At 72.3% G+C, this 50,750-nt stretch carries 48 protein-coding genes and 4 pseudogenes; 20 read left to right on the top strand and 32 right to left on the bottom strand.

Going from position 1 to position 50,750, the window contains the following annotated elements; genetic code table 11:
- Positions 1 to 147: 147 nt before the first annotated feature.
- Complete coding sequence (gene dapC, locus ACZ6EJ_RS16255; protein WP_469267750.1) at positions 148 to 1,242, bottom strand: succinyldiaminopimelate transaminase; 1,095 nt, start codon at positions 1,240 to 1,242, stop codon at positions 148 to 150.
- A gap of 133 nt (positions 1,243 to 1,375) precedes the next feature.
- Positions 1,376 to 1,696, bottom strand: a complete 321-nt coding sequence (gene fdxA / locus ACZ6EJ_RS16260; RefSeq protein WP_336679498.1) for a ferredoxin — start codon at positions 1,694 to 1,696, stop codon at positions 1,376 to 1,378.
- Between the two features lie 117 nt (positions 1,697 to 1,813).
- On the opposite strand from fdxA, the gene ACZ6EJ_RS16265 reads away from it, so the two are divergent.
- Together ACZ6EJ_RS16265 and ACZ6EJ_RS16270 are read left to right on the top strand one after the other, a co-directional pair.
- The gene (locus ACZ6EJ_RS16265) at positions 1,814 to 2,827 is read left to right on the top strand and encodes a GNAT family N-acetyltransferase (RefSeq protein ID WP_469267751.1); all 1,014 of its coding nucleotides are present in this window, start codon (positions 1,814 to 1,816) and stop codon (positions 2,825 to 2,827) included.
- Between the two features lie 46 nt (positions 2,828 to 2,873).
- On the top strand, positions 2,874 to 3,755 hold the full coding sequence (locus ACZ6EJ_RS16270) for a transglutaminase family protein (protein WP_469267752.1): 882 nt from the start codon (positions 2,874 to 2,876) through the stop codon (positions 3,753 to 3,755).
- Positions 3,756 to 3,901: 146 nt separating this feature from the next.
- Here ACZ6EJ_RS16270 and ACZ6EJ_RS16275 read toward each other — a convergent pair whose 3' ends face one another.
- Complete coding sequence (locus ACZ6EJ_RS16275) at positions 3,902 to 4,879, bottom strand: ArsR family transcriptional regulator (protein ID WP_469267753.1); 978 nt, start codon at positions 4,877 to 4,879, stop codon at positions 3,902 to 3,904.
- A 111-nt stretch (positions 4,880 to 4,990) separates the two neighbouring features.
- Here ACZ6EJ_RS16275 and ACZ6EJ_RS16280 point away from each other — a divergent pair, with 111 nt between their 5' ends.
- Together ACZ6EJ_RS16280 and ACZ6EJ_RS16285 are read left to right on the top strand one after the other, a co-directional pair.
- Entirely contained in the window at positions 4,991 to 6,217 is a 1,227-nt protein-coding gene (locus tag ACZ6EJ_RS16280; RefSeq protein ID WP_469267754.1) for an MFS transporter, read from the top strand.
- On the top strand, positions 6,214 to 6,804 hold the full coding sequence (locus ACZ6EJ_RS16285) for a sugar O-acetyltransferase (protein WP_469267755.1): 591 nt from the start codon (positions 6,214 to 6,216) through the stop codon (positions 6,802 to 6,804). The genes ACZ6EJ_RS16280 and ACZ6EJ_RS16285 overlap by 4 nt, the downstream gene beginning before the upstream one ends.
- Before the next feature lie 193 nt (positions 6,805 to 6,997).
- On the opposite strand, the gene ACZ6EJ_RS16290 is transcribed toward ACZ6EJ_RS16285, so the two are convergent.
- The 4 genes from ACZ6EJ_RS16290 to ACZ6EJ_RS16305 form a co-directional block, all read right to left on the bottom strand.
- On the bottom strand, positions 6,998 to 8,980 hold the full coding sequence (locus ACZ6EJ_RS16290; RefSeq protein ID WP_469267756.1) for a hypothetical protein: 1,983 nt from the start codon (positions 8,978 to 8,980) through the stop codon (positions 6,998 to 7,000).
- 135 nt (positions 8,981 to 9,115) lie between these two features.
- On the bottom strand, positions 9,116 to 9,598 hold the full coding sequence (locus ACZ6EJ_RS16295; RefSeq protein WP_469267757.1) for a DUF6113 family protein: 483 nt from the start codon (positions 9,596 to 9,598) through the stop codon (positions 9,116 to 9,118).
- Positions 9,595 to 10,551, bottom strand: a complete 957-nt coding sequence (mshB, locus tag ACZ6EJ_RS16300; RefSeq protein WP_469267758.1) for an N-acetyl-1-D-myo-inositol-2-amino-2-deoxy-alpha-D-glucopyranoside deacetylase — start codon at positions 10,549 to 10,551, stop codon at positions 9,595 to 9,597. The genes ACZ6EJ_RS16295 and mshB overlap by 4 nt, the downstream gene beginning before the upstream one ends.
- 109 nt (positions 10,552 to 10,660) lie before the next feature.
- Complete coding sequence (locus tag ACZ6EJ_RS16305) at positions 10,661 to 10,855, bottom strand: hypothetical protein (protein WP_026290246.1); 195 nt, start codon at positions 10,853 to 10,855, stop codon at positions 10,661 to 10,663.
- Between the two features lie 164 nt (positions 10,856 to 11,019).
- Between ACZ6EJ_RS16305 and ACZ6EJ_RS16310 the strand changes: the two genes are divergently transcribed.
- Positions 11,020 to 13,146, top strand: a complete 2,127-nt coding sequence (locus ACZ6EJ_RS16310; protein ID WP_469267759.1) for a S9 family peptidase — start codon at positions 11,020 to 11,022, stop codon at positions 13,144 to 13,146.
- Between the two features lie 44 nt (positions 13,147 to 13,190).
- Here the strand turns inward: ACZ6EJ_RS16310 and ACZ6EJ_RS16315 are convergent, their stop codons facing one another.
- The 12 genes from ACZ6EJ_RS16315 to ACZ6EJ_RS16370 form a co-directional block, all read right to left on the bottom strand.
- Positions 13,191 to 14,408, bottom strand: a complete 1,218-nt coding sequence (locus ACZ6EJ_RS16315; RefSeq protein ID WP_469267760.1) for an ABC transporter ATP-binding protein — start codon at positions 14,406 to 14,408, stop codon at positions 13,191 to 13,193.
- On the bottom strand, positions 14,398 to 15,375 hold the full coding sequence (locus ACZ6EJ_RS16320) for an ABC transporter ATP-binding protein (RefSeq protein WP_469267761.1): 978 nt from the start codon (positions 15,373 to 15,375) through the stop codon (positions 14,398 to 14,400). Before ACZ6EJ_RS16320 ends, ACZ6EJ_RS16315 begins: the two co-directional genes overlap by 11 nt.
- 13 nt (positions 15,376 to 15,388) lie before the next feature.
- Entirely contained in the window at positions 15,389 to 16,366 is a 978-nt protein-coding gene (locus tag ACZ6EJ_RS16325; protein ID WP_469267762.1) for an ABC transporter permease, read from the bottom strand.
- A complete protein-coding gene (locus ACZ6EJ_RS16330) occupies positions 16,359 to 17,282 on the bottom strand; it encodes an ABC transporter permease (protein WP_469267763.1) in 924 nt (307 codons plus the stop codon). The genes ACZ6EJ_RS16325 and ACZ6EJ_RS16330 overlap by 8 nt, the downstream gene beginning before the upstream one ends.
- Before the next feature lie 86 nt (positions 17,283 to 17,368).
- Positions 17,369 to 18,997, bottom strand: a complete 1,629-nt coding sequence (locus ACZ6EJ_RS16335; protein WP_469267764.1) for a peptide ABC transporter substrate-binding protein — start codon at positions 18,995 to 18,997, stop codon at positions 17,369 to 17,371.
- Positions 18,998 to 19,162: 165 nt separating this feature from the next.
- The gene (locus ACZ6EJ_RS16340; protein ID WP_469267765.1) at positions 19,163 to 20,305 is read right to left on the bottom strand and encodes an ABC transporter ATP-binding protein; all 1,143 of its coding nucleotides are present in this window, start codon (positions 20,303 to 20,305) and stop codon (positions 19,163 to 19,165) included.
- Positions 20,298 to 21,356: an ABC transporter ATP-binding protein gene (locus ACZ6EJ_RS16345; RefSeq protein WP_469267766.1), complete on the bottom strand. Its 1,059-nt coding sequence runs from the start codon at positions 21,354 to 21,356 to the stop codon at positions 20,298 to 20,300. Before ACZ6EJ_RS16345 ends, ACZ6EJ_RS16340 begins: the two co-directional genes overlap by 8 nt.
- An 11-nt stretch (positions 21,357 to 21,367) precedes the next feature.
- Positions 21,368 to 22,318 carry an ABC transporter permease gene (locus ACZ6EJ_RS16350; RefSeq protein ID WP_469267767.1) on the bottom strand — a complete coding sequence of 317 codons (951 nt, stop codon included), beginning with the start codon at positions 22,316 to 22,318 and terminating at the stop codon, positions 21,368 to 21,370.
- Positions 22,311 to 23,240: an ABC transporter permease gene (locus ACZ6EJ_RS16355; RefSeq protein WP_469267768.1), complete on the bottom strand. Its 930-nt coding sequence runs from the start codon at positions 23,238 to 23,240 to the stop codon at positions 22,311 to 22,313. The genes ACZ6EJ_RS16350 and ACZ6EJ_RS16355 overlap by 8 nt, the downstream gene beginning before the upstream one ends.
- Before the next feature lie 160 nt (positions 23,241 to 23,400).
- Positions 23,401 to 25,017, bottom strand: coding sequence for a peptide ABC transporter substrate-binding protein (locus tag ACZ6EJ_RS16360; RefSeq protein ID WP_469267769.1), 1,617 nt, complete (start codon positions 25,015 to 25,017; stop codon positions 23,401 to 23,403).
- 513 nt (positions 25,018 to 25,530) lie between these two features.
- Entirely contained in the window at positions 25,531 to 27,405 is a 1,875-nt protein-coding gene (typA, locus tag ACZ6EJ_RS16365) for a translational GTPase TypA (RefSeq protein ID WP_469267770.1), read from the bottom strand.
- 437 nt (positions 27,406 to 27,842) lie between these two features.
- Positions 27,843 to 30,239 (bottom strand): ABC transporter family substrate-binding protein, encoded by a 2,397-nt coding sequence (locus ACZ6EJ_RS16370; RefSeq protein ID WP_469267771.1) that lies wholly within the window; start codon positions 30,237 to 30,239, stop codon positions 27,843 to 27,845.
- A 705-nt stretch (positions 30,240 to 30,944) separates the two neighbouring features.
- On the opposite strand from ACZ6EJ_RS16370, the gene ACZ6EJ_RS16375 reads away from it, so the two are divergent.
- From ACZ6EJ_RS16375 to ACZ6EJ_RS16385, 3 genes are all read left to right on the top strand, one after another.
- The gene (locus tag ACZ6EJ_RS16375) at positions 30,945 to 32,357 is read left to right on the top strand and encodes a glycosyltransferase (RefSeq protein WP_469267772.1); all 1,413 of its coding nucleotides are present in this window, start codon (positions 30,945 to 30,947) and stop codon (positions 32,355 to 32,357) included.
- A 155-nt stretch (positions 32,358 to 32,512) separates the two neighbouring features.
- Entirely contained in the window at positions 32,513 to 33,289 is a 777-nt protein-coding gene (locus tag ACZ6EJ_RS16380) for a PIG-L deacetylase family protein (RefSeq protein WP_469267773.1), read from the top strand.
- Positions 33,286 to 34,563: an MFS transporter gene (locus ACZ6EJ_RS16385; protein ID WP_469267774.1), complete on the top strand. Its 1,278-nt coding sequence runs from the start codon at positions 33,286 to 33,288 to the stop codon at positions 34,561 to 34,563. Before ACZ6EJ_RS16380 ends, ACZ6EJ_RS16385 begins: the two co-directional genes overlap by 4 nt.
- 11 nt (positions 34,564 to 34,574) lie before the next feature.
- Here the strand turns inward: ACZ6EJ_RS16385 and ACZ6EJ_RS16390 are convergent, their stop codons facing one another.
- Genes ACZ6EJ_RS16390 through ACZ6EJ_RS16410 form a run of 5 tightly spaced genes read right to left on the bottom strand, consistent with a single transcriptional unit; the run spans position 34,575 to position 36,494 of the window.
- On the bottom strand, positions 34,575 to 34,955 hold the full coding sequence (locus ACZ6EJ_RS16390) for a hypothetical protein (protein ID WP_469267775.1): 381 nt from the start codon (positions 34,953 to 34,955) through the stop codon (positions 34,575 to 34,577).
- A 42-nt stretch (positions 34,956 to 34,997) separates the two neighbouring features.
- Positions 34,998 to 35,450, bottom strand: coding sequence for a hypothetical protein (locus tag ACZ6EJ_RS16395; RefSeq protein WP_469267776.1), 453 nt, complete (start codon positions 35,448 to 35,450; stop codon positions 34,998 to 35,000).
- Positions 35,429 to 35,932, bottom strand: a complete 504-nt coding sequence (locus tag ACZ6EJ_RS16400; protein ID WP_469267777.1) for a hypothetical protein — start codon at positions 35,930 to 35,932, stop codon at positions 35,429 to 35,431. Before ACZ6EJ_RS16400 ends, ACZ6EJ_RS16395 begins: the two co-directional genes overlap by 22 nt.
- Entirely contained in the window at positions 35,929 to 36,237 is a 309-nt protein-coding gene (locus tag ACZ6EJ_RS16405) for a hypothetical protein (protein ID WP_469267778.1), read from the bottom strand. Before ACZ6EJ_RS16405 ends, ACZ6EJ_RS16400 begins: the two co-directional genes overlap by 4 nt.
- A complete protein-coding gene (locus tag ACZ6EJ_RS16410; RefSeq protein WP_469267779.1) occupies positions 36,234 to 36,494 on the bottom strand; it encodes a hypothetical protein in 261 nt (86 codons plus the stop codon). Before ACZ6EJ_RS16410 ends, ACZ6EJ_RS16405 begins: the two co-directional genes overlap by 4 nt.
- A gap of 93 nt (positions 36,495 to 36,587) precedes the next feature.
- Here ACZ6EJ_RS16410 and ACZ6EJ_RS16415 point away from each other — a divergent pair, with 93 nt between their 5' ends.
- Genes ACZ6EJ_RS16415 through ACZ6EJ_RS16445 form a run of 7 tightly spaced genes read left to right on the top strand, consistent with a single transcriptional unit; the run spans position 36,588 to position 39,321 of the window.
- On the top strand, positions 36,588 to 37,427 hold the full coding sequence (locus ACZ6EJ_RS16415) for a helix-turn-helix domain-containing protein (RefSeq protein ID WP_469267780.1): 840 nt from the start codon (positions 36,588 to 36,590) through the stop codon (positions 37,425 to 37,427).
- Positions 37,424 to 37,639 carry a DUF397 domain-containing protein gene (locus ACZ6EJ_RS16420; RefSeq protein WP_469267781.1) on the top strand — a complete coding sequence of 72 codons (216 nt, stop codon included), beginning with the start codon at positions 37,424 to 37,426 and terminating at the stop codon, positions 37,637 to 37,639. Before ACZ6EJ_RS16415 ends, ACZ6EJ_RS16420 begins: the two co-directional genes overlap by 4 nt.
- A 30-nt stretch (positions 37,640 to 37,669) precedes the next feature.
- The gene (locus ACZ6EJ_RS16425; protein ID WP_469267782.1) at positions 37,670 to 37,879 is read left to right on the top strand and encodes a DUF397 domain-containing protein; all 210 of its coding nucleotides are present in this window, start codon (positions 37,670 to 37,672) and stop codon (positions 37,877 to 37,879) included.
- 35 nt (positions 37,880 to 37,914) lie between these two features.
- Positions 37,915 to 38,121: a DUF397 domain-containing protein gene (locus ACZ6EJ_RS16430; RefSeq protein ID WP_469267783.1), complete on the top strand. Its 207-nt coding sequence runs from the start codon at positions 37,915 to 37,917 to the stop codon at positions 38,119 to 38,121.
- Positions 38,122 to 38,152: 31 nt separating this feature from the next.
- Positions 38,153 to 38,368 carry a DUF397 domain-containing protein gene (locus tag ACZ6EJ_RS16435; RefSeq protein WP_469267796.1) on the top strand — a complete coding sequence of 72 codons (216 nt, stop codon included), beginning with the start codon at positions 38,153 to 38,155 and terminating at the stop codon, positions 38,366 to 38,368.
- 30 nt (positions 38,369 to 38,398) lie between these two features.
- Complete coding sequence (locus tag ACZ6EJ_RS16440) at positions 38,399 to 38,611, top strand: DUF397 domain-containing protein (protein WP_469267784.1); 213 nt, start codon at positions 38,399 to 38,401, stop codon at positions 38,609 to 38,611.
- A 44-nt stretch (positions 38,612 to 38,655) separates the two neighbouring features.
- Complete coding sequence (locus tag ACZ6EJ_RS16445) at positions 38,656 to 39,321, top strand: GntR family transcriptional regulator (protein ID WP_469267797.1); 666 nt, start codon at positions 38,656 to 38,658, stop codon at positions 39,319 to 39,321.
- Positions 39,322 to 39,325: 4 nt separating this feature from the next.
- Here ACZ6EJ_RS16445 and ACZ6EJ_RS16450 read toward each other — a convergent pair.
- Positions 39,326 to 39,659 (bottom strand): annotated as a pseudogene (locus ACZ6EJ_RS16450) (DUF6177 family protein); the annotation flags it as partial.
- 245 nt (positions 39,660 to 39,904) lie between these two features.
- On the opposite strand from ACZ6EJ_RS16450, the pseudogene ACZ6EJ_RS16455 reads away from it, so the two are divergent.
- Both ACZ6EJ_RS16455 and ACZ6EJ_RS16460 read left to right on the top strand, forming a co-directional pair.
- A pseudogene (locus tag ACZ6EJ_RS16455) lies at positions 39,905 to 40,280 on the top strand (site-specific integrase); the annotation flags it as partial.
- A 702-nt stretch (positions 40,281 to 40,982) separates the two neighbouring features.
- Positions 40,983 to 42,566 (top strand): aldo/keto reductase, encoded by a 1,584-nt coding sequence (locus ACZ6EJ_RS16460; protein ID WP_469267785.1) that lies wholly within the window; start codon positions 40,983 to 40,985, stop codon positions 42,564 to 42,566.
- Between the two features lie 254 nt (positions 42,567 to 42,820).
- On the opposite strand, the gene ACZ6EJ_RS16465 is transcribed toward ACZ6EJ_RS16460, so the two are convergent.
- Positions 42,821 to 43,111, bottom strand: coding sequence for a hypothetical protein (locus ACZ6EJ_RS16465; protein ID WP_469267786.1), 291 nt, complete (start codon positions 43,109 to 43,111; stop codon positions 42,821 to 42,823).
- A gap of 298 nt (positions 43,112 to 43,409) precedes the next feature.
- On the opposite strand from ACZ6EJ_RS16465, the gene ACZ6EJ_RS16470 reads away from it, so the two are divergent.
- Positions 43,410 to 44,057, top strand: coding sequence for a DUF6518 family protein (locus ACZ6EJ_RS16470; protein ID WP_469267787.1), 648 nt, complete (start codon positions 43,410 to 43,412; stop codon positions 44,055 to 44,057).
- Between the two features lie 314 nt (positions 44,058 to 44,371).
- Here ACZ6EJ_RS16470 and ACZ6EJ_RS16475 read toward each other — a convergent pair whose 3' ends face one another.
- Together ACZ6EJ_RS16475 and ACZ6EJ_RS16480 are read right to left on the bottom strand one after the other, a co-directional pair.
- Positions 44,372 to 45,262 carry a hypothetical protein gene (locus ACZ6EJ_RS16475; protein WP_469267788.1) on the bottom strand — a complete coding sequence of 297 codons (891 nt, stop codon included), beginning with the start codon at positions 45,260 to 45,262 and terminating at the stop codon, positions 44,372 to 44,374.
- Positions 45,263 to 45,509: 247 nt separating this feature from the next.
- Positions 45,510 to 45,821, bottom strand: coding sequence for a transposase (locus ACZ6EJ_RS16480; RefSeq protein ID WP_469267789.1), 312 nt, complete (start codon positions 45,819 to 45,821; stop codon positions 45,510 to 45,512).
- 408 nt (positions 45,822 to 46,229) lie between these two features.
- Here ACZ6EJ_RS16480 and ACZ6EJ_RS16485 point away from each other — a divergent pair, with 408 nt between their 5' ends.
- Positions 46,230 to 46,655 (top strand): DUF5959 family protein, encoded by a 426-nt coding sequence (locus tag ACZ6EJ_RS16485; protein ID WP_469267790.1) that lies wholly within the window; start codon positions 46,230 to 46,232, stop codon positions 46,653 to 46,655.
- A 55-nt stretch (positions 46,656 to 46,710) separates the two neighbouring features.
- On the opposite strand, the pseudogene ACZ6EJ_RS16490 reads toward ACZ6EJ_RS16485, so the two are convergent.
- Positions 46,711 to 46,815 (bottom strand): annotated as a pseudogene (locus ACZ6EJ_RS16490) (IS5/IS1182 family transposase); the annotation flags it as partial.
- A gap of 2 nt (positions 46,816 to 46,817) precedes the next feature.
- On the opposite strand from ACZ6EJ_RS16490, the pseudogene ACZ6EJ_RS16495 reads away from it, so the two are divergent.
- Positions 46,818 to 47,099 (top strand): annotated as a pseudogene (locus ACZ6EJ_RS16495) (hypothetical protein); the annotation flags it as partial.
- Here ACZ6EJ_RS16495 and ACZ6EJ_RS16500 read toward each other — a convergent pair.
- The 3 genes from ACZ6EJ_RS16500 to ACZ6EJ_RS16510 all read right to left on the bottom strand — a co-directional run bounded on the left by ACZ6EJ_RS16500 (position 47,071) and on the right by ACZ6EJ_RS16510 (position 50,602).
- A complete protein-coding gene (locus ACZ6EJ_RS16500) occupies positions 47,071 to 48,690 on the bottom strand; it encodes a serine/threonine-protein kinase (protein WP_469267791.1) in 1,620 nt (539 codons plus the stop codon). The pseudogene ACZ6EJ_RS16495 and the gene ACZ6EJ_RS16500 overlap by 29 nt on opposite strands.
- Positions 48,691 to 48,867: 177 nt before the next feature.
- On the bottom strand, positions 48,868 to 49,143 hold the full coding sequence (locus ACZ6EJ_RS16505) for a hypothetical protein (RefSeq protein WP_469267792.1): 276 nt from the start codon (positions 49,141 to 49,143) through the stop codon (positions 48,868 to 48,870).
- 226 nt (positions 49,144 to 49,369) lie between these two features.
- Entirely contained in the window at positions 49,370 to 50,602 is a 1,233-nt protein-coding gene (locus tag ACZ6EJ_RS16510; protein ID WP_469267793.1) for a hypothetical protein, read from the bottom strand.
- Between the last annotated feature and the right edge of the window lie 148 nt (positions 50,603 to 50,750).

Consider the following 50,750-nt stretch of genomic DNA (forward strand, 5'->3'; position numbering starts at 1 on the left):
CTCCACCCGTGTGCTCCCCCCCCCCGGACGTCGTGTGGGTGGTCTTCCGCCCGACCCGCCCCCACCAACCCCCCCCCCCGGGGGGGGGGGGGGGGCCCCCCCCCCCCCCCCCGAGGCCCTGTCCGCGTTCCGCCGCGGTGGCGGCGGTCAGGACAGCCGCTTGACCGCCGCCGCCACGCGTTCGTCGGTCGCGGTGAACGCCACCCGGACGAAGCGGTCGCCCGCCGGGCCGTAGAAGTCGCCGGGGGCCACCAGGATGCCCAGCTCCGCGAGGTCCGCCACGGTCCGCCAGCACGGCTCGTCGCGCGTCGCCCACAGGTAGAGGCTGGCCTCGCTGTGCTCGATCCGGAAGCCGTGGGCCTCCAGCGCGGCGCGCAGGGCCAGGCGCCGGTCCGCGTACCGGGCGCGCTGCGCCGCCACGTGCACGTCGTCGCCGAGGGCGGCGGCCACGGCCGCCTGCACCGGGGCCGGCGTCATCATGCCGCTGTGCTTGCGGATCTGGAGCAGCTCGCCCAGGACGCCGGCGTCGCCCGCGACGAACGCGGCCCGGTAGCCGGCCAGGTTGGAGCGCTTGGAGAGCGAGTGGACGGCGACCAGGCCGGTCAGGTCGCCGCCGCAGACGTCCGGGTGGAGCACCGAGACCGGGTCGGCGTCCCAGCCCAGCTCCAGGTAGCACTCGTCGCTGACGACCAGGACGCCGTGCTCGCGCGCCCAGGCCACGACGCGGGCCAGCTCCTCGCGGGGGAGCACCTGGCCGGTGGGGTTGGAGGGCGAGTTGAGCCACAGCAGCCTCAGCCCGGCCGGGTCCAGCTCGGTCGGGTCGTCGTAGCCGACGGGCTCCGCGCCGCTGAGCCGCGCGCCGACCTCGTACGTCGGGTAGGCGAGCCGCGGGTGGGCGACCTTGTCGCCGGGGCCGAGCCCGAGCTGCGTCGGCAGCCAGGCCACCAGCTCCTTGGAGCCGACGACCGGCAGCACGTTGGCGTGGCCGACCCCGACCGCGCCGAGGCGGCGCTCCACCCAGCCGGTGAGCGCGTCGCGCAGGGTCTCGGTGCCCCAGACCGTCGGGTAGCCGGGGCTGTCGGCCGCGTCGACGAGCGCCCGCTGGACCAGCTCGGGCACCGGGTCGACCGGGGTGCCCACGGACAGGTCCACGATGCCGTCCGGGTGGGCCTGCGCCGTGGACTTGTAGGGCGCGAGGCGGTCCCAGGGGAAGACCGGGAGGCGGGAGGAGAGTGCGGACACGTGGTTCTGCTTTCTCGGGCGGTTCTCGTTCGGGCGACGGCGTGCGCGGCGACGGCGGCCGTACGGGCGAACGCCGCGGCCCCGCACGGCGGGCGGGCCGTACGGGACCGGGCTGCGCGCGGGGTGCCGCCGCTTACTGGTTCTGCGGCGGAAGCCCGGCGACGAACGGGTGGTCGCGCTCGATCAGGCCGAGCTTGGACGCGCCGCCCGGCGAGCCGAGGTCGTCGAAGAACTCGACGTTCGCCTTGTAGTAGTCCTTCCACTCCTCGGGAGTGTCGTCCTCGTAGAAGATGGCCTCGACCGGGCACACCGGCTCGCACGCTCCGCAGTCGACGCACTCGTCCGGGTGGATGTACAAGGACCGCTGGCCCTCGTAGATGCAGTCGACGGGGCACTCTTCGATGCAGGCCTTGTCCTTCACGTCGACACAAGGCTGCGCGATGACGTAGGTCACGCTGTCGTTCCTCCTCGGTAGGGCGTTGGCTCTCGCGCGGGAGCGCGGCGTCGTCGATGCCCGCCCCTAGTATCTCCGTTCTTGGGCACGAACCGAACAGGAGGGGCGGACAGAGCTGTGGAATTCACCATCGGCGGACGGCTGGAAGTCCGCATCACACCGGCTGACGTGGGCAAACGCGTCTCCGTGCGCTCCCGCGTCGAGGGCGGCGGAGCGGGCGCGGAGTTCACGGACGCGGTCGGGGTTCTCACATCATGGGACGACGGCGTGCTGTGGATCACACGGAAGGGCGGGCAGACGGTCCGGGTCGCGGAGGCGTCCCTGGTCGCGGGCAAGACCGTGCCCGCCGCCCCGGCCCGCCGCCGGGGCCCCGCCGCCTCCTTCGAGGAGTTGGCGGCCGTCACCGCCCGTGCCTGGCAGCCGGTGGAGAGCGAGGCGCTGGGCGACTGGCGGCTGCGGGCCGCCGGGGGCTTCACCCGGCGCGCCAACTCCGCGCTGCCGCTGGGCGATCCGGGGCTGCCGCTCGACGAGGCGTTCGCGCGGGTCCGCGACTGGTACGCGGAGCGGGGGCTGCCCGCGTACATCCAGGCGGCGACCGGGGCCGAGGGCGCGCAGGAGGCGCTGTGCGCGCGGCTGGAGCGCGCCGGCTGGCGGCGCGAGGTCTCCGCGCAGGTGCGGATCGCCGCGCTGGCGCCGATCGGGGACCTGGACGCGGACGTCTCGGCGGTCCGGTTGTCCCGCGAGCCGGACGCGGCCTGGCTCGGGCGCTACCAGCGCTCCACCGCCCCCGGCCCCTCGGCGCGGCGGGTGCTGGGCAGCGGCCCCTCGGTCTGGTTCGCCTCGGTGGCGGACGACTCCCCGGAGGCGGGCCCGGCGGCCGCGCCCGCCGCGATCGGCCGGTGCGTCGTGGACGGGCGGTGGGCCGGGTTCATGGCCGTCGAGGTCGCCCCCGAGCGGCGGCGGAGCGGGTTGGCCACCTCGGTGATGGCCGCGCTGGCGCGCCGGGCCCTGGAGGAGGGCGCTTCGGCGGCCTGGCTCCAGGTGGAGGAGGACAACGCCGGAGCGCTGGCGCTGTACGACGGCATGGGCTTCGCGGCCCACCACAGCTACCACCACTTCCGGCCCGCGTGACGGGCGGAGCGGGTGTGGGCGGGACGAACGAGGGCATGGGGCGCATATGAACGCGCGGGATTCCCGAACGGCCGAGCGGCGGCGGCAGTTCGCCGAGGAGGCCCGGTCCGAGCGGCCGGACCTCGCGCTGCTCTGCCTGCTGCTGGGCGCGGAGGCCGGGCCGCTGGGCCCGGTCGAGCCCCGCCCGGTGGCCCCCGGGGAGCAGGTCCCCGACCCGTACGGCGTCGACGCCGCGCAGATCGAGCTGGACCGGCTGGCGGGGCTGCTGCCGTACGGCTCCCGCTCCGCGGCCGGCTGGGCCTCGGCGCTGGCCGAACTGCTGGGCGAGCGGTGCGGTTTCGCGGGCTCGCCGGCCGACTACCAGCGGCTCGACTCCTCCCTCCTCCAGCAGGTGCTGCGGCGCCGCCGGGGGCTGCCGATCCTGCTGTCGGTGGTCTGGATCGAGGTCGCCCGGCGGGCCGGGGCCCCGGTGTTCGGCGTCGCGCTCCCCGGCCACTTCGTGGTCGGCTTCGGCGATCCGGCGCGGCCGGTGCTGGCCGACCCGTTCGCCGGGGGCGCGCCGCTGACCGGTGAGGACGCGCGGTCGCTCGTCGCGGGGGCGACGGGGGCGCGGTTCGACCCGGCGGCGACGGTGCCCGCACGGCCGCTGGAGATCGTGCTGCGGATCCTGAACAACATCCGGGCCTGGGCCGCCGCCCGGCCCGAACGCACGGACGTGGCGCTGTGGGCGGTGGAGCTGTCGCTGCTGCTGCCGTCGCATCCGGCCCGGCTCCGCTACGAGCGCGCCCAACTCCTGGTGCAGCGCGGTGACTTCCAGCGCGGTGCGGCGGAGATGGAGGAGTACGCCGAGGTGCTCGACGCCATCGAGCCGACGACGGCCGAAAGCGTCCGGCGCAGGGCGCGGGCGGCGCGCGCCCTGTTGAACTGAGGCCGCGCGCGCCCCGGCCGGGGCGGAGCGCGGGGCGTTGCGCGGGCGCGCGTTGAGGCGCGCCCGCCGTACGTTCATCGCGCCGCTCCCCCGTCCGCCCGGCCGGTCCGTGCGATGGGCGCGGCCTGCCCGTCGGGTCCGCCCCGTCACTCCGCGCCGCGCACCAGCGTGTCCCCGGCCGCCGTACGGAAATAGAGCACGCGGCGGCCCGCCCGGCGGCGGCGCACCAGCCCGGCCTCCCGCAGGACCCGCAGATGCCGGCCGACCGAGCCGAGCCCCTGGCCGGTCAGGGCGACGAGCTGCGTCGTGCTGAGCGGGGAGGCGAGCAGCACCAGGACGGCGGCCCTCGCCGGTCCGATCAGCGCCCCCAGGGCGGCGGGCGCCGGCGCGCGCCCGGCCTCGCTGAGCGCCCCGGAGCACGGGTACGCCAGCCCGTACCGGTACGGGATGTCCCAGCAGACCCAGCACCGCTGCGGGGTGACCGGGACGAACAGCAGGCGTGCCGCGCCCAGGTGGCGGGGCGGGTTGTCGTACGTGTTGATCTGGAGGCGGTCGCCCCCCAGCCAGCGCACGCCGGGGTGCATCCCGTCCAGCGCCTCGGCCCAGCCGCCCCGGCTCAACCGGTCGGCGCGGGCGATGACATCGGCCTCCAGGACCAGCAGCCGCCTCGGCCAGTCCGGCAGCACGGTGTGCGTCCACACCCACTCCACGACGTCGGCCGCGCGCTCGGCCAGGTCGTCGCGGTCCAGCGCGGCGGGCAGCGGTCCGCCCAGCGCCCGGACCAGGTCGGCCCGCGCCCGGTCGGGCGGGGTGGACCGCACGCGGGCCAGTTCGTCGGCGAAGGCGGCCGGGCCCCGACCCGGCGGACCGGGGACGGGGGCGGGCGTGAGGAAGTCGGCGTTCCACCGGGGCGCGAACGCGGAGCGGACGATCAGCGCGGACAGCGGTTCCTCGGCCTGCCGCCGCCGGTAGGCGGGCAGATGGGCCTCCAGCCAGGCCCGCTCCCCCGGATGCCCGGCCGCGGCCCGCTCCAGGACCATCAGGCTCGCGACCGCCTCGGCCAGCGGCGAGACGACGAACCTGCTGCCGGCGAGGGTGTCCGCACTGATCCGCCACCAACCCACGCGCGCCGTCCCGTCGTCGTCCCCCGCGCCGCCCCGGCGGGACGCCTCCGCGGTTTCGCCCGTACGCGAAACGATAACGACCCCGGCGACGGCGGGCGAAGACTCCGGCCCATGCGCACCTACCGCGACCTGTTCCGCACCCCCGAGTTCGCCCCGCTCTTCACGACCGTCGCCGTGCAGACGGCGGCGCACACCTCGACCGGCCTGGCGCTGGCCACCCTGGTGTACGCGCGCACCGGCTCGCCCCTGCTGTCGGCGCTGGCCATGTTCGGGCCGTCCCTGGCCCAGACGGCGGGGGCCCTCACCCTGCTGTCGGCGGCGGACCGGCTGCCGCCGCGCGCCGCGCTGACCGGCCTGGCGCTGCTGTCCGCGCTCGGCGCCTGCGTCCAGGCGGCGCCCGGCCTGCCGCTGTGGGCCTCGTTCGCCGTCCTGCTGGTGCTGGGGGCCGCCGCCTCGCCGGGCGGCGGCGTCCGGTACGGGCTGCTCCACGAGATCGTCCCCCGCGAGGGGTTCCTGCTCGGCCGCTCCGTGCTCAACATGACGGGAGGGGCGATGCAGATCTGCGGGTTCGCGCTCGGCGGGGTTCTGGTCACCACCCTCTCCGCGCACGGCACACTGCTGGTCGGGGCGGCCCTGCACGCCGTCGCCGCGGTCGTCGCCCGCTGCGGGCTCACCGCCCGGCCGCCCAGGGCCGCCGGACGCCCCTCGGTCGGGGAGACCCGGCGGGCCAACGCGCTGCTCTGGTCGTCCGCGCCACGCCGCTCCGTCCTGCTCGCCCTGTGGGTACCCAACGGGCTCGTCGTGGGCTGCGAGTCGCTGTACGTCGCCTACGCCCCCGAGCACGCCGGACTCCTCTTCGCCGGGGGCGCCGCGGGCATGGTGGCCGGGGACGCCCTGGTCGGACGGTTCGTCACCGAGCGGTGGCGGGCGCGGCTCGGCAGCCCGCTCCGGCTGCTGCTGGCCGCGCCCTACCTCCTGTTCGCCCTGCGCCCGGAACTCCCCCTCGCGCTCGCGGCGGTCGTCGTGGCGAGCGTCGGCTTCTCCGCGAGCCTGCTGCTCAACGAGCGGTTGGCGGCCCTCACCCCGCCGGAGCTGAGCGGCCACGCGCTCGGGCTCAGCTCCTCGGGGATGCTCGCCATGCAGGGGGTGGGGGCCGCCGTGGCCGGCGGCATCGCCCAGGCGACCTCCCCCGCCACGGGCATGGCGGCGGTCGCCGCGCTCTCGGTGGCGGTGACGCTGGCGCTGGCGCCGGGGTTGCGCGGCCCGGCGGGCGGTGGCGCGGGCAGACTGCTCGGGGACGGAACACCCGAGGACCCCCGGACGAAGGAGACGACATGACCGGCGCCGACCGGACCGGCCAGAAGGACGCCATGCTCGCCGGCGAGCTGTACCTCGCCGACGATCCGGAGCTGGTCGCCGACGCGCTGCGCGCGGACGTGCTGACCGAGCGGTACAACGCCACCTCCTCCGCCGACCCCGAGGCCCGCCGCGCCGCCCTGGCCGAACTGGTCGGCGAGCTGGGCGAGGACGTGGTGGTGCGGCCCCCGCTGCGGGTCGACTACGGCTACCGGATCTCCATCGGCCCGCGTACGTTCGTGAACGTCGGCGCGGTCCTGCTGGACGTCGCCCGCATCACCATCGGCGCGGACGTCCAGATCGGCCCCAACGTGCAGCTCCTCACCCCGACCCACCCCATCGACCCGGAGCCGCGCCGCGCCAAGTGGGAGGCCGCGCGGCCGATCACCATCGGCGACAACGTGTGGCTGGGCGGCGGGGTGATCGTCTGCCCCGGAGTGACGATCGGGGAGAACACGGTGGTCGGGGCGGGCTCGGTCGTCACGAAGGACCTGCCCGCGAACGTCGTCGCGGTCGGCAACCCGGCGCGCGTGATCCGGACGATCGGCGAGCGGGAGGGGCAGGGGTAGGGCCCGTACGCGGTCGGCGGGACGCGCCGGACGCGGGGCCTTCCGGGGTACGCCCCGAACTACCGGACCTCCGCCGCCCGCGGGCCACCCCTCGGCCAGCGGGGCGTACCGCACGCGGGCCCTCCCGCAGAACGCCCCCGCCCCCGACCCGGAACGTTCGGGCGGGGGCGGGGAGCCGGTGAGGGTGGCGGGGTCAGCCCTCGCCGTTCAGGTCGATGGTGACCGTGCGCTCCTCCGGGGTCTTCCCGGTCAGCGCGGTCTTCATGGCCTGGGCCACGTCGTCCGCGTCGACCTGGCGCGCCTTGCCGTCGGCCTTGACCGCCGTGATGCCGTCGAAGACGCCGTCCAGGAGGGTGTCGATCGCCTCCTTGTCGTAGACGTCGACCAGCCGGCCGCCGATCGGCTTCATGGAGAGGATCTGCGGCAGGCTCTTCGCCGGGCCGAACTGGATCTCCTTGGGCCCGGCCTTGATCGTGATCAGGCCGGACATGGCGGGCTCGGCGAACTCCCGCATCGCCCGGTCCAGTTCCGCCTGCGTGATGGTGGGCCGGGTGGTGGTGACGGGCAGTTCGACCACCTGGGTCCGGCCCGTCTGCACCTGGGTGCGGTAGGCGTCCCGGACCGCGACCAGGGACGGGCCGACGTCGAGCTTCTTGCCCGGCTTGCCCGGCACCGCCACGGCCTTGTTCGGCTCGAAGCGGATCGTGCCGTCGCTGGAGGCGCCCGAAGCGCCCGCCAGGTCGGACAGGGCCACGCCGAGCTTCTCCTCGTCGACCGGGATCACCGGGTCGGCGGGGCGCTCCCCGCCGAAGAGCGAGCTGATCACCGAGACCGGGTTGTAGTCGCTGCCGGCCGCGCCGCGCACGGTCTCCTGGCTGTCCAGGGTCAGACCGGCCTTCACCGGGTCGAGCTGCTCCTTCCGGCCGCCCACCGAGAGCTGGAGGGGCGCCTCGGTCCGCTCCGCGAGCGCGGCGTCCAGCTTGTCGACCGCCTCCTCCTTGGTGCCGCCGCCGATGTCGACGCCGAGCACCGTGGTGCCCTTGGGGACCTCGGAGTGGTTCAGCAGGAGCCCCGCCCCGTAGGCGGTGCCGAGCAGCACGACCGCGACCACGGCGAGGAGGACCAGCTTGGAGCGGCCCTTCTTCGCCGGCGGGGCGGCCGGCTGCGGGGCCGGCCGGGCGGCCGGTCCGGGCACGGGCGCACCGGGTGCGCCGGGCCCGCCCGCCGGGCCCGCCGGTCCGTCCGGCCCGTCCGCGAACGGCGAGCGGGGCACGACGGGGAGCCCGCTGGTCAGGGTGTCTCCGGAGACGTGTCCGCCGGGGCCGGGCGCGGGCGCCTGGGGCTGCGGCGTGAGGATCGCGGTGTCGTCGGACAGCCGGGGCGGCGCGCCGCCCGGCGTCATCGGGCCGGGGCCGGGCCCGCCGAGGTTCGGGGTCAGCGCCGAGGAGCCCGTGACCGGGCCCGCGGTGGGGCCGGACGGTTGGGGCGCAAGGGGACCGGGGCCCGGACGCGGGCCGCCGGGGGCGTCCGCGCCGAAGCCGTCGAGCGCGCTGCCCCGGCCGGGGCCGGGCGCGCCCGGTGCGTCGCCGGGGCGCGGGGCGTCCGAGAAGTACGGCAGGTCGGGGCGCGCGCGGCCCGCCCCGGCGTCGGGAGCGCCGCCCGCGCCGCCCGTGCCGGCGGGGCCGTCAGCCGGCGGGGTGGCCACGCCGTGGGGCGGGGTCGGGGCCTTGCGGGGGGCGAACCAGTCGCTCCCGCTCTTCTCCCTGGCGGGCTTCTCGCCGGGCGCCGCTTCGGCGGGCGCGCCGCCCCCGGCGTGCACCGGGCGCTCGCCGGGCGCGGGGGCGGGCGGCGGCGCGGGGTGCGGGGTGCTGGTGGTGCGCTCCGGGTCGGGGCGGTCCTCGGCTCCCTCGCCCTCACCGACCGGCGTGCGCATCACGACCGGCGGGATGGGGCGCGAGCCGGGGATGTTGATCCGGATGCGCGTCGTCAGCGTCGTCTCGGTCCTGGGTTCGTCGGACCGGGGCGCGGGCGCGGTCTCCGCGGAGGCGTCCGGGCCGTCCGGCGACGGGTGCGGCGACGGATGCCGGTCGGACCGGTAGGGCGGCGTACCCGACGGGTACGCGGCTCCCCCCCGCCCCTGGGGCCCGGAGGACGAACTGTCAGTTTCACGACTCAAAGCAGGTTCTCCCGATTGGCTCCGCCGCCCGTACTTCCCCCATGCCGCAGGCCAGGGGACGGCTCGGCGCGCGCACCACCATACTGGCCACCGCCGCCGGACACTCCGCGGCCGGGTGAAACCTCCACCTCCGCGTCACACCTGTGGGGGCGTACGGGGCCCGGACGCGGCGTCGCGGGCGGCCGGTAGCGGCAGCCGGGAGGTGGTGGCGCACATCACAGCGAGGGCCGTGCCGCCGAGCACGAAGAGCAGCAGGCCGAGTTCGTCGCCGAAGACGTAGTCGCCCTCGGGGCGGCCGGCCAGCAGCAGGAAGACCGTCACGAACCAGCCGATCGCCGGGGCGAGCGCTCCGGGCTGAAGTCCGGTCAGGACGCGGCCGCCGTAGAAGAGGCCGCCGGCGCCCGCCAGCGCGAGGACCGCCCCGCCGGGGAACCACGCCGCCTGGACCAGGGCGCCGGCCAGGGCGGCGAGCGCTCCGAGCACCGCGAGGACGGCGTAGCCCGCGATCCGGACCGCTTTCGGGCGGGCGGCGAAGCCGGTCGGCTCCGGCGGGCGGGGCGGCACGTGGGTGCGCGGGGCGGCGGAGCGGGCGCGGCCCCTGCCCTGGTTCCCGCTCATCGGCCCGCTCCCGGCGCGGAGTCGGGGCCGGGGCCCGTGCGCGCGGCGGTCTCCGGCGCCCGGTCCCGCGCGCCCGGAACCCCCGCGAACAGGTCGTCCTCGCGGACGCCGGCCGGTGCGCCCGCGACGCCCCGCACGAGTTGGTAGCACTCGGTCGTCAGCAGCGGCTGGCCGAGGCCGTTGGAGAGGGCGAAGCCGGGGCCGTCCACCGTGATCTGGGTCGTGTGGGCGCGCATCGCCGCCGTCTTGGCCCCGGCGTACGCCGATCCGTCGATCTCGGCGGTGATCTCCTCGCCGCCGACCACGCCCGGCACGTCGCCCACGGCGGCGAAAGCGGGGAAGGCGTCGGGCGCGGCGGCGCGCAGCCGGTCGAAGGCGGCCTCGACCGCGGAGCGCTCCGCCCGGTTCCAGTAGACCTTGGCGACGGCGTGCGGCGCGCCGGTCCCGTGGGCGGGGTCGGCGGCCAGGTCGACGGCGCGCATGGCGACCCGGTGGGCCTGGATGTGGTCGGGGTGGCCGTACCCGCCGTCCGGGTCGTAGGCGACCAGGACCTGGGGGCGGACCTCGCGGATCACCTCGACGAGGTGGGCGGCGGCCTCGCCCACCGGGGCGGACCAGAAGGAGCCGGGGCGGTCGTTCTGCTCGGCGCCCATCATGCCGGAGTCCCGGAACCGGCCCGCCCCGCCGAGGAAGCGGTGGTCGCGGACGCCCAACTCCGCCATGGCGGCGGCCAGCTCGCCGACGCGGTGGGGGCCGAGGGCGTCGTCCCGGTCGGCGGCGAGGTGGGCGAGGCCGGGCGGGATGACCTCGCCCTCCTCGCCGAGCGTGCACGTCACGAGGGTGACGTGGACGCCTTCGGCCGCGTACCGGGCCATGGTGGCGCCGTTGTTGATCGACTCGTCGTCGGGGTGCGCGTGCACCAGCAGCAGACGGCGGGCGGGAAGGTCCTTCATGGGGACCACCCTACGAGCCCCGAGCGCCCACGCGCCCCCGCGCTCCCCCCGCCCGCCGGCGCGCGCGGCCGGCGGACGGGGGTGCGCGGCGGGCGGGGGTGGGGCGCGGTCAGAACTTGATGCTGCTGATCATCCCCGCCACGTTGCTCGTCAGGTCGGAGATGGTCGGCGCGACGGACGAGCTCGCGATGTAGAAACCGAGCAACATGCAGACCACCGCGTGTCCCCCCTTCAGCCCGGATTTCCGGATCAGCAGGAAGACGATGATCGCCAGCAGCACTACCGCCGAAATCGAGAGCGCCACGGCGGTTCACCTCCATCGGTACGGTCGGACGGGCAGCCCGTGCGGGGTCGGCGGGTTCCTACCCACCGAGCGCTACGGATCATAACTATCCGTGGGAACGCATTGTTCGGTGCACAGCAGCACGAGGGGCGCACGAACCGCGCCGCGCGGCTAAGTTCGAGCCCATGACCTCGCAGAAGCTGTCCTTTCCCCGCCAGTACGCGCGGACCCAACGGTTCTCCCTGGGGGCGCCGCGCGCCTTCACCGTCTCACCGGATGAGACGCGGGTGGTCTTCCTGCGCTCCGCCTCGGGCACCGACCGGACCACCCGGCTGTGGGTGCTCGATCCGGCGACCGGCGAGGAGCGCGTCGCCGCCGACCCCGAGGCGCTGCTGGGCGGTTCGCAGGAGAGGCTGTCGCCGCAGGAGCGGGCCCGGCGCGAGCGCACCCGCGAGGGTTCGGCGGGCATCGTCTCCTACGCGGTGGACGCGGCGGCGGAGTTGGCGGCCTTCGCCCTGTCCGGCGCGTTGTACGTGGCCGAACTGCGGGCCGGGACCGCGCGGGCCCTGCCGGTGCCGGGTCCGGTGCTCGACCCGCGCCCCTCCCCGGACGGCCGCCGCGTCGCGTACGTCGCCAAGGGCGCGCTGCGGGTGGTGGACGCCGGGGGCGAGGGGGACCGTGCGCTGGCCGAGCCGGAGGAGGACCGGGTCTCCTACGGGCTGGCCGAGTTCGTCGCGGCCGAGGAGATGGACCGCCACCGGGGCTTCTGGTGGTCGCCCGAGTCGGACCGGCTGCTGGTCGCGCGGGTCGACGACAGCCCCGTACAGCGGTGGTGGATCGCCGATCCGGCGCACCCGGACCGGCAGCCGGCCGAGGTCGCCTATCCGGCCGCGGGGACCCCCGACGCCGAGGTGCGGCTCTTCCTCACCGACCTGTCGGGCGACCGGGTGGAGGTGGTCTGGGACCGGGCCGCGTACCCGTATCTGGCGCGGGTGCACTGGTCGGCGGCGGGCGCCCCGCTGCTGCTGGTCCAGGCCCGCGACCAGCGCAGCCAGCGGTATCTGGCGGTGGACACGGAGACCGGCGCGACCCGGATCGTCCATGTGGACGAGGACCCGGTGTGGCTGGATCTGTTCCCCGGCGTGCCCGCGTGGGCGCCGGACGGGCGGCTCGTGCGGATCGCGGACGAGGGCGGCGCGCGGGTGCTGGCGGTCGGCGACCGGCTGCTCACCGGGTCCCGGCTGCACGTGCAGGCGGTGCTGGACATCGGGGAGTCCGACATCCTGGTGTCGGCGGTGGCCGGGGAGGACGCGGCCGAGCCGGAGGTCGGGCAGACCCATGTGTACCGGGTCAACGAGCTGGGAATCGAGAGGATTTCCGAAGGGGCGGGGGTGCACTCCGCGGTCCGCTCCGGCGGCCTGACCGTCCTGGTCTCGGCCGTCCCCGAGGAGCCCGGAACCACCGCGCGGGTGGTGCGCGAGGGCGGTCGGTCGGTCCGCGTCGCGAACCTCGCCCAGGCGCCGGTGATCTCCGCCCGCGTCACCCTCACCGAGGGGGGCGCACGCCGCATTCCGTGCGCCGTCCTGCTCCCCTCCGGCTACCGGGAGTCGGACGGGCCCCTTCCGGTCCTCATGGACCCGTACGGCGGTCCGCACGGCCGCCGGGTGGTCGCCGCCCACAACGCGCACCTGACCTCCCAGTGGTTCGCCGACCAGGGGTTCGCGGTGGTGGTGGTGGACGGCCGGGGCGCTCCGGGCCGCTCGCCGGCCTGGGAGAAGGCCGTGCGGGACGCCTTCACCCTCACCCTGGACGACCAGATCGAGGCCCTGCACGGGCTCGCGCCGCGCTTCCCGCTGGACCTGTCCCGTGTGGCGATCCGCGGCTGGTCCTACGGCGGCTACCTCGCGGGCCTGGCCGTGCTGCGCCGCCCGGACGTCTTCCACGCGGCCGTGGTGGGCGCTCCGGTCACGGACTGGCGGCTCTACGACACCCACTACACCGAGCGCTATCTCGGGGACCCGGCCCGGCAGCCGGAGGTGTACGCGGCCAACGCGCTGGTCACCGACGACGGGCTGTCCGAGCCCGCCGAGCAGGTCCGCCCGATGATGATCGTCCACGGTCTGGCCGACGACAACGTGGTGGTCGCGCACGCGCTGCGGCTGTCCTCGGCCCTGCTGTCGGCCGGGCGGCCGCACGAGGTGCTGCCGCTCAGCGGGGTGACCCACATGACGCCGCAGGAACAGGTCGCGGAGAACCTGCTCCTGCTCCAGGTGGACTTCCTCAAGCGGTCGCTGGGGATGTCCGGGACCTGAGCCGGGCCGCCCGACCGGGCCTCCCCCGCCGTCCCGTCACCGGCTCACCGGTCCGGCGGCGCGGCGGGCGGCGGCCCGGAGCGCGGGCCCCGCTCGGTCGGCGGCTCCTCCACGTCGGGCCCCGGCATCCGCCCCGGCGGCTCCCGCTCCCCCTCCGGCGCCACCACCCGCCGCTCCTCGGCGAAGTGGCACGCCGAGTCGTGCCGGACCGGGCCCTCCACGTGCCGGAACTCCGCGGGGACGGCCAGCAGCGGCACCTCCAGCGCGCACCGCTCCTGCGCCTTCCAGCACCGGGTGCGAAAGCGGCACCCGGAGGGGACGTCGGCGGGCGAGGGCACGTCGCCGTGCAGGATGATGCGCTCCCGGTGGGCGCGGGCCGCCGGGTCGGGGACGGGGACGGCGGAGAGCAGCGCCTGCGTGTACGGGTGGGTGGGGTGCTCGTAGATCTCCTCGTCGGAGCCGATCTCCACGATCCGGCCGAGGTACATCACGCCGACCCGGTCGGAGATGTGCCGGACGATGGAGAGGTCGTGGGCGATGAAGACGTAGCTGAGGCCGAACTCCGCCTGGAGCCGGTCCAGCAGGTTGACGACCTGGGCCTGTACGGAGACGTCGAGCGCGGAGACCGGTTCGTCGGCGACGATGATCTCCGGGTTGAGGGCGAGGCCGCGGGCGATGCCGATGCGCTGGCGCTGGCCGCCGGAGAACTGGTGCGGATAGCGGTTGATGTACTCCGGGTTGAGCCCGACGACGTCCAGCAGCTCCTGGACGCGGCGGCGCCGGTCGCCCTTCGGGGCGACCTCGGGGTGGATCTCGTACGGCTCCCCGATGATGTCGCCGACCGTCATGCGCGGGTTCAGCGAGGTGTACGGGTCCTGGAACACCATCTGGATGTTGCGCCGCACGGCCTTCAGCGCCCGGCCGGAGAGCCGGGAGACGTCCTCGCCCTTGTAGAGGATCGCGCCGGCGGTGGGCCGCTCCAGGTGGACGAGCATCCGGGCGACCGTGGACTTGCCGCAGCCGGACTCCCCCACGATGCCCAGCGTCTCGCCCGCGCGCAGGTCGAAGTCGACGCCGTCCACCGCGCGGACCGCCCCGATCTGCCGTTTGAGCACGACGCCGCGGGTCAGGGGGTAGTGCTTGGCGAGCCCGCGGACCTGGAGGATCGGGTCGCCCTCGGCGTACGGCGGGGGGCCGTCGGCCGGGGTGGACAGCAGGGCGGGGCCGCCGCTCCCCCCGTTCCCTTCGCGGTCAGCGTGCATCGAGCGTCTCCTTCCAGAAGTGGCAGGCGCTGCGGCGCTCGTCGTCCACCTCGTAGAGCGGCGGCACGTCGCGGCGGCACACGTCCTGGGCCATCGGGCAGCGGGGGTTGAAGGCGCAGCCCGGTGGGATGTGGAGCAGGTTGGGCGGCAGCCCCTTGATGGCGTACAGCTCCCGGCCCTTCCGGTCCAGGCGCGGGATCGACCGGAGGAGGCCCTTGGTGTACGGGTGGGCGGGGGCCCGGTAGATCGCGTGGACGGGGGCTGTCTCGACGATCCGGCCCGCGTACATGACGGCGATCCTGTCGGCGACGTCCGCGACCACGCCGAGGTCGTGGGTGATGAGGATGAGGCCGGTGTTCAGCTCGCGCTGGAGTTCCGCTAGCAGGTCCATGACCTGGGCCTGGACGGTGACGTCGAGGGCGGTGGTGGGCTCGTCCGCGATGATCAGGGAGGGCTCCAGGGCCATCGCCATGGCGATCATGATGCGCTGGCGCATCCCGCCGGAGAACTGGTGCGGGTAGTTGCCGACCCGCTCCTTGGCGGCGGGGATGCGGACCCGGTCCATCAGCTCGATCGACCGGGCCCTGGCGTCCTTGCGGGACATGCCCCGGTGGACGACGAACATCTCCCCGAGCTGCTGGCCGACGGTGAGGACCGGGTTGAGCGAGGAGAGGGCGTCCTGGAAGATCATGGCCATCTCCTGGCCGCGGATCCTGCGCCGCTCCTCCGGCTTGAGCTTCAGCAGGTCCTGGCCCTTGAAGAGGATCTCGCCGCCGGTGATCCTGCCGGGCGGCATGTCGAGGATGCCCATGACCGCCTGGGCGGTGACGGACTTGCCGGAGCCGGACTCGCCGAGGACGGCGAGCGTCTCCCCCTCGGCCACCGCGTAGTCGACCCCGTTGACGGCCTGGGCGACCCCGTCGCGGGTGTGGAACTCCACGTGCAGATCGCGCACTTCGAGCAACATGGCTACCGGCTCCTCAGCGCAGCTTGGGGTCGAGGGCGTCGCGCACCGCGTCGCCGAGCATGATGAACGCGAGCACGGTGACCGCCAGCGCCCCGGCGGGCCAGAGCAGCATGTGCGGGGCGTTGCGGATGTAGTTGGAGGCGGCGGAGATGTCGATGCCCCAGGAGACGGCGGGGTCCTTCAGGCCGACCCCGAGGTAGGACAGGGTCGCCTCCAGCGAGATGTAGGTGCCCAGCGCGATGGTGGCGACGACGATGACCGGGGCCACGGCGTTGGGGGCGATGTGGCGCAGCAGCATCCGGGAGTTGGACGCGCCGAGCGCGCGGGCCGCCTGGACGTAGTCGTTCTGCTTGGCGGTGATGACGGAGCCGCGGGCGATGCGGGCGATCTGGGGCCAGCCGAGCAGGACGATGAAGCCGACGACGGGCCAGACGGTGGAGCTGGTGACGACGGAGAGGAAGACCAGGCCGCCGAGGACGACGGGGATGCCGAAGAAGACGTCGGTGAGGCGGGAGAGGATCGAGTCCCACCAGCCGCCGAAGAAGCCCGCGAGTCCGCCGAGCACGCTGCCGAGGAGGGCGACGCCGAGGGTGGCGCAGACGCCGACGGTGACGGAGGTGCGGGTGCCGTGCACGACGCGGGTGTAGACGTCGCGGCCCTGCGGGTCGAAGCCGAAGGGGTGGCCGGGGCGCGAGCCCTTCTGGGCGTCGTCCAGGTTGGCCTGGAGGGGGTCGCCGTCGGCGATCAGCGAGGGCCAGATGGAGATGGCCACGAGGAAGAGGATGACGAGGGAGGAGATGAGGAAGACGGGGTTGCGCCGCAGGTCGCGCCAGGCGTCGGACCAGAGGCTGCGGGGTTTTCCGGCCGGTCCCGCGCCGTCGGGGCCGCCGGGGGACTCCTCCAGGCTGGCGCCCTCCTCCATGGCGAGGTCCATCGCGCCGCCGGCTCCCGCCGGGGAGATCGCCCCGTCCGATGACTGCGGCTCAGGCATAGCGAATCCTCGGGTCGAGTACGGCGTACAGGAGGTCGACGATCAGGTTGGCGGCGAGGAAGACGAGGACCAGGACGGTCACGAAGCCGACGACGGTCTGGGAGTTCTGGCGCAGGATGCCCTGGTAGAGCTGGTAGCCGACGCCGTGGATGTTGAAGATCCGCTCGGTGACGATGGCGCCGCCCATCAGGGCTCCCACGTCGGTGCCGATGAAGGTGACGACGGGGATCAGCGAGTTGCGCAGCAGGTGCCGTACGACGACGCGCCGCCGGGGCAGGCCCTTGGCGACGGCCGTGCGCACGTAGTCGGCGCGGGCGTTCTCGGCGATCGAGGTCCGGGTGAGCCGGGTGACGTAGGCGAGCGAGACCGAGGCGAGGACGAGGCCGGGGACGAGCAGTTCGTCGATGGTGGGGTCCGGGGAGACCGAGGGCTTGATGACGCCCCATTTGACGCCGAGCAGGAGTTGGAGGAGGAGCCCGGTGACGAAGGTGGGGACGGCGATGACGACCAGGGTCAGGACGAGGACCGCGGTGTCGATGGGGCGGCCGCGCCGGAGGCCGGTGACGACGCCGAGGCTGATGCCGATGACCACCTCGAAGACGACGGCGACGACGGTCAGGCGGATCGTGATGGGGAAGGCGGTGCCCATCAGCTCGGTGACCTTCTGCCCGTTGAACGCGGTGCCGAAGTCGCCGGTGAAGACGTTGCCCATGTACGTCGCGTACTGCTGCCAGACCGGCTTGTCGAGGCCGAAGTCGGAGCGCAGCCGGGCGGCGGTGGCCGGGTCGCACTGGCGGTCGCCGCAGAGGCCCGCGATGGGGTCGCCCATCACGTTCACCATGAGGAAGATCAACAGCGTGGTGCCGAAGAAGACGGGGATCATCTGCAGCAGCCGCCGGATCACATAACGTCCCATGAGGGGCTCCGGGGGTCGGGGCGGGCGGGGGTGTGCGGGGCGGCCGGGAGGCGCGACGGGCGTCCCGGCCGTCCGTGCTCAGCGCGTCACTTCACGGTGATCTCGCTGTAGACCGGGACGCTGAACGGGTTCAGCTCCACGTTGTCCACCCGGTCCGAGTAGCCGGCGCTGCCGTTCTGGTACCAGAGCGGGATGACCGGCATCTGCTCGACGAGGATCTTCTCCGCGTCCTGGAAGGCGGTCACGGCCTTCGCCCGGTCGGTCTCGGCGTTCGCCCGGTCGATCAGGGCGTCGAACTTCTCGTCGCTCCACTTGCCGTCGTTGGACGGGGCGTTGGTGTAGTAGAGCGGCTGGAGGAAGTTCTGGATCAGCGGGTAGTCCATCTGCCAGCCCGCGCGCCAGGCGCCGGACAGCTTCTGGGTGGAGACCTGGCTGCGGAAGTCGGCGAAGGTGCCGACGGGGCCGCCGACGCAGGACCGGTTGTCGCCCATGACGTTGTTGATGCTGTTGCAGACGGCGTCGACCCACTCCTTGTGGGAGCCGGTGTCCGCGTTGTACGAGATCTTGAGTTGGCCGCCGGGGATGCCGCCGCCCTCCTCGATGAGCTTCTTGGCCGCGGCCTTGTCGTACGTGCACTCCTTGCCGCACAGGCCCTTCTTGAAGCCGCCGTCCGCGCCGAGGACCGGGGAGGTCCAGTCGGAGGCGGGGGTGCGGGTCTTCTGGAAGATCTGGTCGGTGATCTGCGCGCGGTTGATCGCCATGGACAGGCCCTGGCGGACCTTGCGGGCGTCGTCGGTGTCCCACTTCTTGTCGTAGAAGGGGAAGGAGAGCGTCTGGATGATGCCGGCGGGGGTGTTGATGTAGCGGTCCCCTAGGTCCGCCTCGACGTTGCGGAGCTGCGAGGCCGGCACGTCGTCGACGAGGTCGAGGTTGCCCGAGGTCAGCGAGGTGTAGGCGGTGTTGTTGTCGGTGAAGACCTTGAGGTCGACGCCGCCGTTCTTCGCCTTGTCCTCGCCCGGGTAGTCGTCCCGCCTGCGCAGGCTCATCGAGGAGCCCTTGGCGTACGACTCGATGGTGTACGGGCCGTTGCCGACGGGCTTGGAGAGCCAGGCGTCGTGGTCGTCGTAGAAGGCCTTGGGCAGCGGCACGAACGCGGAGTAGCCGAGGGTGTCGGGCCACAGGGAGAACTTCTGGGTGAGCTTGGCGGTGAAGGTCCGGTCGTCGACGACCTTGAGGCCCGACATCGTCTCGGCGGAGGCGGCCCCGGACTCGGGGTGGACCTGGTCGTAGCCCTCGATGTACTGGAAGAAGTAGGCGTTCTTCTGGTTGTTCTTCAGCGCGGCGCCGTAGTTCCACGCGTCGACGAAGGACGCGGCGGTGACCTTCTCGCCGTTGGAGAAGGTCCAGCCGTCCTTGAGCTTGATCGTGAAGTTCTGGGAGTCCTTCGACTCGATGGACTCCGCGACCATGTTCTTGGCCTCGCCGGTTCTGGGGTCGTAGCGGATCAGTCCGCGGAAGACCATGTCGAGGACCTTGCCGCCCTGCACCTCGTTGGTGTTGGCCGGCTCCAGCGGGTTCTGCGGGTCGCCCCAGGAGGAGCTGACGATCCCGTCGGCGCCGCCGCCGCCCCCGCTGTCGCCCCCGCCGCACGCGGTCGCGGACAGGGCGACGGCCACCGCACATGCGGCCCACCGGACGTGTGTGGCTCCGCGCATGGAGTGCCTCCTAGAGTCATCGAGTAGCTCAATGCCTCATACCACCCCATACCGCCCTCTGCCGCATGTTCACTTACCCCGTACGGGCAGGCGGGCGGCGGACGCGAGGATGCCCGGCCCCCCCCTGGGGGGACCGGGCATCTCCCGTTCGGTCGCCGGAAGCGGTCACGCCGCGTGCACGACGTCCTTCTCCTCCGCGAAGTGGCACGCCGACTCGTGCGCCGCCGGGGTGTCTGCCGCGACGAAGCGCTCGGGGATCGCCAGCAGGGGCTCCTCCGTCGCGCACCGCTCCTGCGCCTTCCAGCACCGGGTGCGGAAGCGGCAGCCCGAGGGCGGGTTGGCCGGCGAGGGGACGTCACCGGTCAGGATGATCCGGTCGCGCCCCTCACGGGCCGAGGGGTCCGGCACCGGGACCGCCGACAGCAGCGCCTGGGTGTAGGGGTGCGTCGGGTGGTCGTAGATCTGGGTGTCCGTGCCGATCTCGGCCATCTTGCCCAGGTACATCACGCCGACCCGGTCGGAGATGTGCCGGACGATGGAGAGGTCGTGCGCGATGAAGACGTAGGACAGGTTGAACTCGTCCTGGAGCTTCTCCATCAGGTTGATGACCTGCGCCTGCACCGACACGTCGAGCGCGGAGACCGGCTCGTCGCAGATGATGATCTCCGGGTTGAGCGCGAGGCCGCGGGCGATGCCGATGCGCTGGCGCTGGCCGCCGGAGAACTGGTGCGGATAGCGGTTGATGTACTCCGGGTTGAGCCCGACGACGTCCAGCAGCTCCTGGACGCGGCGGCGCCGGTCGCCCTTCGGGGCGACCTCGGGGTGGATCTCGAAGGTCTCCCCGATGATGTCGCCGACCGTCATGCGCGGGTTCAGCGAGGTGTACGGGTCCTGGAACACCATCTGGATGTTGCGCCGCACGGCCTTCAGCGCCCGGCCGGACAGCTTGGTGATGTCCTGGCCCTTGTAGAAGACCTCGCCGGCGGTGGCCCGCTCCAGCGTCATCAGGAGCTTGGCGACCGTGGACTTGCCGCAGCCGGACTCCCCCACGATGCCCAGCGTCTCACCGGCGTACAGGTCGAAGGAGACCCCGTCGACGGCCTTGACCGCGCCGACCTGCTTCTTGAAGAGGATGCCCTGGGTCAGCGGGAAGTGCTTGACCAGGTTGCGCACCTGGAGGATCGGCTCGCCCTGGCTCACCGGCGCGTCCAGGGCGGCTACGGCCTCCGCCTCGGACGCGGCGTCCACGGTCTCGACGTCGGAGACGTTCGGGGTGGCGTCCAGGGGCTCCTTCTTGAGCTCAGCCATGGATCGTCTCCTTCCAGAAGTGGCACGCGCTGCCGCGGCCGACCAGCTCGAGACCGTCCCGCTCCGTCACCGCGGCCAGCGGCGGGACGTCCGTACGGCAGATGTCCCGCGCCTGGGGGCAGCGCGGGCTGAAGGCGCAACCGGCCGGGATGCGCGTGAGGTTGGGGGGCAGGCCCTTGATCGCGTAGAGCTCCTGGCCCTTCTGGTCCAGGCGCGGGATCGAGTCCAGCAGACCGCGGGTGTACGGGTGGGCCGGGCGGCTGTACAGCTCGCCGACCGGGGCCGTCTCCACGATCCGGCCCGCGTACATCACGGCGATCTTGTCCGCGACGTCGGCGACCACGCCGAGGTCGTGGGTGATGAGGATCAGGCCCATGTTGTACTCGCGCTGGAGCTCGGCCAGCAGGTCCATGACCTGCGCCTGCACGGTCACGTCGAGCGCGGTGGTCGGCTCGTCCGCGATGATCAGGTCCGGCTCCAGGGCCAGCGCCATGGCGATCATGATGCGCTGGCGCATACCGCCGGAGAACTGGTGCGGGTAGTCCGAGACGCGCGCCGCCGCCGCCGGGATCTTGACCTGGTCCATCAGCTCGATGGCCCTGGCCTTGGCCTCCTTGCGGGACAGGCCCTGGTGCACGCGGAACATCTCGCCGAGCTGGTAGCCGACCGTGAGGACGGGGTTCAGCGAGGAGAGCGCGTCCTGGAAGATCATCGCGATCTTCCGGCCGCGGATCTTCCGGCGCTCCTCGTTGGACATCTTCAGCATGTCCTGGCCGCGGAAGAGGATCTCACCGCCGGTGATCTTCCCCGGCGGCATGTCCAGGATGCCCATGATGGTCTGGGCCGTCACGGACTTGCCGGAGCCGGACTCGCCGAGCACCGCGAGCGTCTCGCCGGCGCTGACGGTGTAGTTCACACCGTTGACCGCCTTGGCGATGCCGTCGCGGGTGTGGAACTCCACGTGCAGGTCGCGGACGTCGAGCAGTGGACCGTCGCCACTCACGGACTCCCGCGGTGCGGGGACGTGAGCCGTCTTGTCGATGGTGGTCACGAACGCCTCCCTCAGCGCATCTTGGGGTCGAGGGCGTTGCGGACCGCATCGCCGAACATCAGGAAGGACAGCACCGTCACCGAGACCATCACCGAGGGGATGATCAGGACGTACGGCGCGTTGCGGAGCTGGTCCTTCGCGGCGGACACGTCGATGCCCCACGAGACCGTGGGCTCGGCGAGGCCGATGCCGAGGAACGACAGGGTGGCCTCGGCCGCGATGTAGCCGCCGAGCGCGATGGTGGCGACCACGATCACCGGGGCGATGGCGTTCGGCAGGATGTGCCGCGTCAGGATCCGGGTGGTGGAGGCGCCGAGCGCCTTGGCCGCGACCACGTAGTCGGCCTGCTTGATCGTGATGACCGAGCCGCGGGCGACACGGGCGATCGAGGTCCAGCCGAGGAAGGCCATCGACAGGATCACGACGCCGACGGAGCGCTCCTCGAAGGTGGTCAGGATGACCATGGCGCCGACGATGAAGGGGACGCCGAAGAAGACGTCGGTGACGCGGGACAGGAGCGTGTCGATCCAGCCGCCGAAGTATCCGGCGAGCATCCCGATCACCAGGCCGGCGATGGTGACCGCGAGGGTCACCACGACGCCGACGGTGATCGAGGCGCGGGCGCCGTAGACGACACGCGCGTAGATCGAACGGCCCTGTCCGTCGTACCCGAGCCAGTCGGGGGCGAAGAAGTGGCTCCAGTTCGGGTGCTGGAGGTAGTGCTTGGCCAGGTCGGCGTCGCGCGGCGAGGCGCTGGTGAACAGGCTCGGGAAGATCGCCATCACGGCGAGCAGCAGGATCATCGCCATGGAGATGAGGAACAGCGGGTTCCGGCGCAGGTCGTGCCAGGCGTCGGACCAGAGGCTGCGCGGCTTGCCGGGGGCGGGGCCGGCGTCCGGCGCGGCGGGCGCCTCCACGGCGTCCGGCGCGGCGGCGCTCTTGAGTGCGGTGGAGTCAGGCATACCGAATCCTCGGGTCCAGGACCGCGTAGAGCAGGTCGACGAGCAGGCTGGCGACGAGATAGACGACGACGAGCAGGGTGACGACGCCGACGACCGTGGCGCCCTCCCGCTTGCTGAGAGCCTCGAAGACCAGCGATCCGATGCCCTTGATGTTGAAGATGCCCTCGGTGACGATCGCGCCGCCCATGAGCGAGCCGATGTCGGTGCCGAGGAAGGTGACGACCGGGATGAGCGAGTTGCGCATCAGGTGGACGCCGATGACGCGGCGGCGCGGCAGGCCCTTGGCGACGGCCGTGCGCATGTAGTCGGCGCGCATGTTCTCGGCCACCGAGGTGCGCGTCAGGCGGGCGACGTAGGCGAGCGAGAGGGACGCCAGCACGACGGCCGGCATGATCAGCTCGCCGTTGGTCGGCTCGATGCTGACGTTGGGCTTGGCGATGCCGAGCTGGAACGCGAAGAAGTACTGAACGAGGAAGCCCAGCACGAAGGAGGGCATGGAGATCAGCACCAGCGTGAGGCCGAGCAGGCCGCGGTCCCGGAGGGATTCGGCCTTGAGGCCCGCGATGATGCCGAGCGAGATCCCGGCGACGACCGTGAAGACGAAGGCGAAGATCGCCAGTCTGACGGTGATCGGGTAGGCGTCGGCGATGACTTCGGCTACCGGACGCTGCGTTCCGATCTGCGTGCCGAGGTCCCCCTGGAACAGGTTGCCCAGGTAGTTCAGATACTGCTGCCAGATGGGCTGGTCCAGCCCGTACTCCGCCTTCAGGGCCGCGATCTGCGTCGCGTCCACGTGCTGTTCGCCGGCCAGGGCTCTGACGGGGTCGCCGGGCAGTGCGTACATCATGAGGAAGACCAGCAGGGTCGACCCGATGAAGACCGGGATCATCTGGAGCAGTCGTCGTGCGACATAGCGCCCCATGGGTGCCTCCGTGTGGGGATAACTGCGGCGGGGGGGGGGGGGGGGGGGGGGGGGGGGGGGAGACCGCCCCCCCCCCCCCCCCCCCCCCCCCCCGCCTCCGGCCGCGCTGAGGGCAGCGCGGGCGGATGACGGCCAGGTGGGGAAATGACCCGCAGGCGTGTTACTTGGTGGTGACGCCGGTCAGTTCGAAGTCACCGTGGAAGTCGACCTTGACGTTGTCGACGTTCTTGCCGTGGCCGCCGTTGATGGCGTAGTACCAGAGCGGAATGGCCGGCATCTTGTCGACCAGCTTCTTCTCGACCTCCTGGTAGGCGGCGACGGAGGCCTCGAGCGAGTCGGCCTTGTCACCCTTCGCCATCAGTGCGTCGATCTCCTTGTCGCTGAAGCGACCGTTGTTCGACTCCGCGCTGGTGTGGTAGAGCTCCTTGATGAAGTTCACGTTGACCGGGTAGTCGGCCACCCAGCCGCCGCGGTAGAAGCCCTTGACCTCGTTGTTGTCACGCGCTTCGAGGTCGGTCGGGAAGTCCGGCTTCGCGTCGCCCACGCAGTCGACCCCGGTGGCGTTGCGGATGGACTCGCAGACCGCGGTCACCCACTCCTTGTGCCCGCCGTCGGCGTTGTACTGGATGGTGAACTTGTTCTCCGGGACGCCGCCGCCGGCCTTGATCAGTTCCTTGGCCTTGGCGGGGTTGTACTTCAGCACGTCCGTGTCGAGGGTCTGGTTGCCCTTGACCTGCGGGGGCGTGAAGCTCGTCGCCGGGATGCGGGTGCCGTTCAGGACGGTCTTCGTGATGGTCTCACGGTCGATCGCCATGGACAGGCCCTGGAGGACCTTGGGGTCGATGCCCTTGAACGTCTTCGAGTAGAACGCCGGGGTCAGCGTCTGGATCGCGGCGTACGGCTGCTCGATGGCGCCGTCGCCGAGGTCCGCCTTGAACTTCGGCAGGTCGCGCGGGCCGACCTGGCGGATCATGTCCAGGTTGCCGGAGACGAGGTCGGTGTACGCGGCCTCGACGGTCGAGTAGTTCTTGAACTGGATGCCCTTGTTGGCAGCCTTGTTCGGGCCCTGGTAGCCGTCCCAGGCCTTGACCTGGATGAGCTTCTTGTGGGTCCACTTCTCGAACGTGTACGGGCCGTTGCCGACCGGCTTCTGGCCGAAGGCCGCCGGGTCGTCGTAGAAGACCTTGGGCAGCGGGGCGAACGTCGCGTAGCCGAGCTTGTAGTTGAAGTAGGGGACCTTCTCCGCCAGCTCGATCGTGAACGTGGTCTCGTCCACGGCCTTCAGACCGGACATCTTGTCGGCCTTCGGGTCGCCCTTCTCGGGGTGGACGTCCGCGTAGCCCTTGATGTCCGAGAACCAGAAGGCGTTCTGCTGCTTGTTCTTGACGTTGGCGTACCAGTTCCACGCGTCGATGTAGGACTGCGCGGTGACCGCCTCGCCGTTGTGGAACTTCCAGCCCTTCTTGAGCTTGACGGTCCACGTCTTGGAGTCCACGGTCTCGACGGACTCGGCGTTCGTGAGAACGATCTCGCCCTTGTCGTCGAAGTCCAGGAGCTGGGTGAACAGCGACTGGATGACGTAGGAGCCGTTGGTCTCGTTCGTGTCGGCCGGCATCAGCGGCTTCTGGGGCTCGCCGACGTCGATCGAGACGTAGCCGGCGGGCTGGCCCGACGTGTTCTTCTTGCCGCCGTCACTGCTGCCGCCGCCGCAGGCGGTCGCGGACAGGGCGATGATTGCCGCTCCCGCGACCCACTTGGCGCTCTTGGCACCGCGCATGGGTTTCCTCCTCATGAGTCCACTTTTGACTACAAGAGGGGCACTGGAGAGATTCACCGACACCCCTGACGGTGATCGTTCAGTGCCCCGAGTGTGCTCGTGAGTCGGCACTCCCCACAGTGCGTGACCCATTGACCCGAGCTCAATGGAGCCAACTATTGGGTACAGCCGGGCTGTAAACCACACTTAAAGGGTCTCGGTTTGACAACATCGACCCCCACCCTGTGCCCGAAACCCGGACAAACTGATCCCAGACAGACACGCCCGAAACGGACGGTTACCGCATGTTCCGGAGAGCGACCTCCGATATCCGGACACCGCGGTCAGAAAAAGCGATTGACGAAGGCCCGGCCCCCCGCAGTCCTCGCGGGGGGCCGGGCCTCGTGTCCGTGCCCGGCCTGACGATCCGTCGGCCGGGTGCTCACCGGCCGTGCGGCCGACACATGCGGAGCGTACGGTTCCGGGCCGTCCCGGAGCCCTCAGCGGGCTCCGGGACGGCCCGGAACGGCGCCGCTAGCCGTGCTTGGCGCGGGAGGCGGCGCGGCCGCGCTCCTTCTGGTCCAGGACGACCTTGCGGATGCGCACGGTCTCCGGGGTCACCTCGATGCACTCGTCCTCGCGGCAGAACTCCAGGGACTGCTCCAGCGAGAGCTTGCGGGCCGGGACCACGTTCTCCGTGGTGTCCGCGGAGGCCGCGCGCATGTTGGTGAGCTTCTTCTCCTTGGTGATGTTCACGTCCATGTCGTCGGCGCGGGAGTTCTCGCCGACGATCATGCCCTCGTAGACCTCGGTGCCGGCCTCGGTGAAGATGACGCCGCGCTCCTGGAGGTTGACCATCGCGAACGGCGTCACCGAGCCCGAACGGTCGGCCACCAGCGAGCCGTTGTGGCGGGTGCGCAGCTCGCCGAACCACGGCTCGTGGCCCTCGAAGATCGAGTGCGCGATGCCGGTGCCGCGGGTCTGGGTGAGGAACTCCGTACGGAAGCCGATGAGGCCGCGGGAGGGGACGATCCACTCCATGCGGACCCAGCCCGAGCCGTGGTTCGTCATGGTCTCCATGCGGCCCTTGCGGGTCGCCATGAGCTGGGTGATGGCGCCGAGGTGCTCCTCGGGGCAGTCGATCGTCATGCGCTCGATCGGCTCGTGGGTCTTGCCGTCGATCTGCTTGGTGACGACCTCGGGCTTGCCGACCGTCAGCTCGAAGCCCTCGCGGCGCATCTGCTCGACGAGGATGGCGAGCGCCAGCTCGCCGCGGCCCTGGACCTCCCAGGCGTCGGGGCGCTCGGTGTCCAGGACGCGGAGCGAGACGTTGCCGATCAGCTCGCGGTCGAGGCGGTCCTTGACCTGGCGGGCGGTGACCTTGTGGCCCTTGCCGCCCTTGCCGACGAGCGGCGAGGTGTTGGTGCCGATGGTCATGGAGATGGCGGGCTCGTCGACCGTGATCAGCGGGAGCGCGATCGGGTTCTCGGGGTCGGCCAGGGTCTCGCCGATCATGATGTCCGGGAATCCGGCGACCGCGCAGATGTCGCCCGGACCGGCCTTCTCGGCGGGCTTGCGGGTGAGCGCCTCGGTCATCATCAGCTCGGTGATGCGGACGTTGGACATGGTGCCGTCGCGCTTGATCCAGGTGACGGTCTGGCCCTTGCGCAGCTCGCCCTGCTCGACGCGGCAGAGCGCGATGCGGCCGAGGAAGTTGTCCGCGTCCAGGTTGGTGACGTGGGCCTGGAGGGGGGCGTCCTCGTCGTACTCCGGGGCGGGGACGTGCGAGAGGATCGTGGAGAAGAACGGCTCCAGGTTCTCGCTGTCCGGCGGGACGGTGCCGTCCTCGGGCTTGGTCAGCGAGGCGACGCCGTCACGGGCGCAGGCGTAGACGATCGGGAACTCGATCTGGTCCTCGTCGGCGTCCAGGTCCAGGAAGAGGTCGTACGTCTCGTCGACGACCTCGGCGATCCGGGAGTCCGGGCGGTCCGTCTTGTTGATGCACAGGATGACCGGCATCTTCGCGGCCAGCGCCTTGCGCAGCACGAAGCGGGTCTGGGGCAGCGGGCCCTCGGAGGCGTCGACGAGCAGGACGACCGCGTCCACCATCGACAGACCGCGCTCGACCTCGCCGCCGAAGTCGGCGTGGCCGGGGGTGTCGATGATGTTGATCGTGATCGGGTCCCCGCCGTCCTTGGGGTGGTACTTCACCGCCGTGTTCTTGGCGAGGATCGTGATGCCCTTCTCACGCTCCAGGTCGTTCGAGTCCATCATGCGATCGTCGAGGTGCTCGGCGGCGTGGGCGGCGAACGCTCCGGCCTGCTTGAGCATGGCGTCGACCAGCGTGGTCTTGCCGTGGTCGACGTGGGCGACGATGGCTACGTTACGGATGTCGTGGCGCGTGGGCATGGGTGGCTTGAGCTTCTCTCGGATCGTGGGATCAGGCGTCTCAGGCGGTCTTCGAGTCCTCGTACGCCCGCCGGGCGGCACGCCACGGCTCGTCCCATGGTACGGGCCCCGCGCGGAGCGGGCTTCCCGGACGGAAGCGCCGAGGCGGTCTTCCCCTGTGATTCAGGCGATATTCAGGCCCTGTCAAGGCCCTCGCCCCCGCTTCCGCCGGGCCGGGAGGCGGCCTTCGGGAGGGGCGTCGGCGCGGGCGGCCGCAGCGCGGGGCGCGGCGGCGGGAGTACGGCCGGGGGGCCGGTCGCGGGTGGAGCGGTGGGGGGGGTGAGGTGCGGCGGAGCGTGGGAGGGCACGGGTCTGGGCCGGTACCACCTTGCCCGCCGGGGGGACCGGCGGGCAAGGGTTTTGAGGTGCATCTGAGGTTGGCGGGCGGGGCGGGGAGGCTACTTCGCGCGCTCCGCGGGGGCGCCGGCGGAGCGCCGGTCCCGGAAGCCGATGTCCTCGTAGCGGGGTGCGGCGAAGCCGAACGCGCCGACGTTGGCGAGCTTCTTGTCCACCGCGACGAGCTGCGGGCGCTGGAAGAGCGGGATCGATCCGGCGGCGGCCCAGATCCGGGCGTCCGCCTGCTTCACCAGCTCCCGCGCCTCCTCCTCGTCCAGTTCGGCGGCGGCCCGGTCGAAGAGCTGGTCGATGTGGTCGGTGCCGACGCGGGTGTAGTTCTGCTCGACGAGGAGCGACCCGTCGGTGGCGGGCTCGGGCTTGGCGTAGATCGGGCGGCCGTCGGTGGCGGGGAAGGCGGTGGCGGGCCAGGAGTAGAGCGCGAGGTCGTACTGGCCGGAGGCGATGTGGTCCTTGAAGTAGCTCTCGTCGGGGACCTTGGTGATCTCGGTGCCGATCCCGATCTTCTCCAGCATCCGCGCGATCTTCTCGCCGACGCCGCGCAGCGTCTGCGAGCCGGGCCCGGAGGGGAGCACGAACCGCAGGGTCAGCGCCTTGCCGTCCTTGCCGAGCTGCCCCTTGGCCGCGCCGGGCGCGGGGGCCGGGGCGCGGGTGCCCACGGGGGCGTACGCGCCGGCGGCTCCGCCGGGCGCCCGGTCCCGGGCTGCGGCGGCCCCGTCCTCGTCGAGCGCGCGGGCCTGGCGCAGCAGCGCGGCGCGCTGGGCGGTGGCCGACCAGGCGGAGGCGTCGTCGGGGGCGCCCTCGCCGGGCTTGCGGTCCTCCCGGTCGGCCTTGGCGCCGGGCTCGCGGTCCTCCCGGTCGCCCGCGCCGGGCTTGCCGTCCTCCCCGACGATGTAGAGCCCCTCCTCGCGGGAGGCGGCGCTGTCCTCGGCCTCCCGCGCCCCGGCCTTCTCGGCGTCCTCCTTCCGTACGTCCTCCTCGCCGGCGTCCTTCTTCTCCGCGTCCTCCCGTGCCGTGCGGGCCTCCTTCTCGTCGGCCTCGCTGCCCGCCTCGCTGTCCTCGGGCTTCTCGGCGGCCCCGTCCCGCGTCCAGCCGGCGTCGGCCAGCAGGGCTCGGGCCTCCTTGGTGTTCTGCTCGCCGAGCGCCCCGCTGCCGTCCCGGTAGCCGGGCTGCCCGGCGAGGGCGAGGTGGCTGCCGAGCGGTTCCGCCGGGAGTCCGAGCGGCCCCAGGACCGCTTCGGCCAGCTCCTCGCGGTCCAGGGCGCGGGCCACGGCCCGGCGGACCCGGTCGTCCGCGAGCGGGCCGGACTCGCCGTTCAGGGCGAGCTGGGTGTAGGCGGGCTCCAGGGACTTGCGGACGGTGTAGTCGCGCAGGGCCTTCTGCTCCGCCGCGTACGCGGCGGCGGCCTGGCGGGTCTGCTCGCGGGCGGCTCGGGCCGCCTGCGCCTGGGCCTCGTCGGAGCCGTGGGCCAGCGCCCAGGAGCGCAGGGCGGCGGCGGGGTTGGCCTCGGAGCCGGGACCGTGGTTGAGGGGCTGCCCGTTGCCGCCCCGGTCGCGGGTGGCGAGGGCGATGCGGTCGGCGGTGGCGGCGTCGACGTCGGCGATGTCCACGGCGCCCTCGATGAGCGCTTCGGCGCGGTCCTCGGCGGGGACGGCCCGGAAGACGAGGGTGTCCAGCTTGGCCTTGTCGCCCCACCAGCGCGGGCTGCGGGCCAGGGTGACGGTGCCCCGGCTCTTGTCGACCCGGCGGAGGACGAAGGGCCCGGCGGTGTTCTTCAGCGTGGTGCGCGCGCCGTCGTTGAAGGCGTCCGGCGAGCCGGTGACCTCCTTCGGGTAGAGCGGCGAGAAGAGCGCGCGCCAGTCCGCGTACGGCTTGGCGAAGGTGACCCGCACCTGGAGGTCGTCGGAGCCGCGTTCGATCTTCTCGATCCGCTCGTATCCGGCGTTGCGGGCGGTCCAGAACGCGGAGTCCTTGCCGCTGAGCGCGCGCCACTGGGCGACGAAGTCGGGGGCCCCGATCTCCCGGCCGTCGTTCCAGACCGCCTGCTGGTTGAGTTTGTAGAGCACGACCTGCTGGGGCTCGCGCTCGATGATCTTCGCGGATTCCAGGTAGTCCGGGTTGAGCTTCGGCTGCCCGGTGGCGTCCATCGGGAAGAGGTGCGGCAGCAGGGCTCCGGCGATCCGGTGGGTGGCGCTGTCGGCGTCCGCCTGGAAGGCGTTGAGGGTGGTGGGCATCGCGTCGACGGCCCAGGTGGCGCTGGACCCGTCGGCCACCGCGTCGCGGGCGGCGGGCGCGATGTCCTGGGGGGCCGCCCGGACGGTCTCCTCGCCGCCGGAGCCGCACCCGGCCAGGGCCGGGACGGCGAGCGCTCCGGCCGCGAGGAGCGCGAGCGGGCGGCGCCGCTTTCGTACCGTCCCGCGCGGGACGCCGACGTGGGACATGGCTGGTACCTCCGGGGCCGGCCCGGCCCACCCCGTACCGGAATGGACCGGATAGTGCGTATCTGGTGGCATTTGCAGTTGATCACACCGATTCCTTCCGTCCACTGAAAGCGCCCCCGCGCGGGAGCGGGCGCAGACACGGCGGGCGGCGGGGCAAGGTCACCCGCCCGGAGGAACGCGGGCGCCCGGCGGTGGAACGTCTCGAACACGACAGAACGCACGACGAGGAAATGACGGGCGCGTAACGGCAGGAAACCCGCTTGTGAAGGAAGGTCATCCGCACGGGGACTCCGCGGTTAATTCCGTGTGCGCAGGCGTTTCGTCGGCGCAAAGCACTGTTTCCCCTTTCGGGAAAAGGCCCGGTGGGGGCGGGGCGGCGGCGTCCGCGCCGCCGACAGCCGGGCACGGCAGCCCGCGCCGCCTCCGCCCTCATGTACGGCTCTGGGCAGGGGACTTGTCGATGGCCGGAAACCGTGGCAAGGCCACGAGCCCATGCAAGGATCAAGGCGGTTCGCAAGTTTCCCCAGGTCCGGGAAGGTGTACGGAGTGACACGACTGCGCCACGGAAACAGGCTTCTGCATAAACTCTCCGCCCCGACGAATACGGCCTCGCACGAAAGGGCCACGCGGTTGCGGGGGAGGAATTCCCCGCCGCCGCCCAGGACCCACGGCCCCACGGCGGCCGAGGCGGCCCACGAGGTGCCGTTGGCGCCCGCCAGCCTGTCCTGGCTCGAACCCGTCGTGGGGGCGGAGCGGGTGGTGGAGGTGCGGTCGGCGTTACGGACGGCGGCCGACCGGCTCGACGGGCGTACGGTTTGGCATGTTAGCGACAACCCGGTGCGCGGGGGCGTCGCGGAGCTGCTGCGGAGCAATCTGCCCTACCTCGCCGCGGAGGGCGTCCAGACCCGCTGGACCACCCTGGACGCGCCGCCCGAGTTCCGGCAGTTCACCAAGGCGCTGTACTACCGCCTGTGCGGCGTGACCCCGCCCGCCCCCGACGCCGGGACCGCGGCGGAGCTCGAACGCGGCCGCCGGCTCTACGAGCGGGTGTGCAAGGCGTACGCGGCCCGGCTCGCCGCCTCCGTGGGCCGGCACGCCGTCGTCGTCCTGCACGACCACCAGACCGCGGGCCTCGCCCCGCACCTGCGCGAGGCCGGCTGCACCGTCGTGTGGCGGGCGCACATCGGCGCGGCGCTGGACCCCGAACGGGCCGCCCCCGCCTGGGACTTCCTCACCCGCTACCTCGCCTCCGCCGACCGGCACATCGCCTCCTACCCCGGCGTCCTGCCCGCCGGGCTCGCCGGGGCGGGCGACCACGTCAACCCTCCGTCGATCGACCCGCTGTCGCCGAAGAACCTCTCCCTGCACCCCGGCATCGACCCGTCCCGGCTGCTGGCGGCCGCCGGGATCATCGAGGGCCCCTCGTCGGCGGCGGCGCCCTGCGGCAGCCACGCCTTCGACGGCCTCCTGCTGCGCCACCCCGTGCTGATCGTCCGCGACGGCGGCCCGGCGCCCGCAAAGGCGCCGCTGGTCACCCAGGTCAGCCGGTGGGACCGGGTGAAGGACATTCCGGGGGTGATCCAGGGCTTCGCCGAGCACGTCGACCCCGCGTTCGGCGCGCACCTGCTGCTGGTCGGGCCGAACACCGCGGGCGACCGGCAGGCGCAGCAGGTCTTCGAGGAGTGCCGGGCGGCGCGGGCGGCGCTGGGGCGGGGGCGCGAGCGGGTGCACCTCGTGCAGGTGCCCACGGACAACCCCACCGAGCACGCGCTCACCATCAACGCCATCCAGCGGCGCTCGACCGTGCTGGTCCAGAAGAGCCTGGCCGAGGGGTTCGGCCTGACCGTCTCCGAGGCCGCGTGGAAGGGCCGGCCCGTCGTCGCCGCGCCGGTGGGCGGCATCCGGCAGCAGGTCGAGCACGGCGCGACCGGGCTCCTGCTGTCCGACGCCCGCGACCTGTCCGGGTTCGGCGCGGCGGTGGGCCGCCTGCTCGCCGACCCGCGCTACGCCGACGAGCTGGGCCGGGCCGGTCGGGAGCGGGTGCTGCGGCACTTCCTCACCGACAGCAACGTCCTCGGCTTCGCCACCGCCCTGTCCGACGCCGCCCAGCTCCGGTGACGGACCCGGAGACCCCCGCGGCCCCGACCGCGACCGGCCGGGCGACCCCGCCCGGCCCGGCGGACGTGACCGAAGACGAAGCCCACCCGGCGAACGCGACCGAAGACGAAGCCGACCCGGCGAACGCGACCGAGAACGAAACCCACCCGGCGAACGTGACCGAGAACGAAGGAGAAGGTGCGACCGTGCGCGTACTGGCCATGGGGGCCCACCCCGACGACGTGGAGATCTTCTGCGCGGGCACGCTGGCCCACTACGTCCGCCAGGGCGCGCACGTCACCGTCGCGATCCTCACCAACGGGGAGCTGGGCTCGCGCACCCTCTCCCCCGAGGAGACCGCGGCGACCCGGAAGGAGGAGGCGCGGCGGGCGGTCGGCGTGCTCGGCGCGGAACTGCTCTGGGCGGGCGAGCCGGACGGGTTCCTCCTGGACACCGCCGCGACCCGCCGCCTGGCCGTGGACCTGGTGCGCCGCAGCCGCCCGGACGTGATCTTCGCCCACCATCCGGGCGACTACCACCCCGATCACCGCATGGTCGCCCAACTCGCCTCCGTCGCCCGCCTGCTGGCCCGCGAACCCTCGCTCGTCACCGCGCATCCGGCCACCGAGCGGGTAGCACCCCTGTTCCACATGGACACCTTGCTGGGGACGGGTGGCGGAAATCCGGACGTGTGGGTGGACGTCTCGGACACCATGGGGACCAAGGAGGCCATGCTGGCCGAGCACCTCAGTCAGAACAACGCGCGACGACGACGCAAGGGAGCCGATTTCGTGGACCTGACGAAGCAGCAGGCGGCGTTCCGGGGGGAGCAGGCGGGGGTCGCGTACGCGGAGGTCTTCACCTGCGCCCCCGCCCACCCGGCGACGACCGCGCGGGACCTGGTGCCGGACGGGGCCGCCGTACGGCTCCCCCTCTGCCCCGCTCCCCGGTGAGCGCGCCGAAGAACGGGCGCGGGGGCGAGGGGCGCGGCGGGGCGTTCGCGCTCTACACCGTGTTCTTCCTCAACGGTCTCGTCCTGGCGAGCTGGGCCCCCCGCATCCCGCAGGTCAAGGAGGAGCTGCACCTGACCGACGGGCAGCTCGGGCTCGCGCTGCTGGGCGTCGCCCTGGGGTCCGTGCCCGCGATGCCCACGGCCGGGGCGCTGGTGAACCGCTTCGGCAGCCGGGCGGTGGCACGGGTCTCGCTGCTGGTGTACACGGGGGCCATCGCCCTGCTGGGGCTGGCCGGGTCCCTGCCCGCGCTGCTGGTGAGCCTGGCCGTGCTCGGGGCCTCGGTCGGCGCGCTGGACGTGGCGATGAACGCGCACGCGGTGGACCTGGAGCGGAGCAGTGGCCGGACCCGCATCTCCTCCTTCCACGCCCTGTTCAGCGCGGGCGCGTTGGCGGGCGCGCTGTTCGGCACGCTCGCCGCGGCGGGGGGCGTGACCCCGAGCGCCCAGTTCGCCGCGACCGCGGCCGCCACCCTGCTGGCGGCCGCGGTCGCGGCGGCGGCGCTGCGTCCCGCCACGCACCAGCACGCGCGGGAGCGGGCGGCCGAGCACCGCGCCCCGGCGCCGCCCGCGTCCGACGCCGACCGGGACGCGGCGGCCCCCGCCGTCCCCCGCTTCTCCCGCTTCACCCCCCGGCTGCTCCTGCTCAGCGCCCTGGGCCTGTGCGTGCTGCTCATCGAGGGCGTGGTGACCGACTGGGCCAGCGTGTATCTGGCCGATTCCCTGCACGCGGGCCCCGGCCTCGCGGGCGCGGGGTACGTGGCGTTCGCCCTGGCCATGACGGTGGGGCGGCTCGGCGGCGACCGGGCGGCCAACCGCTTCGGACCGGTACGGGTCGTCCGGCTCGGCGCGCTGCTGACCGCCACGGGCTCCGCGGTGGTGCTGGCGACGGGGCGGCCGGTCGTGGCGGTGGTCTTCTTCACGCTGGTCGGCCTCGGGATCGCCGCCTCCTTCCCCCTGGTCGTCAGCGCGGCCAGCCGGCTCCACACCGGCTCCCCCGGCACGGCCGTGGCCACGGTCTCGACGGCCGGCTACTTCGCCTTCCTCGCGGGCCCGCCCCTCATCGGCTTCCTCGCCACGCACAGCAGTGTCCGCGTCGCCCTGTTCGTGCTGCCCGTGCTCGCCGTGGCGACGGCGCTGCTCTCCCGCCTGCTCCGGGTGGAGGGACGGTCGGTGACGACGTACCGACCCGCGCCGAGCACCGCGAACCAGCGCTGACCGTACGGGGGTCACGCCTCCCCCTCCGCCCGTCCGGGGAACCGGCGCGGCTGCCGCGCGAGCATCGCGTCGATCGCCGCGAGCGTGGGGTCCACGACGTCCCAGTCGTGGGCGGAGGGGTGGCCGGCGAACAGCCCGCACGCGTCCTCCCCCCGGCCGTCCGACGCGCCGCACCAGGGCATCCCCATGAGCCGCGCCCCGGCCTCGCTCCAACGGGCCCACACCGCGCCCCGGTTCGCGTCGTCGTCCCACAACACGGCCGCGTGGTCGCCGTCGTGGCCCTCGGCCAGTTCGCACAGCACGTGTCCGGCCTGGGGAGGCGGTCCGGGGGCGGCGAACCGGACCACGTGCGCGGGGGGCGGCAGCAGGGCCACCGAGGTGCAGGAGTTCATGGCGGTACGGGGGGCCCTTCGGGTTCGGGTGGGGGCAGGGGGTCAGAGCTCGTCGGGGTCGTCGTCGGCGGGGTCGTCGTCGGCGTCGGACCGCTGGAGTTCACCGCGCACGTGCTCGGTGAGCAGCTCGCCGAGCGGATCGGTCACGTCCCAGGAGTGCGCGCCGGGATGACGGTCGAAGAACGCGCACGTCGACACCGTCTGCGTGGCCAGGTGCCGCAGGCGCGCGGGGCACAGCGGCAGGATGGCGAACCGGTGGATGCGGTGCGCCCCGGTCCCGTGCCAGCACACCCACAGGTCCCGTGCGTCCGGGGTGTCGGCCACCCACAGATGGGCGGCGTGCTCGGCCTGCTCCCCGTGCTCGCCCAGTTCGCACAGGAGGAAGTCGTCCTCGGGCAGCGCGTCGAGCGGGTGGGCGGGCCCGCCCTCCATGGAGAGGAGCGCCCGCAGCGTCTCGCGGAGGGGGACGCCGATCACGGCGGTGCACTGCAACACGTCTGCTCCCCCTCCATCACGCGGGTCCGGTCGGATGCCGTACGGGATGACCGGCCGCCCCCGCCGGGCACGACGGCGCCGACCCCGGCCGCGGACGCCCCGGCCGCCTCCGGCCGTACGGGCGGCCACCCGGCGAGGGTGACGCGCAGCCCGACCGCCGGGTCCAGGACGGTGAGCAGGGCGGGGAAGCCGAACTCCAGGGCGCGCAGCGCCTCTTCCTGGCGCGCGTCGTCACCGGCCCAGGCGCGGAGCTGTTCCGGGGCGTCGGAGCCGTGGAAGGCGACCCGCCGGACGCCCGCCTCCGGCAGCCAGGCGCGGGCGGCGGGCGGGCGGGCGCACCCGTGCCCGTCCGCGAGCCGCAGGGCCTGCCCGCGCAGCCAGCGCAGCACGAGCCGCCGGTTGGGCAGGACGACCCGGCCGAGCCGGACCGCGCTGTCCCCGGCCGTCGCGGTGACCTCGGCGACGTAACCCGCGCCCCTCATGCGGAACGCTCCCCGCCGCTCGGGAAGACCGCGCCGCGCGACCGGCGGGCCCCCGCGTCGACCGCGTACGGCACCGCCTCGCGGTCCGCGTCCAACGGTGCGCGGCCGACGGCCCGGTGGGCGGTGCCGGTGCGATGGCGGGACGGTGCGGCGTACGGAGTGGAGGCGGCGGCCGGACGGCGGGTGAGCGCCCACGTCAGCCGGGGGAAGCGGAGCCGCAGGCGGACCTCGGCGGCCCCCAGGGCGAGGGCGAGCCGCACGCGTACGCGGGTCGCGGGGCGGCGGGGGTGCTGCGGGGCGTTCACAGGACCTCCCCCCGGCTGCGGGCGTTGACGTAGGAGATCCGGGCCCGGAGTTGCTCTATCAGCAGCGCGGGACGCACGTACCGGGGCTCGACCTCCCACTCCGCACCGCCGCCCACCGGGCGGAGTGACCAGTACGGGCCGGCGACCCCGCGGTACTCCCCCACGCGGTCACCTCGACTGGTGTCCACCAGGAAGGCGCCGAGGGCGGGGAGGCCCGGTGGTTCCGGGGGATTCGGGCACGCGTTCACGCCGTACACCTATCGCTCCTCTCTGTAGTCGTTTGACTACCGGGGCGACTCAGAGTGGCCTAGTGTCGAAGCGTCTTCAACGTTGCGATCACGGAGAGCACATTGGTCAATCGCAAGGAGTTAAACCCGGACGCGGGCCCGCTGGCGGCCTTCGGAGCACGTCTGCGCACGGAGCGCGAGGCACGGGGCTGGAAGCAGGACGACCTCGGGGACCGGATCGGGTACACCGGGCGTCACGTCTCGGGGGTGGAACTGTGCCACAAGCCTCCAACTCGCAAGTTCTCGATCGCGGTTGACGTCGCCATGGGGTTCGTCGGGTCCGCTGATTCGTTCGAGCGGGAGTGGCGAGGGATCAAGCACGGCGTGCTGTTGCAGGGCTTCCCGGAGTACGTGGAACTGGAGGGCAGAGCGGCGGAGATCAGGCTGTTCGAGACGGGCCTGATTCCTGGGCTACTGCAGACGCGGGAGTACGCGCAGGCGTTGGCGAACGGAGCGGTCGAACGGGGTGCCATCACGCAGGAGGAAGCAGATGAAGCGGTCTCGTTTCTCATGAAGCGCCAGGCGGCGTTGGTGCGTGACGTACCACCCATGATCATCGCGGTGCTGGATGAGAGCTGCATCCGTCGGCCGATCGGCGGCCCCGCCGTCATGGACGCGCAGTTGCAGCATCTGATCGACTTCGCCGCCCTGCCGAACACCGTGTTCCAGATCGCCCCGTACAGCATTGGCGAGCGCCGCCCCTACGAGCGGCTGGTGAACCTGCTGACCCTGCAGGACCGGTCCGTGGTCTCCTACGTCGAGTCGGAGACGCAGGGCCATCTGGACCGCGAAATCAGCTCCGTGCTCCCGCTGGTGAGGGCCTACCATCAACTGCAGGCCGTGTCTCTGTCGCAGACAGATTCCGTGGAGAAGGTCCACCAGCTTCGAAAGGGCACCTCGTGACGACCGAAACCCCCACCCCGTACTGGGTCAAGTCCTCCTACAGCGGCACCGGCGGTTCCTGTGTCGAGTGGGCCCCGCGCGCCGCCTCGGCCACCGGCGCGGTCCCCGTCCGTGACTCCAAGAACCCGAGCGGCCCGGCGCTGAACCTGTCCGCGCAGGCGTTCTCGACCTTCGTCCGGGGTATCAAGGACGGGGAGTTGCAGCACCCGTAGCCGCGCAGAGGCGGCCCGTCGTGGAGGCAGATGGCGATGACCGAGTCCCCTCGCTGGTTCACGTCCTCGTACAGCAACAACGGTGGCACCTGCGTCGAGGTCGCCACCAATCTCGCCCCCGCGCACGGGGTCGTCCCCGTCCGCGACTCGAAGAACCCGCACGGCCCGGTCCTCAGCGTCCGGGCCGTCGCGTTTTCGGCCTTCGTGCGGGGCGTCCGGGACGGGGAGCTGCACCCGTAGCCATCGACCGGCCAGTTCCGAAGGGACCTCCCGTGATGACCGAGACCCCGTACTGGATCAAGTCCTCCTACAGCGGCACCGGCGGCACCTGCGTCGAGTGGGCCCCGCGCGCCGTGCCCACCACCGGCACCGTCCCCGTCCGCGACTCCAAGAACCCGAGCGGCCCGGTGCTCACCCTCTCCGCCCAGGCGTTCACCACCTTCGTCCAGGGCGTCAAGACCGGCGACGTGCATCACCCGTAACCCCGAACGACCCGTCGTGAAAGGGCACATGGTGACGACCGAGACCACGAACCCGTACTGGATCAAGTCCTCCTACAGCGACACCGGCGGCACCTGCGTGGAGTGGGCCCCGCGCGCCGTGCCCACCACCGGCACCGTCCCCGTCCGCGACTCCAAGAACCCGAGCGGCCCGGTGCTCACCCTCTCCGCCCAGGCGTTCACCACCTTCGTTAAGGGCGTCAAGACCGGCGAGTTGGCGCACCCGTAGCCGCGAACGACCCCCAGTGAAAGGGCACTCATGACGACGACCGCGTCTCCCCGCTGGTTCACTTCCTCGTACAGCGGAAACGGCGGCACCTGCGTCGAGGTCGCCACCAACCTCGCCCCCGCCCACGGCACCGTCCCCGTCCGCGACTCCAAGAACCCGAGCGGCCCGGCCCTCAGCATCCCCGCCGCCGCGTTCTCGGCCTTCGTCACCGGCGTCCGGACCGGAGCCCTCGCCCCTGCCTGACCACGCCCACCGGCGCGACGCCCCACCGACCACGGTGGGGCGTCCTGCTGCCCCGAACCGGGCGCGCCCGTGCCCGCGGGCCCCGCCCGGCACCCGCCGCCCGCCGCCCGTCGACCGCCGCCCGTCAGGAAGAGGACCCGTTGATGGCCGACGACGTACGCGCCCCCGAGCACCCTCCGTACGAGCCGCTGAGGCGGCACGGGATTCCGCGGCTGGCGCACCAACAGTGGGGATCGGGACGCGCGGTCTGGGACGCCGACCTCGGGGGCCGGGACCTGGTGGTGGACCAGGTCGAGGTGAACGAGGGCGCCGCGCCCGAGCACGCGGCCCGGCTGCTCGGCCTCCCGGAGGGCGGGCGCACCTACATCAGGCGGCGGCGCTACGTCCTGGACGGCAGGCCGGTGATGCCGGCGACGTCGTACCTCCCCGCCGCCCTCGTCGCGGGCTCCCCCATCACCCAGCCCGACACCGGGCCGGGAGGGACCTACGCCCGGCTGACCGAACTGGGCCACCGCCCCGCCCACTTCCGCGAGGAGATCCGCTCCCGCACACCCCTCCCGGAGGAGACTTCGAGCTTGAGCCTCCCACCCGGCACACCCGTCCTCCTCGTGCGCCGGACCGCCTTTACGGAGGCGGCCCGCCCGATCGAGGTCACCGAAATGGTCCTGAACGCGGACGCGTACGTCCTGGAGTACGCCTTCGACGCGTAACCCCGCCCCTGACCGAGATGGTCAGACGGGCCGCGAAGGCCCCCGCGCGTTGCTCGGCCTGCGGAACACCCGCGACGGCGCGGGCCTCGGTCCACCACACCGGCCCCTCACCAGAGCTCGGCGCCGGGCCCCAGCAGCCGGGCCGCCTCACCCGGCACCTGGAGGAGCAGCGGCACCTCGATCGATACGAGCAGCCGCCCCTCCGCGTCGCACAGTCGGACCACGGCCCCCTCGCCGGCGGTCTCGACCAGAAGATCCGGGCCGCCCGCGAGCAGGCCCGCCAGAACGCTCAGCGCGTCCGGCATACGCTCGGTGAGCGCGATCACGTCTTTGGTCATACGGTGCTCCCCCAGGGCGACGCGGCCGAATCGGGCGCTTGGGTGGGGTCGCAAGCACCCTCTACCCGGTTGTTCGACTGGTCGCGGACAGATGAGTTCGAGGTCGTATGCGCCGTGGAGGCTGTCGACGACGGCCTGCGCGCACGGATCGGGCCGTGACCGTGTCTGCCTGGGACGCTGCGGGATACCTGTGGCAGCCGATCCGCAGCCCCCGCTCGGAGGGCCAGGCAGCCGGGTTGCTGTCGGGCCTTCTGCCCCGGCTGCTGCGCGGCCGCACCCGCAGCCCAGTCTTCGTCACGCACCGCCGCCCCGGCCCCGGCAAGGTCCTCGCGCCGCGCGACGTCTGCCCGGCCACCGGGCTCGCCCGGCTGTCGTACGGGCAGGTCCGCGCGCTGCTCGACCAGCACACCGCCGTCGCCGGGGTGGCCTGGACCGGCTGGGACCTGCACGAACAGGCACTCCGGCCTCACCCATCTCGGGGAGGCTGGGGCCGGCTTGCCGATGCTCATGGCGAAATCGCGGCACAAGGAGCCGGAGAACGTGCGGCGCTGCTTCCATCCCTCGGCGGAGGCGATCGCCGAGGCCACCAGCCTGCTCGCGCCCGGCGACATACTGCGCTGAGCCGGAAGCCTTACTGCTGACGGGCCCGTGCTTGCGATACCAGTGGCACTCGATGTCCTCGTACAACCGGTTCAGTTGGACCGTGAGGGCGAGGTCAGCCCACAGCGTGGCGGACAAGAAGTCGGCGTCCCGGAACAGCTCCTGGATGATCCGCCCGTAGCGCTCGCCCATCCCGGTGTGGGCCTCGTTCTCGGCCTGACTGATGGAGAACAGGTCGTCCACCGGGGCCGTGCCGTGCCGACTCAGCAGGACCCCCGCGCCGGCGCAGCAGGCCCGGACCTTGATCCTTCTCACCGTGAATTCCTGCACCGGAACTACTCACGCCCGCGTTCGGGCAATGCACTCTGCCCGAACCGCCCTGGCGGGCGACGCGACGGACCCGGTAGGAAAGGGGGTGTTCCGCTCAGAGCCTAGAGAGGCCCACCGATGCGCGCACACGACAACGCCACGACCTCCGACGCAAAGTCGCCACAGCGCGCGCCGCGTGTCAGCAGGCTCCCGATGACGTCTGCCGGGCTGGGGCCTGGTCCACACTCTCCCTTGACCCTCCTGGCGCTGCAGCGCGCGGTCGGGAACAGGGCGGTGTCCCGCATGGTCGAGGAGTCGCGCCATCAACACGGCGCCGGCTGCGGTCACCGACAGGACACTCCTGCCGTCCAGCGCTCTTCCGTCCATGACGTCCTGCGCGGCTCGGGGCAACCCATGGCCGCACCGTTGCAGCAGGAAATGGAAAGACGCCTCGGCGCCGACTTCTCCGACGTGCGCCTGCACACCGGCACCGCAGCCCAGCGCTCCGCCGCCGAGATCGGCGCCCGCGCCTACACCTCCGGCAACCACGTGGTGATCGGCGACGACGGAGGTGACCGGCACACCCTCGCCCACGAGCTCACCCACGTCATCCAGCAGCGCCAGGGACCGGTCGCGGGCACCGACAACGGCTCCGGCCTGCGCGTCTCGGACCCGTCCGACCGCTTCGAACGCGAGGCGGAGGCCAACGCCCGGCAGGCGCTGTCAGGCCCGGTGCCCGCCCAGCGCGCCACCGGCCCGACCACCGCCGGTCCGACCGCCGCCGCGCCGTCGGCGCAGAAGGCGGAGCCGATGGTGGCCCGGATGACGGCCGAGGAGTCCGCCGCCGAGGAGTCCACCGCCGACAAGCCGTGGCCGGTGTTCGGCGTCGACGGTCGGAGCCGGGAGCAGCTGAAAGCGGCTTTCTCCGAGGGGTACCGCCGCTTCGACACCGCGGAGAGCTACAACAACATTCACGATGTCGCCGAGGCGCTGCGTGGCCAGCCCCGGGACAGCTACGAGCTGCTCTACAAGTTCGACGTCAAGGCCGGTGAGTCGCCCGAGCAGCTGACCGCCCGGTTGCGCGGGGTCGCCAAGCTGTTCGATGGTCGGCTGGACTCCCTGGTCATCCACAACCTGGACGTCAACAAGGAACTACTCACGGCCGCCTGGCAGGTGCTCGGCAGTCTGAAGAGCGAAGGGGTCGCCCACCAGATCGGGCTGGGCAACGTCGGCGAGGCACATGTGGGGCTGCTGGCCGAGCTGGGCGGGGTCGACGTGGTGGAGAACTCCGTCGAGAGCGTGCTGCTCAGCGAGAACATACAGGACGCGATCTCGAAGTCCGGTGCGCATCTGTACTACTACGACGTCATCAGGACGGCCAAGCAGATGAACCTCGACCCCAAGTCGGCCGACGACATGAACGCCCTCATCTACATGATGACCAGCGCCTCCACACGTACCAGCATGATCACCAGCAGCGGCTCCGCGGAGAACCGCATCGCGAACCTGACGAACTTCCGTGGTCCCGACGACTCGGCCTTCAACGGCGACGAGCAGTACGAGGGGATGGGTAAGGTCAGCGCCTGGCAGAAGCAGCAGAGCGCCGGCCGGACGAACGATGCCGCTTTCACGCTCGCGCCCGAACTCCACGCCTGGCTGGCCGACCTGAGCGAGCGCAGTGCGGGCCTGCGCGGCCAGGTGGCGGCGGCGGCACAGCAGGCGGGACAGTCGGTGACCCAGGCGTTCATCACGGAGTGGCTGGTCAGCAAGGGACACCTGACCGTCGCCGACCTGGAGTCGGTGAAGGTCCCCTCCCGGGTGGGCCTGAAGCGGCGTTACATCGGCATGGCCCTGCCCGAGGTCCTGGGTGCGCTGCTCGGCGTCAAGAACTGCGACTGGAAGTGGTCGATCGAACTGGTGCAGCTGATGGTCAGCGACATCGACACCTGGAACGACGTGCTGCAGCACGTCGCCGACCAGATCGTCCAGTCGGCCTGAGCCACCGCTCTGGCGACGCACTGTGGTTCAGTCGGGGGTCGGCACCCGGGATCACCACCGCCCCGCTGTCCAGGTCGGGGAGTCGGCAGTGCGGCGGGGTGACGATCTGCAAGGACCGCTCGCTCCGAATCACGAGAAACTAGCCACAATAAGGCGCTATCCACTCATAACTTCCATCGATCAAGAATGTGCACCACGGGGGGGCACACCACGCTCATGCGGCACATTCGATTCCGGAAAAGCGTGCGGAGCTGTTAACAACCCGGCGGCATCGGCTGTTCCGGTGCACCATTGAACAGGTGGTCATACATGGCTCGAAGGTAGACATGCAGACTTTCCCTGTCAGGGAACTCAATATCAGTCAGTCGCTCATATTCGGCCGGCCCGAAGGAATCGTCAGACATCACCTGCTCGAACCCCTCGCGGATCTTCCTCACGTAGGCATCACTGAAGCTGAACAGCGCGGGCTTCAGTTCGCCCGCATTTTCATACCCTCGCTCAAGGTCCAGGTTCACCCTGAGAAAATTCTTGAATCGTGCGTCCATCGATACGATTCCTCACGGGTGGCGGCCGGCAGCCGGGTTCGCGGACATGGTGTGCAGACGGTATGTCCCGTCGGGGTTCACCCGGCAGACAGGCAGAGTGGTTCCGCGGAAGGCCGACAAGCGGCCCCGGAGCGGCATCACTGCGACCGGCATCCCCTGCTCGTCACGTGACCGCAGAGGGCGACGCGGCGGAGCGGGACAGCGCCGGACAAGGGAACGCGCCGCCCATGCCGCGCATCCTCTCAAGTGCACCGAGAGGTGTGAGCACGCAGTCCCCGACAGAGAAGTGAGCACCACCATGAGCGCGTCCCCGGCCATCGCCTCAGTGCCCGATACGAGCGGAAGAGCCTGGGCCTGCGCGACGGCGTCGGCATTCGCCGGAGGACTCCTCCTCGGCGTCCTGACCAATCTGCTCCAGGGTTGGCTTCCGGGTGAGTGGAACCAGATCGCCAACTCCGGTGCGGTCTGGTCCGTCGCCGCGTTCGCCGCCGGCGCGCTGCTGGCCCGGCGGGTCGGCCTGCCCGCGGCGGCCGTCGCGGGCCTGATCGCGGAGTCCGGCCTCGTCGTCGGCTACTACGCCTACGCGGAGATCGCGCGCGACGGCATGGGCTCTCTGTTCGCTCCCCTCGTCTGGCTCGGCATGGCGTTCGTCGCCGGCCCCCTCTTCGGGGTGGCGGGCTCCCGGTGGCGGGGCGACAACCCGCGCCACCGCGTCATCGGCCTCGCCGCCCTGGCGGGCGTCTTCGGCACGGAAGCCATCCACTACGCGTGGGTGCTGCACTACTTTTCCGTGGCATGGGCCTGCCTCGCCGTCCTGGTCCTCGTGCCGCTGCTCATGGCCCGCACCCACAGAGAACGCGCGCTGACCCTCCTGACCGCCCTTCCCTTCTCACTCGTGGCCTACCTCGTCTTCTACAGACTGATCCTGACGCCACTCCTCGGCTGAGGGTGCGGGGGTGGCGGGAGGAACCAGCAGGGCGCTTCTCCAGCACCGCGCTCACAGGCGCCATGGTCAGGGGCGCCGCGTTCAGGGGCGCGAATCCCGGCCGCGCCCCTCGGCCGTGTTTTAGGTTCCGGTTCCACTGGGGCTGTTGAGCCGTGGCGATCGTGGTGCCGGTCTGGGGCCTCAGAACGAGGACTGGTCGGTGTGGTGCGTCGCAGGCAGTGTGCAAGGGCCCGTCCGGTATTGCTGGCGCAGGACCGGCCGGGCCCGTTTCCGCGTTCGGCCGGCTGTCTCCCGGCCGTGTCCGCGGTCTGCCGCTATCGACCTCTGCACATCACGTAGAGGTCCACGTCGATCGGCTCCCAATTGCTTCCGGCCTGGATCCACCAGCCGTCGCGGTCGGCTCCCTCGCTCATCAGGCCGGGCCTGGACGCGATGAGCACGGGCTCCTGACTGTTCGCCGCGGCGCCACCACTGGTGACCCGCCGACCGTTGAGGCAGGTGAGGAACCCTCCTGACGGGGTGTTCTTGCTGACCTTGTAGGTCGTCCACTCATTGTCGGCGATCGGGTCGGCACAGGTCACGGCCCCCGCGACACCGACCGTGCCGTTCGACATGACACGGCCGGCCACCGTCCACGCCGTCGGTCCGGAGGCGGTGAAGCCCGACGGGTAGCTCTTGGTGAGAGAGCTTCTGGTGCCCTGGACCTCGGCCCCACCGCCGAGGGCGGTCTTGCCCGCCGGGCAGGAAACGGTGACCGTCTGGTCGCTCGGCACCTGGACCAGCGGGGCCTGCACGACCTCATAACCCCTGGGCAGGGATGCGCAGACCGCCCAGACGGTCACCGTGGTGGGTTTCCCGCCGAAGTTGCGGGCGCTGGCAACCCATCCCCACGCTTGCTTCTCACCATGGAGGACGGCGGGAAAGCTCCCGACCAGGCCGACGGCGTCGTACCCGACGCTGGGGGCAACCGCCTCCGCGCCGCCGCTGATGGCCCAGTCCCCATCGCGGCACTCCGCGTAGACCGGCTGGAAGTCGTTGACGGTCTTCGACCCCTTGACGACCGAGACCAGCGCCAGCGGCGGCGCCGGTGTCGTGTCGGCGGCGGCAGGCTGGGCCGGCACCGCCGCGATCAGGACCAGGCCGAGCGCGGTGGCGCACCAGCCGATCCGGGAAGCGGCCCGTGACAGGAACTGCTGAAAGCTCATGGGACCTCGATCTGTGATGGCGCGACACAACGCGCAGCGCGATCACGCTATTGCGGTGCGTGACCCATTGCCTAGTGGGGGTCACTGGATCCGGTGACACCCGCTCCCGAACGAAGCCCCGCAGGTCACGCCGGGAGGGCACCGGTGACAGTGCACTCGGCCGGGCGCGGCACGTCGGCATCGGCGGTCCAACCGATGGCACCACGTACCAGCGGACAACCCGGCGCTCGCGCCCCGGACGTGCGGGTCACACCCACCAATGCACCGCCGCGACCTGGGCTGCCGCCTCGAAACCGCAGGCCAACTCCTCGTACCGCGTGGCCACGGCACGGTGCCGCTCGAGACGGCTGATGCCGCATTCCACCGCGCGGCGGGCTTTGTGATCCTGGCGGTCGAAGTCCGGTGGCCGGCCGCCGACGCGGCCCCAGCGCTCGCGGTTGCGGACCCGGTCGACCGGCTCGGCGATGGAGCACCGGATTCCGCGCCTCCTCAGGTAGGCGCGGTGGGCAGCGGACGAGTACCCCTTGTCCACCCGCACCCGGACCGGCGAAGGCGACACCGACTCCAGTGCAGACCATTGCTTGTCCGAGAGATCCCCACACCGCGATCATCACGGCTCAGCAACCGCAGTGGAACCTGCACACCTGAAACACGGCCTGGACGTCTTCCCCACGCTGTCGTCGCCGATGGCCATCAGGTACTCGGCGAACCGCCGGGCCGCCGGGCCCTCCGCCCGGTGGACGACGGTGACGGCATGGTCCACCGGGCGAGGAGCAGCGCTCGTACCGAACACGCCCATGGCCGGCTTCACCGAAAGAACCCCGTCGACGCGTGCCACCGCACACGCCGAGCCCACCAACCGCGTGGCCGGACAGAACCGGCGCACCTCCCCCACAGCCGGAATGGCGCTGGCCCACCGGGCGGATGTACGTCAAGATCGCTTCGACTTCGTGGAGGTGACTCGGTGATGGCCGAGCAGGTGGATCTGGCTCTGTTCTGTGACGACGAGGGCAACTGTGTGCGCATCACGGTGCTCGGCCCTCTGGAAGGCGTGACGGGAGGGCTGGCCGCGGAGATCGTCGTCGACACGCCGTTCGTGAGCGGTCGGGTGGATCTCGCGTTGTGGCGGTCGCGTCTCGTCTCGTGGGGCGAGGCTCTGGACCGCCTTGAGGCCGGCGAGGACATCGCCTGGTTGCACGTCCAGCGGGGCCCCTCCGTCCACATCCACCTGGATGGAGAGCGGGACTGCCCCGAGGTCGTCGTCGAAGACGCTCTCCTCTCCATGGTGACCGTACGCGTGCCGATCGACCTGCCGGCCGACTGGATCGAGACTCATCGGCGCCTGCTCGCCTCCGTACTCAGCACATGGGACAGCCACCTGTCACCGGAGTGAGCACCGTTTCCGCCGACAGATGAGTGAGCGCCCGAGGCTGGGGGACGCCGGGGACTCCGGCTGCGAGCTGGGCACAGGTGTGCCCCACCCGCAGGCGGGCCTGTGCGAGGAGAGCTTGACGGCCGGCGCCCGGCCGCCGCCACCGGGAGCCGATCACACGTCATCGAGCACACGCTCCCCCAGCCGAAGGACCAGCGGGCCAACCGCCGCCGCACAGGCAGCGCGGGCGGCAGACCTGCCGGCTTCGACAGCGAGCGCCACCGGCGTCGCACCGAGGTCGAGCGGACCATCGACCGGCCCGAGAACTCCCGCGCGGCCACCACCCGTTACGACAAGAGGGCCTACGTCCTCCACGGCACGGTCACCGCAGCGGCAGTCCGTCTACGGCTCCGCCCGTGCTCTGCCGGAGAGGCCCTCAAGCCAAGGCCTGCCAACCCTGCGTGATCTCTTCGTGGACGGATCTGGGATTGGGCACGGTGTTGCCCGGGCCGTGGGTCAGCAGGGTGAGCAGTGCGGTGCCGTCGGCCGGACGGTCCGCCGGTTCGGTGTTCAGGGCCCGCAGGACCACTGCGGACAGGGCGGGGTCGACGGCCCGCAGCGCGGCGAGAGCGGTCGGTTCCGGGCCGGTCTCGGTGATCTTGCGGTACACCGCGCCGATGCTGGTCGCGGCGAACGGGCTGTCCCCGTGGACGGCGGCGACCACGCAGCAGGCCCACGCCCAGATGTCGGCGGCCGGGCCGGGTTGGGCTTCGTCGAACTGCTCCGGGGCCATGTACGTCAGCGTTCCCGGTGAACCGCCGGTGCGGGTGAGCCGTGTGCGGTCCACGATCGCCGCGATGCCGAAGTCCAGGAGGCGCGGGCCGTCACTGGTCAGCATGATGTTGCCCGGTTTGAGGTCCCGGTGGACGAGGCCCAGACGGTGGATGCCGCCGAGCGCCGTCGCCAGTGCGAGGGCGAGTGCGCGCAGGGCCTGCGGTGTGCGGATCGGGCCCTGTTCGCGCAGGTGGGCGTCGAGGGGGCGGCCGTCGAGGAGTTCCATGGCGAGGAAGGGCCGTCCGGCGTCCACGCCGGAATCGAGGACGCGGGCCGTGTACGCGCCCGGGACCATGCCCAGCACCTCCGCCTCGCGCTCGAAGCGGGACAGCAGAGCCGCGTCGTCGAGGAGTTCGGGGTTGATGGTCTTGAGGGCGACCTGGGTGGCGGAACCCGCGCGGCGGGCCGCGTAGACCGTTCCCATGCCGCCGGCGCCGATCCTGCCGAGCAGGTGGTAGGCGCCGATGGTCTGGGGCTCGTGCGGTTGCAAGGGCGGGAAGGCGCTCGGGAGTCCCTGGGACGGGAGGCCGGCTCCGGGAGGGGTGCTCGGTGCGGCCGCGAGGGGCGGAACGTGCCGAGTGGGGCTGGGTGCGGCGGATGCCGGGGGCAGGCCGGCGGTGGCCAGGGGCTGGTGCCGGGAGGCCACGACGAAGGCGACGATCTGGAACACTGCGGCAGCCACGGTCACGCCGATGGGCAGCACCACTACCATCAGCAGCAGCCACAGGACGAAGCCGCCGATGATCCGGGTGCGCGTGCGCGGAGAGTGCCACAACCCCGCGGGCATACCCACCGTCAGCAACTTCCGTTGCGCGAGCGTCCAGAACACCAGCACCAGGACGATGCAGAGGAGGGCAACGCCGGCCTCTTGCTGATAGACGGCGAGGTCCAGGCCGTCTCGCTCCTTCATCTCGAAGACCCAGCCACCCACGTTGAGCGGGCTGCCCGGCCAGGGGGCGGTCGCGAGGGTCCTTGCATCGACGGGCGCGTCGATGTTGGGCAGAAGCGCCGTCAGTACGAGCGCGCACGCCAGGACCAGTCCTCTGTCGAAGAGGGCATTCGTCCAGGTCCCACCCTCGTCCGTCCCCGTGAAAGCCGCGGCCTCCCGTTGCCTGATGGCTCGTTGAAAACGATGCAGCAGCGGGAGGGCGAGCATCCTTACGATCAGCGCGCAGGCGAGAATGCCCAGCGCCGCTTTGATGACGTACCCGTCTTCGTGCACTACGCCCCCGTCTCGACCATGCCTCTGACCGGCGGAGTATAGAGGGCCCACGTGACGAGCAGACCCAGACCTGTGACGCTCACGAGCGCGTCCCAGGGCTCCTTCAGGCGGGTTCCGCCCTCGGGGTCATTGCGTGGAGTGATCTCGTCCGGGTTCGTCAGGTGGGGCCGAGGGCGGTCAGGGGGCGACGGTAGTCGCGGGCGGCACGGCGGAGGCCATGGTGGACCGGCCGTTCTGGCGGTGGACGCCGACGGCGAGGTTTCGCGGGGAGGCCGTCGTGCGGGGCAGGTGGCCGGTGCGGATCGTGGATTGGTCCGCGCGGAAGGTCCGGTCACGGACGTGGTGCGGGAGGTTTTCGATGCCCCAGTGCCCTCTGGTCCAGGAGGCGAGTTCACGGCCGGTTGCGGCACCGGCGTGGAGGCTGGTGATCAGGTGGATCCGTTCGATCGACAACTGCCCGGTGCTTCGGCGAACTGTCTTGTTCCGGACTACCTGCCAGAGATCGGGTGCGTGTGGGGGCGGGGGGCGGCGTCGGGCGCTCGGCGCTTCGGTCCGCCCGTTCCGCCCTCTGGGGGGGGCCAGTCGCCCACGGGTGGTGCGGCTGGGGTCACCGGGGCGGTGCGGGGGTCGGCTGCCCGGCTCGTACAGGGTTGGGCCGGGCAGCCGGAGGGGGCGTGCGTCAGCTCGTCGAGGGGTTGACGGTGAGGGTGGCCGTGTTGTTCGTCAGGTCGGGGTCGAAGGTGCGGACGGCGGGTTCGTAGGCGTCGTTGTAGACGGCGGCGCGGGCGGTGGCGTTCGGGATGACCTCGTCGATGTGGAGGGTGAACGGGAAGGCGTGGGTGGCGGACTTTCCGGATTCGGTGAGGTAGATGGGGGTGTTGCAGCGGTAGCGGGTCTCGGACTGGGACCAGCAGGCGTCGGGGGCGGAGGCGACCGAGGTGCCCGCGGGGATGTCGACGTCGACGGTCGCGGCGGCTTCGCCCGCGCCGAGGGAGGCGACCCAGGCGGGGCCCGCGTTGTGGACGGTGACGGTGGCGGGGACGGTGGCGCCGGCCGCGCCGGAGACGGTGGAGGCGGTCAGCCGGTAGTCGGCCTGGTTGACGGTCTTCACCGTGAAGGTGCGGTACGGCTGGAGCTCGTCGGAGGGGGCGGCGGCCGGGATGAGGTTCAGCTCCGGGCCGGCGCCCGGCGTGAAGGCGCGGCCGGCACGGGCCTCGGCGAGCGCCTGCTCGGAGTAGGGCTGCGCCGAATAGTCGACGCGGTCGAAGAGGGCCATGTCCTTGGTGCGGAACTTCAGCGGGAGGGAGTGGTACGAGCGCGGGGTCGTCCGCTCGTCCAGGACGCAGAGGAACGTACGGCCGGTGACGGCGTTCGTGGACTCGCAGTTGGAGGGGACGGACATGCCGAGGCGGATGCCGCGGGAGGTGAAGACGGTGAGCAGGGTGCGGTCGGCGGTGCGGTTGCCCCGGTTGCCGAGGACGACGGAGGAGTCGAAGGGCTGGTCGGGTGCCATGCCGGTGCGGTACTCGGCCTGGGTGAGGCCGAGCGCGGGGCCGTCGTTGACGGCGACGTGGGTCTCGCCCGGGTAGGCGTTCATGCCGCCGGCCTGGGCGGTGTAGCGGACGTAGCCGTCGTTGCCGTCGGTGGCGCCCGGCTTGGCGGTCAGGCCGATCCGCGCGGCGGGGGCGTTGGCGCCGCCGGGGAGTTCGGGGGTGGTGCAGACGGCGGTGGTCTCGTTCTCCGGGCGGCAGTTCGCGGGCCAGGTGACCTCGGCGAACGAGGCTATTCCGGAGGCGTCGACGGTGAGCGTGCCGGCCGGGACGGTGGTCGCCGTGTTGTCGTGGCTGATCTGCACGGTCAGCGACTGCGACGGTGCGGGGGAGCCGTCCTCGGACGGGCCCGCGAGGGTCATCTCGTACGGGTCGGACCAGAGCCACAGGGCGTCGGAGGCGGGGGGGGGGGGGGGGGGGGGGGGGGCGGGGGGGGGGGGGGGGGGGGCGGGGGGGGGGGGGGGGGGGGGGGGGGGGTTTTTTTCTGGGAGGAGGAAAAAAAAAACCGGA

This window comes from Streptomyces sp. NPDC041970 (assembly GCF_055588985.1).

Bases quoted from the DNA above. Each gene is read 5' to 3' on its own strand.
- ACZ6EJ_RS16285 (WP_469267755.1), top strand. From the start codon at position 6,214: ATGACCGGCGCCGACCGGACCGGCCAGAAGGACGCCATGCTCGCCGGC.
- ACZ6EJ_RS16475 (WP_469267788.1), bottom strand. From the start codon at position 45,262: ATGAGCTTTCAGCAGTTCCTGTCACGGGCCGCTTCCCGGATCGGCTGG.
- ACZ6EJ_RS16470 (WP_469267787.1), top strand. From the start codon at position 43,410: ATGAGCGCGTCCCCGGCCATCGCCTCAGTGCCCGATACGAGCGGAAGA.
- ACZ6EJ_RS16485 (WP_469267790.1), top strand. From the start codon at position 46,230: ATGGCCGAGCAGGTGGATCTGGCTCTGTTCTGTGACGACGAGGGCAAC.
- ACZ6EJ_RS16510 (WP_469267793.1), bottom strand. From the start codon at position 50,602: ATGACCCTCGCGGGCCCGTCCGAGGACGGCTCCCCCGCACCGTCGCAG.
- ACZ6EJ_RS16280 (WP_469267754.1), top strand. From the start codon at position 4,991: ATGCGCACCTACCGCGACCTGTTCCGCACCCCCGAGTTCGCCCCGCTC.
- ACZ6EJ_RS16440 (WP_469267784.1), top strand. From the start codon at position 38,399: ATGACGACGACCGCGTCTCCCCGCTGGTTCACTTCCTCGTACAGCGGA.
- ACZ6EJ_RS16335 (WP_469267764.1), bottom strand. From the start codon at position 18,997: ATGCGCGGAGCCACACACGTCCGGTGGGCCGCATGTGCGGTGGCCGTC.
- ACZ6EJ_RS16370 (WP_469267771.1), bottom strand. From the start codon at position 30,239: ATGTCCCACGTCGGCGTCCCGCGCGGGACGGTACGAAAGCGGCGCCGC.
- ACZ6EJ_RS16325 (WP_469267762.1), bottom strand. From the start codon at position 16,366: ATGCCTGAGCCGCAGTCATCGGACGGGGCGATCTCCCCGGCGGGAGCC.
- ACZ6EJ_RS16315 (WP_469267760.1), bottom strand. From the start codon at position 14,408: ATGCACGCTGACCGCGAAGGGAACGGGGGGAGCGGCGGCCCCGCCCTG.
- ACZ6EJ_RS16430 (WP_469267783.1), top strand. From the start codon at position 37,915: ATGACCGAGACCCCGTACTGGATCAAGTCCTCCTACAGCGGCACCGGC.
- ACZ6EJ_RS16330 (WP_469267763.1), bottom strand. From the start codon at position 17,282: ATGGGACGTTATGTGATCCGGCGGCTGCTGCAGATGATCCCCGTCTTC.
- ACZ6EJ_RS16390 (WP_469267775.1), bottom strand. From the start codon at position 34,955: ATGAACTCCTGCACCTCGGTGGCCCTGCTGCCGCCCCCCGCGCACGTG.
- ACZ6EJ_RS16355 (WP_469267768.1), bottom strand. From the start codon at position 23,240: ATGGGGCGCTATGTCGCACGACGACTGCTCCAGATGATCCCGGTCTTC.
- ACZ6EJ_RS16295 (WP_469267757.1), bottom strand. From the start codon at position 9,598: ATGAGCGGGAACCAGGGCAGGGGCCGCGCCCGCTCCGCCGCCCCGCGC.
- ACZ6EJ_RS16460 (WP_469267785.1), top strand. From the start codon at position 40,983: ATGGCCGCACCGTTGCAGCAGGAAATGGAAAGACGCCTCGGCGCCGAC.
- ACZ6EJ_RS16360 (WP_469267769.1), bottom strand. From the start codon at position 25,017: ATGCGCGGTGCCAAGAGCGCCAAGTGGGTCGCGGGAGCGGCAATCATC.
- typA (WP_469267770.1), bottom strand. From the start codon at position 27,405: ATGCCCACGCGCCACGACATCCGTAACGTAGCCATCGTCGCCCACGTC.
- ACZ6EJ_RS16310 (WP_469267759.1), top strand. From the start codon at position 11,020: ATGACCTCGCAGAAGCTGTCCTTTCCCCGCCAGTACGCGCGGACCCAA.
- ACZ6EJ_RS16350 (WP_469267767.1), bottom strand. From the start codon at position 22,318: ATGCCTGACTCCACCGCACTCAAGAGCGCCGCCGCGCCGGACGCCGTG.
- ACZ6EJ_RS16340 (WP_469267765.1), bottom strand. From the start codon at position 20,305: ATGGCTGAGCTCAAGAAGGAGCCCCTGGACGCCACCCCGAACGTCTCC.
- ACZ6EJ_RS16425 (WP_469267782.1), top strand. From the start codon at position 37,670: ATGGCGATGACCGAGTCCCCTCGCTGGTTCACGTCCTCGTACAGCAAC.
- ACZ6EJ_RS16465 (WP_469267786.1), bottom strand. From the start codon at position 43,111: ATGGACGCACGATTCAAGAATTTTCTCAGGGTGAACCTGGACCTTGAG.
- ACZ6EJ_RS16270 (WP_469267752.1), top strand. From the start codon at position 2,874: ATGAACGCGCGGGATTCCCGAACGGCCGAGCGGCGGCGGCAGTTCGCC.
- ACZ6EJ_RS16320 (WP_469267761.1), bottom strand. From the start codon at position 15,375: ATGTTGCTCGAAGTGCGCGATCTGCACGTGGAGTTCCACACCCGCGAC.
- mshB (WP_469267758.1), bottom strand. From the start codon at position 10,551: ATGAAGGACCTTCCCGCCCGCCGTCTGCTGCTGGTGCACGCGCACCCC.
- ACZ6EJ_RS16400 (WP_469267777.1), bottom strand. From the start codon at position 35,932: ATGAGGGGCGCGGGTTACGTCGCCGAGGTCACCGCGACGGCCGGGGAC.